The sequence below is a fragment of the Streptomyces beigongshangae genome (assembly GCF_019710745.1).
GTDB lineage: Bacteria > Actinomycetota > Actinomycetes > Streptomycetales > Streptomycetaceae > Streptomyces > Streptomyces beigongshangae.
Genome location: NZ_JAHKJW010000019.1, coordinates 1 through 57671, shown reverse-complemented (window position 1 = coordinate 57671; position 57671 = coordinate 1). Strand labels below are relative to the sequence as shown.

Below are 57671 nucleotides of genomic sequence, written 5' to 3'. Positions count from 1 at the left end.
AAGCGGTACTCGTTCGCGTCCCGGGACATCGACCCCGCGGTCGCGCGGTTCGCGGAGCGGCTGATCGAGTCCACGCCGATCGACGTGGTCGCGGAGTTCTACCCGGCCTTCACCGACCACGACAAGACGGAGGCGCTCGCCCGCTTCGCCGATCTGCCCGTGCTCGTACTGGCCGGGGTCAAGGACCTGGTGACGCCGAGCGAGCACAGCGAGTTCATCGCGAGCCTGCTGCCGGACGCCGAGCTGGTGCTCGTGCCGGACGCGGGGCACCTCGTGGTCCTGGAGCATCCCGAGGCCGTCACGGACCGGCTCGCGGACCTGCTCACCCGCGTAGGTGCCGTCCCGGCAGGGGCTACCGTGGGTGGTTATGGAAGCACCAGCAGCACCGCACGACGCGGTTGACCCTTCGGGACCCTCGACGACTTCGGAGACCTCGGCGTCCGTTCCGGACGGTGTCGCGGCCGAGTTGACCGTCGACTCGCCCGAGCGGATGAAAGAGCTCGGGCGCCGGCTCGCCGGACTGCTGCGTGCCGGCGACCTCGTGATGCTCACCGGTGAGCTGGGCGCGGGCAAGACCACGCTCACGCGCGGGCTCGGTGAGGGGCTCGGGGTCCGCGGCGCGGTCACCTCCCCGACCTTCGTGATCGCCCGGGTGCACCCGTCCCTCGGGGAAGGGCCGCCGCTGGTCCACGTGGACGCGTACCGGCTGGGCGGCGGGCTCGACGAGATGGAGGACCTCGACCTCGACGTGTCGCTGTCCGACTCGGTGGTCGTCGTGGAGTGGGGCGAGGGGAAGGTCGAGGAGCTGACCGACGACCGGCTGCACGTGCTCATCCACCGGGCCGTCGGGGACACGACGGACGAGCTGCGGCGGGTGGAGCTCCACGGGGTGGGGGAGCGGTGGGAGGCGGCCGAGCTGGGCCGGCTCGCCGACTGAGCGCCGCCGGGAGGAGGGCGGTTTCGTACGTTCGTCCCAACGTTCCGACATGGCGTCGGGAAGATGTTGCGCTGGGTGGCTTTGGCGTGGTCACATGGGCGTAGGGATTGGTTAGGTCTACCTAACCACGTGTGTCCCGGAGCCCACAGGAGGCCGCCGCCATGTCTACGTCGGAGCGTGTTCCCTCGCGGTCGCAGCCGTCGTCGCGGCCGCAGCCGCGTGGGGTGTCCATGGCCCAGTTGCTCGCGGCCGGGGTGTTGGCGCGGGCCGTGTCGGAGCCGCCCGCGGCTCCGCCGGTGGTTGCGGAGTCCTCGGTGACCGGGCGCGTGGAGGGGCGGAAGCGGGCGGCTTAGCGGGGCGCTCCGCGAAGCGCTCCGCGGGGCCGGTCGGGATCCGCGGGTGCGCTGTGGTCCCCCGGCCTCCGGCCGGGAGGTGCCCCAGGTCGCGCGGTTCCCCGCGCCCCTTTGGGGCGGGGTCAGGTCGTGACCTGGATCGTCGTGCCGATCGTGGCGAAGTGCCACATCGCTGTGGCGTCCTCTCTCGATGTTCTGATGCCGCCGAGTTTCTTCGTGGGGTCGGGGAGGGTGACCCGGCCGTCCGCCGGGGCGCTGAAGCCGATCGAGATGCCCTCCACGTTCGCGAAGCGGACCACGTGCTCGACGGCCACGCCGTCCGAGCCGACGATCGCGTTGGAGCGGGAGGTGACGGTGTACCGGGCGAGCGGCGGGTCCACCGTGCCCGGGCTGACCAGGAACGTCCGCAGGGCCCGGCCCTCCGGGTCGACCAGCCACACCCGGTTGTCGCCCAGCGAGTAGACGACCCGCCGGCCCGTGCCCGACCCGGCGGGCAGTGCCGTCGAGTACTGCCCGGCCGGCGCGGCCTCCGGCACGGCGGCCGACGACGCCCCCACGGCCCGCGGTTCGCCCAGGTCGACCGGCGCGCGCACCGACGCCTGGTACGCGAGGAAACCGATCGTCGCGAGCGCCGCCGCGGTGAGCGCGGCCACGATCCCCGAGCCGCCCCGGCCGCGCCGGCTGCTCCGAACCATCCTGACCGACCACCTCTCGTACGGCATTTGTCCGTGCTGTGACGGTATGACGTTAGCAGGAGGTCTCCACCGGATTGAGGCGGCCGTGCGCCGGGCCCGGGCGCCGTAGGCTGTTCGCGTGCTCTTGCTCGCTCTGGATACCGCCACCCCCGCCGTCACCGTCGCGCTGCACGACGGCACGTCCGTCGTCGCCGCCTCCAGCCAGGTGGACGCGCGCCGGCACGGGGAACTGCTCCTGCCGGCCGTCGACCGGGTGCTCGCCGAGGCCGGGCTGCGGCTCGACGCCGTCACCGGCATCGTCGTCGGCGTGGGCCCCGGCCCGTACACCGGGCTCAGAGTCGGCCTGATGACCGCCGACACGTTCGGGCTCGCGCTCGGCGTCCCCGTGCACGGGCTGTGCACGCTGGACGGCCTCGCGTACGCGGCCGACGTCGAGGGCCCCTTCGTGGTGGCGACCGACGCCCGCCGCAAGGAGGTCTACTGGGCCCGGTACGCCGACTCCCGTACGCGTGTCACCGACCCCGCCGTGGACCGGCCCGGCGACCTGGACCCCGGTGGGCTGCCCGCCGTGGGCGCGGGCGCGCTGCTCTACCCCGGCACCTTCCCGGACGCCCGCGCTCCCGAGCACGTCTCGGCGGCCTCGCTCGCGTCCCTGGCCGCGGAGCGCCTTGCGGCGGGCGAGGAACTGGAGGCGCCCCGGCCCCTCTACCTGCGCAGGCCCGACGCGCAGGTGCCGAAGAACTACAAGGTGGTCACCCCCAAGTGACGACCGCGGTGCTGCGCGAGATGCGCTGGTGGGACATCGAGCCCGTGCTGGAACTGGAGAGGGACCTCTTCCCCGAGGACGCCTGGTCGCGGGGCATGTTCTGGTCCGACCTGGCCCACGCGCGGGGGCCCGCGGCGACCCGGCGGTACGTCGTGGCCGAGACCGGTGCCGAGGGCGCGGACGGCGGCGACGGAGCCGGGAGCGGTGGGCGGATCGTCGGGTACGGGGGACTCGCCGCCGCCGGGGACTCCGGTGACGTGCAGACCATCGCCGTCGCCCGGGAGCACTGGGGCACCGGCCTCGGCGCGCTGATCCTGACCGAACTGCTGCGGGCCGCGACCGCCTTCGAGTGCACCGAGGTGCTGCTCGAATGCCGGGTCGACAACATCCGCGCCCAGAAGCTGTACGAGCGCTTCGGCTTCGAGCCGATCGGCTTCCGGCGCGGCTACTACCAGCCGGGGAACGTGGACGCCCTCGTGATGCGCCTCAACGACCCGTCAACCTCCCTGCAAGGAACCGAGACCCATGGCTGACGAACCCCTCGTCCTCGGCATCGAGACCTCCTGCGACGAGACCGGCGTCGGTGTCGTCCGCGGCACCACCCTGCTAGCGGACGCGATCGCGTCCAGCGTCGACGAGCACGCCCGCTTCGGCGGGGTCGTCCCCGAGGTCGCGTCCCGCGCGCACCTGGAGGCGATGGTGCCGACCGTCGAGCGGGCGCTGAAGGAGGCGGGGGTCAGCGCGAAGGACCTCGACGGGATCGCCGTCACGGCGGGCCCGGGGCTCGCGGGCGCGCTGCTCGTCGGGGTCTCGGCGGCGAAGGCGTACGCGTACGCGCTGGGGAAGCCGCTGTACGGCGTCAACCACCTGGCCTCCCACATCTGCGTGGACCAGCTGGAGCACGGCCCGCTGCCCGAGCCGACCATGGCCCTGCTCGTCTCCGGCGGCCACTCCTCGCTGCTGCTGTCCTCGGACATCACCTCCGACGTGAAGCCGATGGGCGCGACCATCGACGACGCAGCCGGCGAGGCGTTCGACAAGGTCGCGCGGGTGCTGAACCTCGGCTTCCCGGGCGGGCCGGTCATCGACCGGTACGCCAGGGAGGGCGACCCGGCCGCCATCGCCTTCCCGCGCGGGCTCACCGGGCCGCGCGACGCGGCGTACGACTTCTCCTTCTCCGGGCTGAAGACCGCCGTGGCGCGGTGGATCGAGGCCAGGCGGGCGGCGGGGGAGGACGTGCCGGTGCGGGACGTGGCCGCGTCCTTCCAGGAGGCGGTGGTGGACGTGCTGACGCGCAAGGCCGTACGGGCCTGCCGTGACGAGGGCGTCGACCACCTGATGATCGGTGGCGGCGTGGCGGCGAACTCGCGGCTGCGGGCGCTGGCGCAGGAGCGGTGCGAGGCCGCGGGGATCACGCTGCGGGTGCCGCGGCCCAAGCTGTGCACGGACAACGGTGCGATGGTCGCCGCGCTCGGCGCGGAGATGGTGGCCCGGGGGCGGGCCGCCTCCGACTGGGACCTGTCGGCGGACTCGTCGCTGCCGGTCACCGACCCGCATGTGCCGGGGCGCTCTCCCTCGCATTCCCCCTCGCACGATCATGTGCACGAGGTCGCCAAGGGCAATCTGTACTCATGAGCGTCGCGTTGATGTGGGAGGCGCGGGCCGCCGGGGGGCGGGGGGAGGAACTGCTCGCCTGGGTGCGGGAGCAGGACCTCCCGGCGCGGCCCCTGCGACGGGAGGTCCTGCGGGCTCCGGGCGACCGGGTGCTCGTCATCACGTGGTGGGATGCCGCGTACGACGCCGAGCTGCCCGAGTTGCCGGAGCCGGATGCGGGGTTGGTGGCCCGGGCGGTTCATCGGTGGCGGTTCGAGGTGGTCGAGTAGTTTTCGGGGTTGTTCGCCGGGTGCGGGTGCGGGTGCGTCGTGGTCCTCCAGCCTCCGGCCGGGAGGTGCCCCCAGGTCGCGCCGTTCCCCGCACCCCTGAAAGCAGAAAGACCGCACCGTTCCCCGCGCCCCTTGCTCCCCCCGCCCTAAGAAATCGTTGTCGGGCAAGTCAGGCGGCGGGTTGTCGGGGTCAGGCGGCGTTCCGGGCCCGTCAGGGTCAGGTGGGTCGTGTGGTGGGGGGTGGTGCTGGAGCTGGACAGGCGCAGTTCCAGGGCGCCCGGTTCCACGACGCGGCGGCCCCCGCGGTCGGTGAACGACGACAGGTCCGGGTGGAAGTGGAAGGTGACCCGGCGGGCCTCTCCGGGGGACAGGGTCAGCCGCTGGTAGCCGATCAGGCGCACGTCCGGGCGGGTCACCGAGGCGACCGGGTCGTGGAGGTAGAGCTGGACGGTCTCCGTGCCCTCGCGGGAGCCCGTGTTGCGGACCGTGACCGAGACGTCGTACGGCTCGTCCGTGCCGGTCTGCGCGTGGCGGTCGGCCGTGTCCTTCCAGGTGAAGTCGGTGTACGTGAGGCCGTGGCCGAAGGGGTGGAGCGGGGTCGGGTCCAGGTTGCTGACCTCGCCGGCCAGGCCCAGCGGCGGCTGGAGGTAGGTCCAGGGCTGGCCGCCCGGGGCCCGCGGGACGCTCACGGGGAGCCGGCCCGAGGGGTTCACCCGGCCGGACAGGACGCCCGCCACCGCGGGGCCGCCCTCCTCGCCGGGGAAGAACGCCTGCACCGTGGCGGCCAGCCGGTCGTGCCAGCGGCCCAGCGCGTACGGGCGGCCGGTCAGCAGGACCAGGACAACCGGGGTGTCCGTCGCCGTCAGGGCGTCCAGCAACTGGGCCTGGACCCCGGGCAGGTCGAGGTCCGACACGTCGCAGCCCTCGCCGGAGGTGCCGTTGCCGAAGAGGCCCGCCCGGTCGCCGAGCACGGCCACGCAGACGTCCGCCTCGGTGGAGCGCGCGACGGCCTCCGCGAAGCCGGAGGTGTCCGGGTCGGTGGTGTCGCAGCCCTCGGTGAACGTGATCTTGGCGTCGGGGAGCTCCGTGCGCAGGGAGTCCAGGAGCGTGGGGATCCCGATGCCCACCGGCAGGTCGGGGTGGTGGACGCCCACGTGCGAGGGGAACGAGTAGCAGCCCAGCATGGCCAGGGCGTCCGCGGCCCGCGGGCCGACCACGGCGATCCGGGTGTCGGGGGCCAGGGGGAGCCGGCCCTCAGGGTTGGCGAGCAGGACCACGGACTCCTCGGCGAGGCGGCGGGCCAGGGCGCGGTTCGCGGCCGAGTCCAGGTCGATCGGGCCGGTGGGCTCCGGGCTCCAGTCCTCGTCCAGCAGGCCCAGCTCGCACTTCTGGCGCAGTACCCGGGCCGCCGCCCCGTCCACCACGGACTCCGGGATCTCGCCGGCCCGTACCGCCTCGACCAGCGGGTCCCCGTAGCAGCGGACCGTCGGCAGCTCGACGTCCACGCCCGCGGCCAGCGCCGCACCGGCGGCCTGCGCCTCGGTGCCCGCGACCCGGTGCAGGGTCTGCAGGAAGCCGACGCCGAAGTAGTCGCTGACGACCGTACCGGTGAACCCCCACTGTTCCCGCAGGAGTTCGGTCAGCAGGTACGGGTCCGCGGAGGCCGGCACGCCGTCCGTCTCCGTGTAGGCCGCCATGACCGAGCGGGCCCCGCCCTCGCGCAGCGCGAACTCGAACGGGGGCAGGGTGACGTCGGCGAACTCGCGCACCCCGGCCCGTACGGGCGCGAGGTTGCGGGCGCCCGCCGAGGACGCGTACCCCGCGAAGTGCTTGAGCGTGGCGACGATCCCGGCGGACTCCAGGCCGCGGACGTAGGCCGCGCCGATCGTGCCGACGAGGTAGGGGTCCTCGCCGATGGTCTCCTCCACCCTGCCCCACCGCAGGTCCCGTACGACGTCCAGGACGGGGGCGAGGCCCTGGTGGACGCCGACGGAGGCGAGGTCGCGGCCGATCCGGCGGGCCATCTCCTCGACCAGGTCCGGGTCGAAGGAGGCCCCCCAGGACAGCGGGACGGGGTACGCGGTGGCGCCCCACGCGGTGAAACCGGCGAGGCACTCCTCGTGGGCGACGGCCGGGATGCCGAAACGGCCCGCCCCGACGAGCCGGCGCTGGGCGCGGGCGAGGGCCCGCGCCCCCAGCGCGGGGTCCACCGGGGCCGTGCCGAAGGAGCGGGTGAGCTGGCCCAGCCCGCGGGTGATCACCTCGTCCCAGTCGAAGTCCGAGGCCATCTCGTCCTGGTGCGGGGCGACCCCGCCGCCGTCCGTGGCGGCGCCCACCCACACGCCGTACAGCTGGGCGGTCTTCTCCTCCAGGGTCATCCGGGCGAGCAGGTCGTCGACCCGGGCGTCGGCGGGCAGGGCGGGATCGCGCCAGGGGGCGGTGGTCATGGAACTCCAGTCAGAGTGGCAGCCGGAAGCAGAAGCGGAGGCGGGGGCGGCGGGGGCCGTGGCGGGGCCGGGGTCGAGTGGGTTCACTTTCCGCCCACGCCCATCAGGCCGCCGACCAGCGCGCGGCGGGCCACCAGGTAGACGGCGAAGATCGGGACGCCGGAGAGGACGACCGAGGCCAGCAGCGCGGGGATGTTGACGCCGAACTGGCTGACGTAGTTGAAGAGCCCGAGGGTCAGGACGCGCGGGCCGTCGGACTGAGTGAAGATCAGCGGGAAGAGGAAGCCGTTCCACGCCTGGAGCGCCGCGTAGATGACGACCGTGCTGATGCCGCCCTTGGCCATCGGGACGGCGAGCTGGAACAGCATCCGCTGCGGCGAGGCGCCGTCCAGGGCCATCGCCTCGTACAACTCCTCCGACACGTCCCGCAGCGTACCCACCAGGACGAGCACCGAGACCGGCATCGCGAAGGCCGCCGTCGGCAGGATGACCGCCAGCAGGCTGTCGTACAGGTCGAGCTTGGCGATCAGCAGGTACAGGGGCACGACGACCGCCTGGGCCGGGATCGCGACGCCGAGGAGGAAGAGCCGGAAGGCCAGGCCCGACCAGCGGTTGCGGGTGCGGACGGCGACGTACGCGAGCGGGACCGAGAGGACGAGGACGATGCCCACGACCGCGAGGGCCACGATCGCCGTGTTGCCGAGCAGGTGGCCGAAGCCGCTGTTCAGCACGGTGTTGTAGTTGTCGAGCGTCGGGCTCGTCGGCGGGGACAGCGGGTTGCCGGTGAGCGCCTTGTCCTGGCTGGTGAGCGAGGCCGACAGCATCGCGTAGATCGGGACGAGCACGACCACGAGCCAGAGGATCGAGCCCAGTCCCGCGAGCGGGTTGGCGCGCTTGGTCCAGTGGCGGCGGTGGCCGGCCGGGGGCGGACCGGTGGGGCGCTCCCCGGTCGTCCCGGGACGCGGGCGCGGGCGCGGCAACGTATCGTGTGACACTGCGTCACATCCCTTCGCGGGTACTGCGCATGCCGCCGAAGCCGGTCAGCCGCACGAGGATCAGGGACAGGCCCGTGGCGGCCAGCACCAGGAAGGACGCGATGGCGCTCGCGTAGCCGAAGTCGTAGCTCTTGAAGCCCGCCTCGTACATCAGGTACGGCAGGATCGCGGTGTCGGTGCCCGGACCGCCCTTGGTGAGGATCAGCACGGTCTCGAAGTACGTGAGCGAGCCGACGACCATCAGGACCGTGGACGTCGTGATGGTGTGGCGCAGCTGCGGGAGCGTGATCGAGAAGAACTGGCGGTAGCGGCCCGCTCCGTCGATCGCGGCCGCCTGGTAGAGGACCTCGGGTATCTGACGGGCCCCGCCCTGGTAGAGCAGGGTGTGGAAGGGGATGAACTGCCAGCCGCCGACGAACACGATCGCCAGGAACGCGCCGCCGGAGGAGCCGAGGGTGTTCTCCTGGATGATGCCGAAGTTCGGGTCGAGCAGGGCGTAGAAGAGCAGCGCGATGGCCGTCGAGGACAGCAGGAACGGGACGAAGAAGATCGCGGAGAGCACCGCCCGGTTGCGCTGGCGGCCCGCCGCCCAGACGCCGAGCAGCAGGGCGATCACCGTCTGGAAGACCCAGCTCGCCGCCGTCAGCAGGACCGTCAGCCACAGGGACTGGACCAGCCGGTCGTCGTCGAGCAGCTTCCGCCAGTTGTCGAGGCCGACGGGCTCCGGGTCGCCCAGACCGTCCCAGCTGGTGAAGGAGAGGTAGAAGGCCAGGCCCATCGGGACCACGGCGAAGAACGTGAAGAAGAGGACGCCGGGCAGCGCCCAGGCGGCGTGCGGCCGGCCGGCCGCGGCCCGGGGACGGGGCCGGGAGCGGGGCCGGTGCGGGCCCCCGCTCCCGGCCGGCTCCGCGTGCTCCCCGGCCCGGTCTCCCGGCGGGGTCCTCGTGGGGCTCGGTGCGCTCACTTCAGCTCCTTGAGCGCCGACACGAACTCGCTCGGCGAGGACTTCCCGACGAACAGCTTGTTGATCTCGGTGAGCATCGGGGTGGCGACGTCCGAGCCCACCGCCTGGTCCCAGGAGAGCGTGAAGGCGGGCGCCTTCTCGACCATCCCGTACTGGAACTTCGCGAACTCCGGGTTGGGTGAGGAGTCGAGCAGCTCGGCCGCGTTCGAGGTCGCCGGGATGTCGCCGTTGGCGACCAGGGCCCGGGCGTACGTCCGGGACGCGCAGTCCTTCAGGAAGGCGATCGCGGCGTCCTTGTTGCCCGCCCGGGTGTTGACCGACCAGTAGTTGGTGGGGTTGCCGACGACGTTGCGGATGTCGCCGGCGCCGCCCTCGACCGTGGGGAAGGCGCACCAGCCCAGGTTGTTCTTCGCGAAGGACGGGAACTTGCCGAGCTGCGTCGAGTACTCCCACGACCCCATCAGGTGCATGGCCGCCTTGCCCTTGGCGAAGACCGCGGGGGCGCCGCCGTTGGTGTACGCGACCGAACTGAACTTCGAGCCGAAGGCGCCGTCGTCGATGAGCTCCTTGACCGTCTCGGCGGCCTTGAGGACGGCCGGGTCGCCCCAGCCGGACGCGTCGCCCTCCTGGATCTTCGCGAAGACCTCCGGGCCGCCGATGCGGTCGACGAGGTACTCCAGCCACATCAGCTCGGTCCAGGTGTCCGCGCCGCCGAGCGCGAACGGGGTGATCCCCGCCTTCTTCAGCTTGGCGTTGACGTCCTGCAGCTGGTCCCAGGTGGTGGGCGGCCGGAGCTTGTGCTCGGCGAAGACGGACTTGTTGTAGAAGAGGATGACCGGCTGCATGCCGCGCATCGGTATCCCGTAGTTGCGGCCGCCCAGCCCGCCCGCCGCCAGCACCGCGGGCAGGAAGGCCGACTTGAGGGCCGGGTCGTTCCCGATGGTGTCGGTCAGGTCGACGACCTGCTTCGCCTCCTGGTAGTCCCTGATGGACCCGCCGCCCCAGTTGAAGAAGATGTCGGGGGCGCTCGGGGAGCCCATCGCCGTGCGGAGCTTGGCCGGGTACTCCGCGCCCGGGATCCTCTCCAGCTTCACCCTGCCCTTGGCCGACTTGGCGGCGCCGGACCTGTTGAAGCGGTCCACGGCCGTCTGCTGGATCTTCGCCGCGTCGTCCCCGTACACGAAGGCGGTGAGGGTGTCGCCGCCGCCGCCGGAGTCGCCGTCGGAGCCGCAGGCGGTGAGGCCGGTGGTGAGCAGGGTGGTGGCACCGGCGCCCAGGACCCAGCGCCTGCTGAAGGCGCGACGGCCACCCGGGCTCCCGCTCGGACCTTCGCTCGGGCCCTCGCCGGGGCCTCCGCCCGTGGGCCGCCCGCCGTTGGACCGCCCGTTGATCGACTCCATGACAGCACCTCTTCTTCTGCGACACGTTCTGTGGCACGTTCTGCGGCACGCTCGTCCGCGCGGCGCACTCGCGTCACGAATGTTTCGGCTGGTGTTTCGAATGTTCCGGGAACGTATGGCGGGCGAGGGGGTTCGTCAAGAGGTTGCGCAGGGATACGATCCGGTTCATGACTCGCCCGAATCCCGCCGTAGCCCAGTCAGCGACCCTCGCCGAGATCGCCCGCGAGGCGGGAGTCTCGGCCCCGACTGTTTCGAAGGTGCTCAACGGCCGCGCCGACGTGGCCCCCTCGACCCGCACCCGGGTCGAGGAACTGCTGCGCCACCACGGCTACCGGCGCCGCCGGGCCGAGGCGTCCCGGTCGCCGCTCATCGACCTCGTCTTCCACGAGCTGGAGAGCGCGTGGGCGATGGAGGTCATCCGGGGCGTGGAGAACGTGGCGCGGGACGAGGGGCTGAGCGTCGTCCTCTCCGAGAGCGCCGGCCGGCTCACCCCCGGCCGCACCTGGGCCGACCAGGTCGCCGCGCGCCGCCCGCACGGGGTCGTGCTCGTCCTCAGCGGACTCGACGAGTCCCAGCGGGCGCTGCTGACCAGCCGTTCCATCCCGTTCGTGGTGGTGGACCCGGCGGGCGACCCCGGCGACGACGCGCCGTCCGTCGGCGCCACCAACTGGCAGGGCGGGCTGGCGGCGACCCGCCATCTGGCGGACCTCGGCCACCGGCGCATCGGGGTGATCAGCGGGCCCTCGCGGATGATGTGCAGCCGGGCCCGGCTCGACGGCTACCGGGCGGCGCTGGACACGGCCGGGCTGCCGGTCGACCCGGCGCTCGTGCGCACCGGCGACTTCCACCACGAGAGCGGCCACCGGTGCGGACTCGAACTGCTGCGGCTGCCGGACCGCCCGACGGCCGTGTTCGCGGGCAACGACCTCCAGGCGCTCGGCCTGTACGAGGCCGCCCGCGAGCTGGGCCTGCGCGTGCCGGAGGACCTGAGCATCGTCGGCTTCGACGACCTGCCGGTGGCCCGCTGGGTCGGCCCGCCGCTCACCACCGTGCGCCAGCCGCTCACGGAGATGGCCGAGGCGGCGGCCCGGCTGGTCCTGGACCTCGGCCGCTCGGAACGGCCCTCGACGGCCACCCGCGTCGAGCTGGCCACGAGCCTGGTGGTCCGGAGCAGCACGGCTCCGCCGCCGGCGGTGGTGTGAGGGCCCCGGAAGTATCGAAAGTTTCGAAGACGGCTCCGAGGAATCTCGACGAAATCTGAGAGTTTCCGAAGTAAAGCCGCGAAGTTGTTGTTCCTTGTAATAATTCGGACTTACGTTCTCCCTGTGAGCGTTGGCGTGAGCGGGGAAGACGGGCTCGGGGGCGAGGACGCCGCGATACCCGGCGAAGAGCGGCGGCGGCCGTGGTGGGCGGGCCGGTCGCGGCTGCTCAAGGCGGCGGGCATCGCCTTCGGCTGCGTACTGGCGGTCTCGGCGATCGGGGCGGCCTGGACGTACTGGCACCTGAACCACAACATCAGAAGCGTCGACATCGACAGCGCCCTCGGCGACGACCGCCCGGCCCGGGGCATGACCACCCCGACGGACTCGGCGGACCCGCTGCCCGGCGGCGCGCTCAACATCCTGGTCCTCGGTTCGGACTCGCGCGGCGGCGAGCGCAACAAGGAACTCGGCGGCGGCAGCAGCGAGGGCGCCCGCTCCGACACGGCGATGATCTTCCATGTCGACGAGGGCCGCTCCGAGGCGACCGTGGTGAGCATCCCGCGCGACACCCTCGTCACCCGGCCCTCCTGCCCGCGCTCCCCGGAAGGTCCGGACGGCCCGGAGGACTCGGACGACCCCGGTGAGCCGGGCGGGTCTGGTGACTCGGGTGACTCGGGCGCCGGTGACGGTGACGGGTCGACGTCGGAGGCGTACAACGCGATGTTCAACACCGCCTACTCCGTCGGCGGGCCCATCTGCGCGGTCAAGACGGTGGAGTCCCTGACGAACGTCCGCATGGACCACTACATCGAGATCGACTTCGCCGGGTTCGCCGACCTGGTGGACGCGCTGGGCGGGGTCACGGTGACCACGGAGGAGGACATCTCCGACGAGGACAGCCACCTCGAACTGGAGGCGGGCACCCACCACCTCGACGGTACGAAGGCCCTGGCGCTCGCCCGCACCCGGCACGGCATAGGCGACGGCAGCGACCTCGGCCGCATAGGTCTCCAGCAGAAACTCGTGAAGGCGCTCCTCGACCAGGTCTCCGCCACGGACCTCCTCGGCAGCCCCACCCGCCTCTACAAGGTCGCCGACGCGCTCACCAGCAGCCTCACCACGGACACGGGGCTCGACTCCCTGACCGAACTGATGGACCTGGGCCGGAGCCTGCGGTCCCTGTCCTCCACGACGACCGGGACCGTGACGATGCCGGTGGTCCCGGCCCCGTTCGACGCCAACCGGGTGGTGGCGCGGGAGCCGGAGGCGGGGGAGCTGTGGGAGTCGCTGCGCTGAGGGCGCTCCGGCCGGAGGGGAGGGCCGGAGGGGGAGGGCCGGCGGGGGACTCGAAAAAAGATCCGGTGAGCGTGTCGATTCCGGGGAGCACGGTTCGACGCCCGGGTGAGAGGCGGGGACCGGCCCCGGCTCCGCAGCGAGAACCCAGGGAGTCGTCATGCCCCGCTACCTGTCGATGATCCGTGTCGACGAGCAGAACGCGCCCGCCGAAGGGCCCAGCGACGAGCTGATGCGGCGGATGGGAGAGCTGATCGAGGAGATGACCAAGGCCGGGGTGCTGCTGGACACCTCCGGGCTGAAGCCGACGTCCGAGGGGGCGCGGGTGCGGTGGGAGGGCGGCGAACTGTCCGTCACCGACGGACCGTTCACCGAGGCCAAGGAGATCGTCGGCGGATACGCGATGCTCCAGGCCAAGGACCGGGCCGAGGCGATCGAGTGGACCAAGCGGTTCCTCCAGGTCCACGAGGCCCACTGGACGGTGACCTGCGAGGTCCGGGAGATCGTCGAAGGCTGAGCCTTGGCCGTACGGGGCCGGGGGTGTCTGATGGTGGAGCGTGACGACCGACATCCCCGGCCCGGCGGGCCGCCCCGCCATCGACGGAGCCTCCGGCAGGACCTCCGCCCACGCCGTCGACGGAGCCTCCGGCAGGGCCCCCGACCACGCCATCGAGACCGTCTTCCGCATCGAGTCGCCCCGCATCATCGCCGGGGTCGCGCGCATCGTGCGGGACGTCGGGATCGCGGAGGAACTGGCCCAGGACGCGCTGGTCGCGGCCCTGGAGCAGTGGCCCCGGGACGGCGTGCCGCGCAACCCCGGTGCGTGGCTGACGGCCACCGCCAAGCACCGCGCGATCGACCTCGTACGGCGGCGGGAGCGGTACGCGCGCAAGCTCGCGGAGATGGGACGCGACCTGGAGACCTCCGCGCCGTACGGGCACGGGCACGTCGACGAGCCGGCCGACCCGGACGGCATCGACGACGACCTGCTGCGGCTCGTCTTCACCGCCTGCCACCCCGTGCTGTCCGCCGAGGCCCGTGTCGCCCTCACCCTGCGGCTGCTCGGCGGACTGACCACCGCCGAGATCGCCCGCGCCTTCCTCACCCCGGAGAAGACCGTCGCCCAGCGCATCGTGCGCGCCAAGCGGACCCTCGCCGCCAAGGGGGTCCCCTTCGAGGTGCCGTACGGGCCCGACCGCGAGGCCCGGCTCGGTTCCGTGCTGGAGGTCATCTACCTCGTCTTCAACGAGGGGTACGCGGCCACGGCCGGGGACGACTGGCTGCGGCCCGCACTGTGCGAGGACGCGCTCCGGCTCGCCCGCGTGCTGGCCGAGCTGATGCCCGGGGAGCCCGAGGCGCACGGGCTCGCCGCGCTGCTGGAGCTGCAGGCGTCGCGGTCGGCCGCACGGGTGGGGCCGGCGGGGGAGCCCGTGCTGCTCGCGGACCAGAACCGGGCCCGCTGGAACCGGCTCCTCGTCCGGCGCGGGTTCGCCGCGCTGGCCCGGGCGGAGTCCGTGGCCGCGGGCGGAACGGGCGGAACGGGCGGAACGGGCGAAGGGGGCGGTGGAACGGGGCGCGGGCCCGGACCGTACGTCCTGCAGGCCGCCATCGCCGCGTGCCATGCCCACGCCTGCACGTACGAGGAGACCGACTGGGGGCGGATCGCCACGCTGTACGGGCTGCTCGCCGTCCGGGCCCCCTCCCCGGTGGTCGAGCTCAACCGGGCCGTCGCCGTCTCGATGGCCGAGGGGCCGCGGGCCGGTCTGGCCGTCGTGGACGCGCTGGCCGGGGAGCCCGCGCTACGGGACTACCACTTGCTGCCCAGTGTGCGGGGGGACCTGCTCGCCCGGCTCGGACGCAGGGGGGAGGCCGCGGCCGAGTTCGCGCGGGCGGCCTCGCTGACACGGAACGCGCGTGAGCGGGAGCTGCTGCTGGGACGGGCGCAGGAGTGCGGGTGACTCTGCCGGAGGCTGGGCGTGCGCCCCGTCAGGGGCGCGGGGAACCGCGCGCGCGGCCACAGCGCACCCGCGCCCTTCGGGGATCCTTTCGGGAATTCCTTCGGGAGGACACCCGCGCGCCCCGCCGGGGGCGGTCGCTCGAACGGTCTGCTCGCCGCGACCTGGGTCCGCTCCCGTGCCACCGTGGGGCTAGCCGTCGCCACCATCGGACCCCGGAGCGCCGCCATGGCTGATCTGCAGGACGAGCTGCACACCACCGCCGAAGCCGGCGAGCTGGACGGTGCCGGGGCCGGTGCCGAGGTCGGTGCGGGCGCCGACGACGGCGGTCGTGGTGGTGCCGACGGCGAAGCCGTGGCCGATCCGCTCGTCCGGGCCCGCGCCCTCCTGGCCGGCCATCCCGTCGCGGACGGCTGCAGCGGGCTGGCCCGGGCCCTGCGGCACCTGCCCTGGTACGACCTCGAAAGCGGTGAGAGCGCGGTCGACACGGATCTGCCGCGGCTGCGCGAGGGGCACGTGGGAGCGCTGTTCTGCTCGCTGCACCTGCCCGGAGGGCCCGTCGGCGAACGGGCCGTCGGGGCCACGCTGGAGCAGCTCGACCTCGTGAAGACCGTGGTGGAGGCGCATCCGGAAGGTCTGCGCATGGCGTACACCGCGGCCGAGGCCACCGATGCCCGGCACTGCGGCCGGGTCGCCGTGCTGCTCGGCCCGGCGGACGCGGCCGCGCTGGACGACTCGCTGGGCATCCTGCGCGCGCTGCACACCCTCGGCCTGCGCGCCCTCACCCTGTCCGGCACGTCCTGGGCCGGCGAGGACGGGCTGACCCGGTTCGGCGAGGAGGTCGTGCGCGAGATGAACCGCGTCGGCGTCGTCGCCGACCTCTCCGGCGCCTCCGACGCGACCTTCCGGCAGGTCCTCACCCTCTCCAGGGCCCCGGTCCTGTGCACCCGCTCCGCCGCCCGCGCCCTGCGCCCGCATCCGGCGAACCTCCCGGACGACGGACTCGTCGGGCTGGGCGCCGCCAAGGGGCTGTGCCTGGTGCCGCTGGCCGCCGGGCAGACGGGCCCTTCGGTGCGGGACGTGGCGGACCACCTCGACCACGTACGGGCGCTCGCGGGGCCCGAGTGCGTCGGCCTCTCGGGGACGTACGACTCCGGGGCCGCCCACCCGCGGGACCTGCCCGACGTCTCGGGCTATCCGCGTCTCGTCGCCGAGCTCCTGGACCGGGGCTGGCCCGAGACCGATCTGGCCCTGCTCACCTGGGGCAACGTCCAGCGCGTCCTGCGTACCGCGGACTTCACGGCCCGCGCCGCCCGGCAGCGCCGCGAGCCGTCCACGGCGAGGATCGCCGAACTCGACGGCCAGGGACCGGAGGCCCCCGTTCAGCAGGCGCAGAGGCAGAACGGCCGGCCGGCCGGGTCGGCGTAGCCCCGGAAGGTGCGCGTACGGTCCTCCGCGTTGAGCACTGCGGCGCCCGCGCCCGCGCCAAGGCGCGCCGCCACCGCGCCGAACAGGCCCGTGGGGGGAGAGGAGTACCGCTCAGGCCGTCGGGCGGCCCATCGCCCGGTACGTCCAGCCGGCCGCCCGCCACACGGCCGGGTCGAGCGCGTTGCGGCCGTCCAGCAGCACGCGGTCCGTGACGGCCCCGCCCAGCACGGCCGGGTCCAGCTCGCGGAACTCGCGCCACTCGGTGAGGTGCAGGACGGCGTGCGCCCCGCGTACGGCGTCCACCGCGGTCTCCGCGTAGCCCAGCGTCGGGAAGAGCCGGCGCGCGTTGTCCATGCCCTTGGGGTCGTAGACGGTGACCTGGCCGCCCTGCAGATGGATCTGTCCCGCGACGTTCAGCGCGGGCGAGTCCCGGACGTCGTCCGAGTCCGGCTTGAACGTCGCGCCGAGCACGGCGATCCGCTTCCCGAGGAAGGAGCCGCCGCCCAGCGCCTCGCGCGCCATCTCCACCATCTGGCCGCGCCGCCGCATGTTGATGGAGTCGATCTCGCGCAGGAAGGTGAGCGCCTGGTCGGCCCCCAGCTCACCCGCGCGGGCCATGAACGCGCGGATGTCCTTGGGCAGGCAGCCGCCGCCGAAGCCGATGCCCGCGCGCAGGAACTTCTTCCCGATGCGGTCGTCGTGCCCGATCGCCTCGGCGAGCTTCACGACGTCGCCGCCGCCCGCCTCGCAGACCTCGGCCATCGCGTTGATGAACGAGATCTTGGTGGCGAGGAAGGAGTTCGCGGAGGTCTTCACCAGCTCGGCGGTCGGGAAGTCGGTCACCACGAAGGGCGTGCCCTCGGCCAGCGGCGTCGCGTACACCTCGCGCAGCAGCTTCTCGGCGCGCTCGCTGCGCACCCCGGCGACGATGCGGTCGGGGTGCAGGGTGTCCTGGACGGCGAAGCCCTCGCGCAGGAACTCCGGGTTCCAGGCCAGCTCCACCTCCTCGCCCGCGGGGGCCAGCTCCACGAGCGTACGGGCCAGCCGGTCGGCCGACCCGACGGGCACGGTGGACTTGCCGACGACCAGGGCGGGCCCGGTGAGGTGCGGCGCGAGCGAGGCGAAGGCGGCGTCGACGTACGACATGTCGCACGCGTACTCACCGTGCTTCTGCGGGGTGTTCACACAGATGAAGTGGACGTCGCCGAACGCCGCGGCCTCGGCCCAGTCCATGGTGAACCGCAGCCGCCCGCTGGCCCCCTCGATCCCGGCGACGTGCCGGCGCAGCAGTTCCTCCAGACCGGGCTCGTACATCGGGGCCCCGCCCCGCCGGAGCGTCTCGATCTTCTCGGGCACCACGTCCAGGCCCAGCACCTCGAAACCGAGCTCGGCCATGGCGGCGGCGTGCGTGGCGCCGAGGTAGCCGGTGCCGATCACAGTGATCTTGAGGGCCATGGGTGCTCCAGGAGGTAGCCGTCAGGGGTGCGCCGCCGGTGCGTCCGGGCGGTGCGTCCCGGGGCGCGGACAGAGCATAGTCGGGGCGTGTCCGGCCCTCTCACCGGGCAGATCCCCCCTGTTCTCCTCCTGCCCTCCCCCGATCGCCCCCTGTCGGCAAGCTCACGTACCGCTCGCGGGGGCGCGACCCCTAAAATTCGGGTTGTTCAACAGGTTACTTAACGGTAGTTAGCGTCAGTGCCAGCATCACCACTGCGTCTTTGGAGCGTGAGAGACCTTGGCCGGATCGGCTGATTTCGACCTGTACCGTCCGTCCGAGGAGCACGACATGCTCCGGGACGCGATCCGCGCACTGGCCGAGGCGAAGATCGCGCCGCACGCCGCGGCGGTGGACGAGGAGGCGCGCTTCCCCCGGGAGGCCCTGGACGCCCTGGTCGCGGGCGACCTGCACGCCGTGCACGTACCGGAGTCGTACGGCGGCGCGGGCGCGGACGCGCTGGCCACGGTCATCGTGATCGAGGAGGTGGCGCGGGTCTGCGCGTCCTCGTCCCTGATCCCCGCGGTCAACAAGCTCGGCTCGCTGCCCGTCGTCCTCTCGGGTTCCGAGGAGCTGAAGAAGAAGTACCTGGCGCCGCTGGCCAAGGGCGACGCGATGTTCTCGTACGCCCTCTCCGAGCCGGACGCGGGCTCGGACGCGGCCGGGATGAAGACGAAGGCCGTGCGGGACGGCGACTTCTACGTCCTGAACGGCGTGAAGCGCTGGATCACCAACGCGGGCGAGTCGGAGTACTACACGGTGATGGCCGTGACCGACCCCGCCAAGCGCTCGAAGGGCATCTCGGCCTTCGTCGTGGAGAAGTCGGACGAGGGCGTCTCCTTCGGTGCCCCCGAACGCAAGCTCGGCATCAAGGGCAGCCCGACCCGCGAGGTGTACCTCGACGACGTCCGCATCCCGGCCGACCGCATGATCGGCGAGGAGGGCACGGGCTTCGCCACCGCGATGAAGACCCTGGACCACACCCGCATCACGATCGCCGCGCAGGCGCTCGGCATCGCACAGGGCGCCCTCGACTACGCCAAGGGGTACGTCCGGGAGCGCAAGCAGTTCGGCAAGCCGATCGCCGACTTCCAGGGCATCCAGTTCATGCTCGCCGACATGGCCATGAAGATCGAGGCGGCCCGGCAGCTGACGTACGCGGCCGCCGCGAAGTCCGAGCGCGTTGCCGCCGGAGGTGCAGAAAGAGGCCTGACCTTCCAGGGGGCGGCGGCCAAGTGCTTCGCCTCCGACGTCGCCATGGAGGTCACCACGGACGCCGTCCAGCTCCTCGGCGGCTACGGCTACACCCGTGACTACCCGGTCGAGCGCATGATGCGCGACGCCAAGATCACGCAGATCTACGAGGGCACGAACCAGGTCCAGCGGATCGTGATGGCCCGCAACCTGCCGTAGCGGGCCCGGACACCCCACGGGACACGACCAGACCCCCCACGGGATACGAGAGGCCCCCGGAACCGATCGGTTCCGGGGGCCTCTCGCACACCTGCCTACCCGCGTGTCCGCCCATCCGCACACCCGCGCGTTCGCAGGGGGTGCCTAGCGGTCGCTCGTCACCGTCACCTTCTCGTCGTTCTTCAGCTGCTCCACCAGCGTCTTGACCTTGGCGGTGTCCCACTGGAGGTTGCCGTTGGGTGCATTGCCCGAGATCGGCATGTTCATGGACTTGCCGTCGCCGCCGGTGACGCCCTTCATGGCCCAGAACATGGAGCCGAGGTCCCACAGGGACATGTCCTTGTCCACGGTGAGGGTGTCGAGGCCGGAGCTCAGGGTCGGGTAGAGCTTGAAGGGGTTGAGGACCGTCGACGGGGTCGCCGTCTGGTTGGCGAGCGCCGAGAGGAACTTCTGCTGGTTCTTCGTACGGTCCAGGTCGCTGCCCCTGAGCGCGTACCGGGTGCGGACGAAGGCGAGGGACTGCTCGCCGTTGAGGGTCTGCTTGCCCGCCTCGAAGTCGGCCCCGGACTTGGTGTCCTTCATGCCGCCCTCGGGGATCTCGATCTCCACACCGCCGACGGAGTCGACGATGTTCGCGAAGCCGGCGAAGCCGATCTCCGCGTAGTGGTCGATCCGCAGTCCGGTGTTGGCCTCGACGGTCCGTACGAGCAGCTCGGGCCCGTCCTCCGCGTACGCCGCGTTCAGCTTCACCTGGCGGCCGGTGGCCGGGAAGTTCTTGCCGGACTCCGAGCCCACGAACGAGGGGATCGTCACGTTCGAGTCGCGGGGCAGCGAGATCATGGTGTTCCCGTTGCCGCCGACGTGCAGGATCATCATCGAGTCCGTGCGCTTGCCGTCGGCGGAGCCGGTGTGGAGCTTCTTCTTCTCCTCGTCGGACATGCCCTCACGGCTGTCGGAGCCGACGATCAGGTAGTTCGTGCCCTCGCCCGCGTCGGGCCGGTCGATGACCTTCGACAGGTCGACGTCCCGGTTGAGCTTGGAGTCGGCCCAGAAGTACGTGCCGATCGACACCACGACCAGGACCGTGACCACGGTGATCGAGATCCACTTGATCCGCCGCCGCCAGTCCGGCGCGGGCCGGTCAGCGCGGCCGCCGGGGCCGGGCCCCTGCGGGCCGCCACCGCCGTAGACCTGCCCGGTGTTGTAACCGTCGTAGCCGTCGTCACCGTGGCCGTCGGTGTACGTCGGCTGCGGCGGGACCCCGTGGGGAGGCGCCGAGGGGCGCGAGCCGGTGCCCGGACCGCGCCGCACCTGCCGCATCACACGGGCGCCCTCCGGCTGGGTGCTCGCGCTGCCGCGGCCGTGGCGCTCGCCGCCGTTGTCTCCGGACCGCCCCTGGGGCCAATCGTTCATGCCACCCAGTGTGCAGTGCCCGACGGTGTGTCATACAAGGGCCTTCGGAAAATCGGATCACGGCTGTTGCCAAGCTGATGCAAAGCGCCCCTTGCGCGCCCCGGCATAGGGTGGGCGTCATGACAGACCAGGATCCAGCGCCGGAATCCGATATTCCAGGCAAGCCGACTGCGGCGTCCAGGACCACCCTCAGCCACATCATGACGCACGGCGACACCAACCTCCTGGGAACGGTGCACGGCGGAGTGATCATGAAGCTGGTCGACGACGCGGCGGGGGCGGTGGCCGGGCGGCACTCCGGCGGGCCCGCCGTCACGGCCTCCATGGACGAGATGGCGTTCCTGGAACCGGTGCGCGTAGGTGACCTCGTTCATGTGAAGGCCCAGGTCAACTGGACCGGGCGTACGTCCATGGAGGTCGGCGTCCGGGTGCTCGCCGAGCGTTGGAACGAGTCGACGCCACCCCAGCAGGTGGGGTCGGCGTACCTCGTCTTCGCCGCCGTCGACGCCGACGGGAAGCCGCGGCGGGTGCCGCCGGTGTGCCCGGAGACCGAGCGGGACGAGCGGCGGTACCAGGAGGCGCAGATCCGGCGTACGCACCGGTTGGCCCGTCGGCGGGCGATCCTGGACCTGCGCGAACGCCGCACGGCGGAGGGGCTGGACTGATCGCCCCGCTCCCTGGGGGACGTAGCCGCGGGTCCGTCGTGGCTGGTCGCGCAGTTCCCCGCGCCCCTGAGGGGCGAGGCCGGCGAGGGCGCAGCCCCGCAGGGGCGCGGGGAACTGCGCGAACGGCCCCCACCGCCCCGCGGGCTACGGGCAGACCACCTGGTCCCCCGTCACCACCCCGAACTCCCCCTCCGCGGGGTCCTTCGCCCGCACCTTCCGGACCTTCGTGAAGTCCGCCCCGGCCACCACCCGCAGCACGGGCCCCTGCCCCGCGACGGCCTCCAGCCCGCTCCCCGGCAGCGCGGCCGCCAGCGACTGCGCCGACCGGTCCCACCGCGGGTCGTAGCGCACGACGGTCCGCCGCAGCGAGCGGTCCCGGCCGTTCACCGGCGTCCCCGTGGTCCGGAACCCGGTCGCGGCCAGCGCCCGGTCCACGAGGGGCCCCAGTCCCGCCGTCATCGTCCCGTTCTCCACCTGCACCCGGATCTGCTGGGGCGCCACCTCCACGCGCGCGACCCCGGACCGCACCCGGTGCGGAGCGAGCGGCCTGTCGTCGCGCAGGGTCCTGAAGAGCCGCCCGGCCTTCCGCTCGTCCCACTTCAGCGTCGAGCCGACGCCCTTCACCTCGTAGTCCATCGTCCCGATCGGCACCGTCGTGAACTCCGAGGAGGACGGCGAGAAGGACCGCATCGCCCGTCCCAGGGCGACCAGCTGGTCCGTCCCGAACCCCTTGTCCGCCCGTACGGAGCCCAGCGCGGCCTGGGTGACGTCCCGGAACCTGACGGGGTTGAGCAGCACCCCGGACGACGTGGCCCGGGCGATCAGCGCCGCCAGGAACCGCTGCTGACGCTGTATCCGGCCGAAGTCCGCCGCCCCGTCGATGTGCCGCGACCGCACGTACTGCAGTGCCTGCCCGCCGTTCAGCTCGTGCGTCCCGGCCGCCAGGTCGAGCCCGGTGACCGGGTCCGCCAGCGGCAGGGCCGTGCAGATCCGCACCCCGCCGAGCACGTCCACCGTCTTCATGAAGCTGGTGAAGTCGACCTCCAGATAGTGGTCGATCTTCACCTGGGTCATGTGCTCGACGGTGCGCACGGTCAGCTGCGGCCCGCCCTCCGCGTACGCGGCGTTCAGCTTGACCGGGTGCGCCTCGTGCCGTTCCCCGGTGTTCCGGTCGGTGTGCGGCGGCGTCTCGGCGTACGAGTCGCGCGGCAGGCTCACCACACTGGCCCGCCGCCGGTCCTCGGAGAGGTGCACGATCATGACCGTGTCCGTGCAGTGGCAGGGCTCGCCGCCGAGCCGGTACTCCTCCTTCTCCTCCGAGGAGAGCCGGTCCCGCCCGTCGGTGCCGACCAGCAGCACGTTCGTGCCGTCGCCCCGCGCGGGCCGGTTCTTCATGTCCTTGAAGGGGTCGATCCGGTCGATGTCGGAGTCGAGCCCGGTGAACACCGCGTGCCCGGCACCGCCCGCCGCGAGCACCACCACGGACAGCGAGGTCGCCATCCGCGTGCTCCAGCGCGGCCGGCCGCGCCGTACGGGGGGCTGCGCCGGGGACTGCTCCCCGGCGGTCGGGGACTGCCCCTCGGAGGCCGGGGACTGCCCCTCGTGGTCCGGGAGCGGGGCCTCCGGGACCGGGAGCGGGCCCTCCGAGGCCGAGGGCCGGTCCTCGGGAGCCGGGTCCTGGTCCGGGTCCCGGTCCTCGGGGGGGACGGGGGAGCGGGGCGGGGTGGACAAGGCGGACACCTCCGCGTAGGCCGGGTGTGGGGATCCGCGAGCACCGTAGGCCCATACGATCTGCGGCCCGGCGCAGGGACCGGGCGGCGCGCCTCCGTGTCCCCCGTTCGCGGTAACGTGATCCGTGATGAACGCCAAGGCCGCCGTGCAACTCCCCGCCGTGTCCGTGATCATGCCCGTCCTCAACGAGGAGCGGCATCTGCGCGGAGCCGTCCAAGCGATCCTCGCCCAGGAGTACGCGGGCGAGATGGAGGTCGTGATCGCCATCGGTCCCTCCACGGACCGTACGGACGAGATCGCGGCCGAACTCGTCCGCGAGGACGCCCGCGTGCACACGGTCCCGAACCCGACCGGCCGCACCCCCGCCGCGCTGAACGCCGCGATCGAGGCGTCCCGCCACCCCGTCGTCGTACGCGTCGACGGGCACGGCATGCTCTCGCCGAACTACATCGCGACCGCCGTGCGCCTCCTGGAGGAGACCGGCGCGCAGAACGTCGGCGGCATCATGCACGCCGAGGGCGAGAACGACTGGGAGCACGCGGTCGCCGCCGCCATGACCTCGAAGATCGGCGTGGGCAACGCGGCCTTCCACACGGGCGGGCAGGCGGGCCCGGCGGACACGGTCTACCTCGGTGTCTTCCGCCGCGAGGCGCTGGAGCGGCAGGGCGGCTACAACGAGGAGTTCATCCGCGCCCAGGACTGGGAGCTGAACTTCCGGATCAGGGAGGCGGGGGGCCTCATCTGGTTCTCGCCCGAGCTGCGGGTCTCGTACCGGCCGCGTCCCTCGATACGGGCCCTGGCCAAGCAGTACAAGGACTACGGGCGGTGGCGCCATGTCGTCGCGCGCTACCACGAGGGCTCCATCAACCTGCGCTACCTGGCCCCGCCGACCGCGGTCTGCGCCATCGCCGCGGGCCTCGTGGTGGGGGCGGCGGTGACCCCCTGGGGCTTCCTGGTCCCCGCCGGCTACCTCGCCGCGATCACGGCCGGCTCGCTGCCCGCGGGCAGGGGCCTGCCCCTCAGGGCGCGGCTGCGGATCCCGGTGGCCCTGGCGACCATGCACATGTCGTGGGGCTGGGGCTTCCTGACCAGTCCGAAGGCGCTGGCCAGGAAGGTCATCGCGTCCCGCCGGCCGGCGGTCCTGACCGAGACCTGAGCACCGCCGCCGGGCCCGGTTCCGGCCCGGTCCCGGCCGGGTTCCGTCCGGGACCCGGTCTCAGTACCGGTACGGCTCGTACACGGGCATGCAGCCCTTCTCCGCACCGTTGCTGGCGTCCGCGCTCCCGGGCAGGTCACCGGCCTCCGGAGCGGACTGCTTCGGGTAGGAGGTGCCCTCCCGCCAGTCGCTGCCGATGGTCAGCGTGGTGGTGACGACGTCGGCCGCGGCGCGCACCTGTCCGCCCGGCACACCGAGGGCCTCCGCCACGGAGAGGGCGTTCGCCCGGCCCTGCGCGCCCGAACCCTTCGGGTACGTCACCTGCGTGGGCGTACGGGGAGCGGGCTGCGCGCTCGCGACGGCCCTGGTGAACCCCTTGGCCCGGAGGGCGCCCACGATCGCCGAGGCGCGGTTGCTCACCGGCGCCTGCGTACTGTCCTCGCCCGCCGTGCCGTTGACGACGGTGACCGCCAGCCCCGCCGCGGGCGCGGCGGCGGGCCCGGTACCGGTCGCCTCCGGACTCGCCGACGCGGAACCGTCCTTGCCGTCCTTGCCGCCTTTGCCGTCCTTGCCGTTTTCGTCGTTCTTGTCGAAGGGGACGTCGCCGCGGACCATCGACCAGACCTTGTCCGCGTCCCGGGGCTTGGGGATCAGGTGGTTGATGTTGCTCGGGTCCGTCACCGTGGGCATGGTCGTCATCGTGAAGCGGTCCGTGGGCACGGACTTGAGCTTCATGCCCAGGTCGTACAGCTTCTTGACCGTACCGATCTCCTCGGACACCTCAAGGGACTCGGTGGCCGCCTCGGCCAGGTTCGTCAGCCGTGTGCTGTCCGTGAAGGCGTTCTGGCTCTTCAGCGTGCGGATCATCGACGTCATGTACATGTGCTGGGCCTTGGCCCGGCCCAGGTCGCTGCGGAAGGCGTGCCGGGTGCGCAGCCACTGCAGGGCCTGCTTCCCCTTGATCTTCTTGGCGCCCGCCTTCATCTTCAGGCCGGAGCCGCCGGGGACACCCGGCAGCGGGCGGTCCCACACGTTCTGCCGCACGCAGACCTCGACGCCGCCGACGGCGTCCGCCATCTTCACCACGCCGCCGAAGTCGACCATCATCCAGTGGTCGATGTAGACACCGGTGAGGTTCTGCCAGGTGGCCAGCGTGCAGCCGGCGCCGCCGCGCTGCAGCGACACGTTGATGATGTCGTTCCTCGCCGGGTACGTCTCGCCGGTCTCGGGGTCCTTGCACGTGGGGATGTCCACCCGGGTGTCCCGGGGGATGCTCACGACCGACGCGTTCCTGCGGTCCGCGGAGACGTGCAGCAGCATCTGCACGTCGGCCAGGGGCTTGGTGCCCCGCTGGTCCTTGCTGCCGCCGAGCCGCACGTTCTCGTCCGAGTTGCGGCTGTCGGACCCGATCATCAGGATGTTCAGGGGCGTCTGGCCGTCGGCGTTGGGGTCGGCCTTCTCGACGCCGGACTCACCGCTGTTGCGCTTGCCCTTGGCTATGTTGTCGTTGAGGTGGCGGTAGTAGAGGTAACCGGCGCCGGCCGTCCCGAGTATCAGGACCGCCAGCACCATCGCGGACCAGCGGAGTACCCGGCGGGGCCGGCCGCCCCGCCGTCCGTTCCGTCTGCCGCTCTCCCCGTCGTCACCACCGCTGCCGCTGCCGCCGTTGCCGCCCGACGTCGTCCGCGCCTGTGGACCGCCGCCGCCACGGCGTGCCCCCGCCTGCGCACCGTCGCTCCCGCGGCGTGCTCCCGCCCGCGGGGTGCCGTCGCCGCGGCCGCGTTCCCCCGTCCGCGGGGCGCGCGGGCGAGCCCCCTCCCCGCGCACACTGCTCTGCGCCATGTGTTCCCTGCCTCCCCACCCTGCGCCTGACACGGGTCCGTCTCACGCCCTGTAGGACGTGGGACGGACCCGTTAGGTCACTTGGCGCACTCGACCTTGTCCGCCGTGGACTTCTCGACGTCCCCCGGCGCCGTCGACGGAGTGGTCAGAGAGACCCCGGCCCCCTTGAAGTCCTCACCCAGGGTCAGCGTGATCGCAGGGAGACCCTGGGAGTTGGTCACGCTCTCACCCGGTTTCATGGCCGACCCGGACAGGCCCATGAGGTCGGCGAGCCTGCGTGCCTGATCGGCCTGGTCGGGAGCGTACTCGACAGTCGTCTTCTCCAGCGTCGCCCCGGAGTTGCCCGCGTTCTCGGACTTGGTCACGCCCTCCTCGACCTGGAGCCAGTTGAGGACCTCCTGCGCGGAACCGCTCTGCGCGCCGCCGTTGAGGACCCGTACGCGCACCTCGGAGGGATCGGCCTTGGTGCCCTTGAGCCGGGCGGCCACTTCGGCCTTCTCCTTCTTCTCCTTCTGCTTGACCGCGGTGAGCGAGACGTCGTCCTTGATCAGGGCGAACATCGCCTTGGCCTTGGCCTCCTGGAGGACCACCGTGGACTTGACCTGCTCGTTGGGGTTGTCGACCACGGGCACGGTGGTGAAGGCCAGGTTCTTCGTGTCGAACTTGCCCAGCTCCATACCGAGGTCGCGCAGCTTGTTGATGCCGTTGATCTTCGAGTCGACGGTCAGCGCCTCGGTGCCCGCCTCCGCCAGCTTCAGCAGCTTGGTCGGGCTGGTGAGCGTGTCGTTGGACTTCAGCTTGCGCATCAGGGAGCTGAGGAACTGCTGCTGGATCTGGATCCGGCTGAGGTCGCCGCCGAACCCCACGGAGTGGCGGGTGCGGACGAAGGCGAGCGCGTCCTCGCCCTGGATGGTGTGCTCGCCCTTGGACAGCTTGAGCTTGGAGTCCTTGTCGTCGATGTCCTTGGCCAGGCAGATGTCGACGCCGTCGACCGCCGTGGTCAGCGTCTTGACCGCGTTGAAGTCGGCGATCATGAAGTGGTCCATCTTGATGCCGGTCAGCGCGGTGACGGTCCGCATCGTGCAGCTCGGCGTGCGGCCCTCCTGGCCCAGGCTCTCGTTGAAGCGCGTGTTCAGCGTGCCCGGGATGACCTTGGTGGAGCCGTCCTCCTGCTCCGTCGGGCAGTCCGGGATGTCGGTGATCAGGTCACGCGGGATGCTCATCGCGGTGGCGTTCGTACGGTCCTTGGAGACGTGCAGCAGCACCGTGGTGTCGGCGTGCCCGGGACTGTCCGAGTCGCCGTAGCTCTCGTTCCCCTCGCCGGTGCGCTTGTCCGTGCCCACCAGCAGGACGTTGATCGCCCGGTCCTTGCTGAAGCCACCGGTGCCCGCGCCGTCGTCGGAGACGGACGTGATGTTGCCGTTTAGATGCTTCCAGTAGAGGTACCCGGCCGAACTGGTACCGACCAGAAGGAAGGCCACCGTGCCGCCCGTCCAGACCAGGACCTTCTTGCCCCGCGACTTCTTGGGCCGGCCCTTGCGGCGGCCCGGCGGCGGTTCCTGCGGCGTGCGCCGTCTGCGCGGTCCGGGCACGCCGGGGTCCGGCGCCTCCTCGGGCGCGCCCTTGCGCTCCCGCGCCGGAGCGGTACGCCCGCGCGGTGGCGCGGCGGCACCCGTCTTCCTGCGGGAGCGGGGCCCGGGGACCGCCGACTGCGGTCCGGAAGCCTGCAGTCGCAGTTCGTAGTCGCCGGTGTCCGGGTTGAGTACCCACTGGTCTGCGGGGTCGATGTCGTCCGCCCGCCCACGGCCTTGCGCGTCCACGGTTGCTCGAGTCCTCCGTCGGGGCCACGCGGCGTCTTTCCCCCTCAGAAGACGCTCGTCAGTCGGTCCAACCGGCGCGCGACCCACGAGCGCAACTCGTGGCGCAGGCGCACCGGATCGCTCACACTATCCGCCCAGTTCGGCGTCAAGCGACGACGGTGACAAATTCCACGTCCCTACAAGCGGGCAATCCACCCAATTCTTTGGACGTGTGTTCCCTCTCTTGGTGTTCCCTTTACCCGTCAACCGGTTTCGGCGCTAGCCGCACACGTCCTCGGCGGCCGTGTTGCCCCGGAAGGTCGGCGCGGGAGTCGGCGCGGGGCCCGGCGCGGGCGCGGGATCGGCGGGCCGCTTCCGGCCCGGTCTGCCGTCCTCGGCGTACGAGCCGTCCACGGGGCGGCCCTCCCGCTCCCCCTGCCCCGCGGGTCCCGGCCGGTCCCGCTCGAACTCGTATGAATAGCCGTGCCCGTCTGAACGGCCGGGCTCGTCTGAACGGCCGTGCCCGTCAGGGGCGTCGGCCGGATCCGCGCCACGCCGCTGCGCGCCGGAGTCCCGCGGAACCTCCCCGGCGACCTCCAGCGGAGCGTCCTGGCGCAGCCGTTCGAAGAGTTTCCCCGCCTCGGGTTCCACGAGCTGGTCGCGGTCGCTGTCCCGGGCGTACGCCTCCCTCGGCACGGTGAGGAACTGCACCCGTTCGGTGGGGACCGTGCGCATGCCGCGGACCAGGTCGTACAGACCCCGCAGGTTCGCCAGCCCGGGATCGGTGGTCAGCGCGGACGTCGCCGCGTCCAGCACGGGGTAGAGCCTCGACGGGTTCAGCAGTACGTCGTTGCTGCGCACCTTGTTGACGAGGGCGCCCAGGAAGCGCTGCTGGCGCTCCATCCGGCCGGTGTCGCTGCCGTCGCCGACGGTCTTGCGGACGCGCACGTAGCCGAGGGCCTGCTCACCGTCGAGCCGCACCTTGCCGGCGGGCAGCCGCAGCCTGGCGGCCGGGTCGTCGATCGGCTCCTTCAGGCACACCTCGACGCCGTCGACGGCGTCGACCATGTCCTTGAACCCGTGGAAGTCCACCACCATGTGATGGTCGACGCGCACGCCGGTCAGCTTCTCGACCGTACGGATCGTGCAGGCCGGACCGCCGCGCTGGAAGGCGTGGTTGAACATCGAGAACACGGGTCCGGCGCGGTCGCCGTCCGGCCCCCGGCAGCTCGGTATGTCCACCATCAGGTCGCGGGGGAGCGAGACCGCGGTCGCGCTGCGCCGGTTCGCCGCGAGGTGCAGCAGGATCGTGGTGTCGGAGCGTTCGGTGCCGGAGTCCCTCCCGTACTTGCGGTTGCCGTACCCGGACCGCGAGTCCGACCCGATCAGCAGGATGTTCTGCGCGTCGCGCACCAGCGCGGTGGGCCGCTCCCTCTCGTACCGGGCGAGCTCGGCGGCCGTGCCGTCGTCGGAGGTGATGTTGGCGTCCAGCTTCTCGTAGACCGCCCACCCGGCTCCCGCGGCACCCACGAGGACCACGGCGACCCCGAGCCCCGTGCGGCGCAGCCATCGCCGCCGGCGGCGCCGCGCACCACCCGCTCCGGCTCCGGATCCGGCTCCGGGTGTTCTTCCGGTCCCGCCAGCCACGCTCCACCCCTCCCGCCGCCACCGTCCGAACCTGCTCGGACCTGCCCCTACGACCATGACGCGGCCGGGGGCGGAGGGCTTCAGGGGCTGGACCGAACGGGGGAGGCGGGCGCCGGGCGGGTGAACGCCTCAGCGGGCCGTCGAGGTGACCCGTTCGCTCTCGATGCGCTTGGCCAGCGCGTCCTCCCCGAGCTGGTCGGTATTGCGGCACAGGACCACGGACCCGCCGGCGGCCAGCGGGGCGTAGAGCCCGGCGCTCAGCCCGTCCCACGTGTCGTAGGGGAGCTCCGACAGCAGCCGCGCCGTCGGTCCCACCAGGCCGAACCGCCCCGCGTCCCCCCGGGCCCGCTCGACCACCTCCGCCCCGCTCAGCTGCGCCCCCGCCACGACCAGGGCCGCACCTTCCGGGTCCACCACCCCGTACGGCCGGAAGACGTCCCCCTGCCCCGGTACCTCGACGGCGTAGTCGACGTACCCGGACGGCACCTGGGCGAAGCGCCGCCCCAGAGGCGCGAGCGACAGGGCCACCCGCTCCCCGCCGCACGCGAGGCCCGCCTCGAACCGTCCCGGTCCGGCGACCACGTGATCGGCGGAGCCGGCGTCACCCCCGACGTCGGCCACCACGCCCACGGAGGAGCACGCGAGCAGCCACACGGCCGTCTGCCAGTGCGCGGGCAGCAGCAGCGCCACCCGCTCACCGGGCTCGGCGCCCAGTTCGCCCTGGAGCAGATTCGCGGTCTTGGCCACCCAATTGGCGAAGGTGGCCACGGACAGTTCGACACGTTCGCCCGTGGCGTCGTCGTAGAAGGTCACGAGGGGGCGCGCCGGATCCGTGGCGAGCGCGGATCGCAGCAGGTCGGCAGGGGTGCGGTCGGTGGCGTTCACGGGACGCAAGCGTACGCGGGCAACCGCCCGCACGGGGCGTCGCGGGGCACCGGTTCGGCCGAAAAGACCGACGGGTCGTCACATCCTGGATGGACAGGTAAGTACCGCTATGTCCAGGATCAGGGGCATGCGTGGACACCTTGCTTCCTCGATCGCCGTCACCTGTGCGGCCGCCCTGGCCCTTCCGCTGGCGCTGTCCTCGGAGGCCACGGCCACACCCCCGGCGGCCGAGCGGCCGACCGCCGGCAGTCCGGCCCCCGAACGAACCGCTCCGGACGACCGGACACCCGACACCCCGGCCTCCGGCGTCCCGGTGCCGGGGAGGCGGGCGTCCGGCCCCCCGGCGTCCGGCCCCTCGGCGTCCGGCGAACCGGTATCCGGCGAATCCGCGTACGGCAGACCGGCGGCGTACGGCAGGCCGGTGCACGACAGGCCGGCGTACGGCCGGGCGGTGCGTGTCCGGCCCGCGTCCCCGGGGGCGTCGACGGTCCTCCCCGAGGCCGCACCGGCGGCTCCCACCGCGGCGCGTACCACCCGGGCCGCCGCCGTCCCCGGCAGCACCCAGTCCTTCCCGCTCACCCCCCTCCCGCCCGGCAGCGCCCTCCGGACCCCGTCCTCCGCCCCCTCCGGCGACCGCGCCCTGCCCCCCTCGCCCTCGCAGCCCCACGGCCTCGCCCGGCGGGACGTACGGCACTTCTCGCTCGTCGGCGTCGTCTGGGACGACCCCGACAGCGAACTCCACGGCCGGGTCCAGGTCCGTACCCGCGCCGGCGGCACCACGGACTGGTCCGCCTGGCAGGACCTGGAGGCCCACAACCACGAGCACGCGGCCGACCCCGACACCGCGGAGCGCGCCTCCGGCCGGGTGCGCGGCTCCACGGCCCCTCTGTGGGTGGGCGACTCGGACGGCGTGGAGGTCAGGGTCCGGCCGACGGCGACGGCGACGACGGCGGACGGCCGGACCGGTGGTGCCCACGCCGCGGAGCCCCTCCCCGGCGGCCTGCGCGTCGAACTGGTCGACCCCGGTGCCGGACCCGCGTCCCAGGACCCCGGACCGGAGACCGGGCACGCCGGCTTCCCGGCCGCCGAGTCCGCGGCCTCCGCCGCCAACGCGGCACTCGCCCCCGCCGGTGCCACCGAGATCCCGGCCCTGAGCCGCAAGGAGACACGGGCCGCCCTGTCGGCGGCCCGCGGCGTGTGGAAGGACGCGGCCGGCGTGGTCGCGGGGCAGCGCGCGAGGCCCTACATCGGCGCACGCCCACGCATCGTCACCCGCCGGGGCTGGGGCGCCGACGAGGGTCTGCGGGAGCGGAAGTTCAGCTACACGAAGACGGTTCGGGCGGCCTTCGTCCACCACAGCGCCACGGGCAACAACTACCGCTGCGCGCAGGCCCCTTCAGTCATCCGCAGTATCTACCGCTACCACGTGAGGAGCAGCGGATGGCGTGACATCGGCTACAACTTCCTCGTCGACAAGTGCGGAAACATCTACGAGGGCCGGGCCGGTGGTGTGGCCAGACCGGTGATGGGCGCCCACACTCTCGGTTTCAACAGCAGGAGCACGGGGATCGCCGTCCTCGGGAGTTTCGGCGCCACGAACCCGCCCGCCGCCGTGGTGAAGGCCGTCGCCCGGCTCACGGCGTGGAAGCTCGGACTGCACGGGGCGAACCCGCGCGGCAAGACCTACCTCACATCGGGAGGTGGAAATCTGTACCGAAAGGGCAAGAACGTACGACTCAATGTAATCTCCGGTCACCGGGACGGGTTCGCCACCGAATGCCCGGGCCGTCGGCTGTACGCGAAACTCGGCAAGACCCGCGCCGCTTCGGCCCGCTACCAGGGGCGATGAGGCCCGGCCGACGGGAGCGGTGAGGTCCGGCGCGCGGGACCGGCCGGGCCCGGCGGCTCCCACGGCCGTCCTCCCCGGGCGCCGCACGGTCATCGGAACGGTCCGCACACACCGGCCGGTCGGATCCGTCCGACCGGCCCCGTCAGGAAACGGGGACGACAGGTGACGGAAGCGATCCTCCTGGTCGGCGGCAAGGGCACCCGGCTGCGCCCCCTCACGGTGCGCACGCCGAAACCGATGGTCCCGGCGGCCGGGGTGCCGTTCCTCACGCACCAGCTGGCGCGGGCGCGGGCGGCGGGGGTCGAGCACATCGTGCTCGCCACGTCCTACCTGGCCGAGGTCTTCGAGCCCCACTTCGGCGACGGCTCGTCGCTGGGGCTCCACCTGGAGTACGTCACCGAGGACGAGCCCCTCGGCACCGGCGGCGCCATCCGGAACGTGGCCTCCCGTCTGCGCTCCGCCCCCGACGACCCCGTACTGGTCTTCAACGGGGACATCCTGACGGGCCTGGACATCCGCGCCCTGGTCGCCACCCACCGGTCCTCCGGAGCGGACGTCTCACTGCACCTGACCCGGGTGACGGACCCGCGGGCCTACGGCCTGGTCCCGACGGACGCCTCGGGCCGCGTCCGGGCGTTCCTGGAGAAACCCCAGACGCCGGAGGAGATCGTCACCGACCAGATCAACGCGGGCGCGTACGTCTTCCGCCGGTCGGTCGTCGACTCGATCCCCGTGGGCCGCCCCGTCTCGGTCGAACGGGAGACGTTCCCGGACCTGCTGGCCGCCGGCGCCCACCTCCAGGGCATGGTCGACTCCACGTACTGGCTTGACCTGGGCACCCCCCAGGCATTCGTACGCGGCTCCGCCGACCTGGTCCTCGGCAGGGTGCCGTCCCCGGCCGTGCCGGGCCGCCGCGGCGACAGCCTGGTCCTCCCGACGGCCTCGGTCGCCCCCGGCGCCAAACTGACGGCCGGCACGGTCGTCGGCAGGGGCGCGACGGTGGGGGAGGGCGCCCGCGTCCTCGGCTCCACGATCCTGGCGGACGCCGTCGTGGAGCCGAACGCGGTCATCACGGACTCCCTGGTGGGCGCCGGCGCCCGGGTGGGTGCCCGCTCGGTCCTGACGGGCGCGGTGATAGGCGACGGAGCGACGGTGGGCCCGGACAACGAACTCAGGGACGGCGTACGCGTCTGGTGCGACGCCCGCATCCCCGGCGCCTCACTGCGCTTCTCGTCGGACCGGTGACGGGGCTCCCGGCTCCTCGGAGCCGGGGCTCACAGCCGCCCGATGTCCCCGCGGGACCGCTTCGGATGCCGCCGGGGCGGCGTGCGCCCGCTCAGCAGGATCAGCCGGGCGGCCCGGTGCCGCTGTCCCGCGTACGGCTCCAGCAGCTCCAGCATCACCGTGTCGTCCGCGTCCCGGTTCCCGGCGAGCGCGTACCCGATGATCCCCGGCAGGTTCAGGTCGCCGACGGTGACCGCGTCCGCCGCCCCGTGACTGCGCTGCACGGTCTCCGCGGAGGTCCACGGCCCGATCCCCGGCACCTTTTCGAGCCGCTCCCGCGCGGCCGGCACATCGAGCGCGACGGCCTCCTCCATCCGCCGGGCCACCCGCACGGCCCGCAGGATCGTCGACGCCCGCTTGTTGTCGACCCCGGCCCGGTGCCACTCCCACGAGGGGATCAGCGACCACACCCGGGGCTCGGGCATGACGAACATGCCCCCGCCCCCGGCCGGCGGCCCCGGCGCGGGCATGCCGTACCTCCGCACCAGCGCCCGCCAGGCCCGGTACGCCTCGTCGACCGTGACCTTCTGCTCCAGGATCGACGGGATCAACGACTCCAGCACCAGCCCGGTGCACGTCAGCCGCAGTCCGGGCCGCCGGTGCCGGGACATCGCGACCAGCCGGTGCCGGGGCTCGAAGGCCCCGGGGTCGTCCGCCTCGCCGAGCATCCGGGGAAGCCGGTCCAGCAGCCACTCCGCCCCGGGCCCCCACGCCTCGCCGTGCACGACGCCCGCGCACGCGGACACCCGCAGGGTGCCGGGTCCGACAGGAGTGAGGCTGGCCCGCCACACGGACCCGTCGGGAGTCGCGCGGAAGGTGGGGTCGGCGGGCCCCCGCCGCAACGGCCCGAGCACGAGCCGCAGATCGAGCGGCCACGGCGGCACCCAGCTCCGCGTCCGACCGCCGAGGCCCGCGCCGGTCCCGGTCCCGGTCCCGGTCCCGGTCCCGATGAGGGTGTCCGGCGCCGGCCGGGGTGAGGGCACACCGGCCCGCCCGCCGCGCATGGTCGTACGCGTGGGCCGCTGTTCGAAGCGTCCGGCCACGGATGGGGTCCTTCGGGTGAAGCCGCTCGGGAGACATGCGGGAGACATGCGAGAACAGGAAACAGGGGAGCGGGAGAGCGGGAAACGGGGGGCGGGAGAACAGGGGGCGGTGGAAAGGCGGCGGACCGCGGGTCATCGCACCTCGATGAACGCCCCCGCGTCCCGCTCGGGCCTGGCCCGCGGCTCCCCGGCCGCGTGCCCGACGGCGACGGCCCCCATCGGATCCCAGTCCGCGGGCAGCGCGAGCACGTCCCGGACCACGTCCCGGCAGAACATCGTCGACGACACCCACGCGGACCCGAGCCGCTCCCCGGCGAGCGCCACCAGGAAGTTCTGCACACCGGCGCCCGCGGCGACCACGAACATCTCCCGTTCGGCCCCGTCGCGCCGGGCGTCGCCGTAGGTGTGGGACCCGGTCATGACGAGGCACGGCACGACGAGGTACGGGGCGTTGCGCAGCACGTCCCCGCGGCGCACCCGCCGGGCGACGGACTCCGCGCTCTTCCCGTCCCGCTCCAGATCGGCGATCCAGGCGTCCCGCATGGCGTCGAGGAGCCGCGTGCGCGACCCGGCCGTCTCCAGGAGGACGAACCGCCACGGCGTCGTGTGGTGCGGGGCCGGCGCGGTCACCGCCGCGGCCACCGCACGCCGTACGGCGCCGGGGTCGACGGGCTCGTCGGTGAAGGCCCGTACGGTACGGCGCCGGGTGACCGCCTCCCGTACGGCCTCGGAGGTGCCGAGCCGGAACATGTCGTCGCGGGCGCCCCGGACCATGCCGCGGGCCCCTTCGTCCGGACCGTCCGCGCCGTCCGCGCCGGCCGTGCGCACCACGTGGGACAGTCCGCGCACGACGGCGACCGGCAGCCCCTCGGCCTTGCCCTTGACCAGGTCCCCGGCCGCGGCGAGTTCGTCGGCGGTGGCGACGACGGTGGCGGTGAGCGGGTTCCCGTGCGCGTCGGTGCCGCCCCGCAGGTCGTCGAGCACCCGCACGCCGGCGGCGCCGATGGCGACGTCGGTGAGCCCGGTCCGCCAGGGCCGCCCGAACGTGTCCGTGACGAGGACCCCGACCTCGACACCGAGGACGTCCCGCAGGCCGTCCCGGATCGCGCGCGCCGAGGCGTCGGGGTCCTCGGGCAGCAGCAGCACGGTCCCGGCGGGCGTGTTCGACGCGTCCACCCCGGCGGCGGCCATCACGAGGCCCTGCCGGTTCTCCACGATGCGCAACGCGCCCCGCCGGGCCACGACCCGCACGGTCTCGGCGTCGATGGCCGCCTCCCGGTCCGCCGCCTCGACGACGCGCCCCTCCGCCTTGGACACGATCTTCGACGTGACCAGCAGCACGTCCCCGTCCACGAGTCCGGGACCGGTGGCGGCGATCAGCTTGGCGAGGTCGTCGCCCGGCCGTACCTCGGGCAGCCCGGGCAGTGCCCAGACCCGGTAGCCGGGGGCGCCGGACGGCGGTCCGCCGTCCGGCGTGCCCCGGAACGTCCCGTCGCTCAAGCGCCCCGCACCTCCTCCGCCAGCGTCAGCGCCTCGCGGGCCATCGCGGCCGTCGCGTCGAGGTCGGTCATCATCAGCGGGACGGCACGGCACCGGATGCCCGCCGCGTCGACCCGCTCCACCAGCGCGGAGTCCACCGTGTCGACCAGCCAGCCGTCCAGGAGCCCCGAGCCGTAGTGCTCGGCGACCGCCGCCGCGCTGGACTCGACACCGACGGCCGCGAGGACCTTGTCGGCCATGCCGCGCACGGGCGCGTCCCCGACGATGGGGGAGAGCCCCACCACCGGCACCCCGGCCTCGGCGATCGCCTCCCGTATGCCGGGCACGGCGAGGATCGTGCCGACGGACACCACGGGGTTGGACGGCGGGAAGAGGATGACGTCCGCCCCGGCGACGGCCTCCAGCACCCCGGGCGCCGGCTTGGCCTGCTCGGCGCCCACCGGGACCACGGCCTGCGCGTCCACGGAGGCCCGCAGCCGCACCCAGTACTCCTGGAAGTGGACGGCCCTGCGCTCGCCGTCCACCTCGACGGCCACATGGGTCTCGACGCGGTCGTCGGTCATGGGGATCAGCCGGACGCCCGGCTTCCAGCGGTCGCACAGCGCCTCCGTGACGGCGCTGAGCGGATATCCGGCGTTCAGCATCTGCGTGCGCACGATGTGCGTCGCGAAGTCCCGGTCGCCCAGACCGAACCAGGAGGGCCCGGCGCCGTACGCCGTCAGCTCCTCCTTGAGGTGGAACGTCTCGTCGGCCCGCCCCCAGCCCTGTTCCTCGTTGATGCCGCCGCCGAGGGTGTACATCACCGTGTCGAGGTCCGGGCAGACCTTCAGCCCGAAGAGGTGGATGTCGTCCCCGGTGTTGCCGATGACGGTGATCTCCGCGTCCGGCGCGGCCTGCTGGAGACCACGCAGGAACCGGGCACCGCCGATGCCGCCTGCCAGAACCACAATGCGCATGGCATGCAGTCTCGCAGGCGGCCGCGGCATCGTGTCAGCCGGTTACGGGACCTCGGCCGGCGCGCACCGGGCGTTGGGGGTCTCCTGGGCCGAACGCGGCCCGGCCGGGGCGAGCATCGGCATCTCGGTCAGTCCGGGGAAGTACACGTGCAGGCTGACGGCGGGTTCGAGCGAGTCGTTGACGACCTCGTGCGCGTAACCCGGCGCGAACACCCGCTGGGCGCCCGCGCCCAGGGCGCGCGTGCCCCGCTCGGTGCGCTCGGTCAGCGCCCCCTCCAGGACGGTGAGCACGCCGGAGGACGGGCCGTGGCCGTGCGGTCCGCTGCCCTGTCCGGGGACCCAGGACAGCAGCCACACCTCGTAGCCGGGACCGGTGCGCAGCCGGTGGTACCAGCGGGAGGCCGCGTCGTACCGGACGAGGTGGCGCCACTGGGAGGGGTCGGCGGCGAGGGAGCGGGCGAGGCCGGCGAACTCGGCCACGGTGGCCGGATGTTCGCGCGGCGGCTGGAGCAGGTGCGGTACTTCGAGGATGTCGCCGGCGATCTGGAGGTCGCTGTCGCTGTTCATGGGGTGCGGTGGATTCCTCGGCGGATGGGAGTGCTGGAGGTCTGGGGTGTCGCGTACCGGCCGCCCGGATCGCGGGCGTGGGGTGTTGCCCTGGTACGGGCGTGGGACGTGCCCCGGTACGGGCGGGGGGACCGGTGGCCGGTCCGGGCGGCCGGTCCCGGTGGATCCGGCGGCAGCGGGAGCGAGGTGGGCTCAACAGCTGCGACAGCAACAGCAACAGCTACAGCGAACGTGGACGGCAGCACCGAGGGACCCGGCGGTGCGGGTCGTGGTGGGTACCGAGTTCGCGAGCATGCCCACCAGCACACCGGTTCACACCCGTACTGTCAACTTGACGTCCGGGATGCGGTGCCGTTTCACCCCATCCGGTCCGTCTGAAAGGTGAAAGGTTTGTGCACGGGGTTGCCGGGACACATGGCGCACAACCGGGCGCACGAGCCTCGGCGCGACCCCGTGGTCCCTGTGATCCCTGTGATCTCCGTGATCCCCGTGATCCCCGTGATCGACAGGTGACCGGGTTCGCTTCGTCGACCGTGTCGGAACGAGATCGAACTCCTGGGCGTCTTTCCCTGTGCACATCCTGTGCGGGACCGGGGCGCTCACCGGGTCCTTTTCGGCTGTCGGGGTTTATGCCGATTTGAACACTTTCCGCATAGCCTTGGTTCCGCAGAGTGAATAAGAGGCCCAATAGCAGATCTCGGCTTGACTGCCCCGGAGCGGCGCACTTGTAATTTCACTCGTGTCGTTCAGCCGAAATCGGTGGCGGCAGCATCACGGGGACGCGAGACGGACAGGGGCACACATGACCGAGCTGTTTCAGGAACTGCTGGTCGACGAGGCCGAAGAGGAGCTCGGCTGGCAGGAGCGGGCGCTCTGCGCGCAGACCGACCCCGAGTCCTTTTTCCCCGAGAAGGGCGGCTCCACCCGCGAGGCGAAGAAAGTATGCCTCGCCTGCGAGGTGCGCTCGGAATGCCTTGAATACGCCCTCGCGAACGACGAGCGTTTCGGAATCTGGGGCGGGCTGTCCGAGCGTGAGCGGCGCCGGCTGAAGAAGGCCGCCGTCTGAACCATGGCTCGATCGCGACCCGCTCCCCCTCCGGTCGCGCTCCGGCCGGACGGCGCACAACCCCGTATACGGATACGTACTGATCCGTAAGGAACGGCCTGTCGCAGGTGGGTTGTCCACAGGCGGCGGGCCGCCCTGTCGTGCAGCCGTTAGTGTGGGCCTCCGTCCGGGACGCCCCGTGGTCCTCCCAGGGCACAGGCGTCCACCGCAGTCCAGCGAACCGGGGCCCGTACCTCGATGTCCGTGCACAGCCATTCGGCAGGTCAGTACGACACTGCCGCTGCAGCGTTCGACCCGGCCGGTCCGGCGGCGGCCGACCCCGCCCGCCCGCCCGAGTTCCCGAGGCACGTGGTCACCGCCGTGCTCGTCACCCACGACGGTGCCCGCTGGCTGCCCGACGCCCTCGCCGGGCTGCTCGGCCAGGAGCGTCCCGTGCAGAACGCCGTGGCGGCCGACACCGGCAGCGCGGACGACTCCGCCCGGCTGGTCACCGACGCCCTCGGCGCCGACCGGGTGCTGCACCTCGCCCGGCGCACCGGCTTCGGCCAGGCCGTCGAGGAGGCCGTCCGCGCCGCGGGCGTGCTGACCCCGGACGACCTGCCGTACCTCAAGCGCCCCAGCGGCTGGGACCCGGTCACCCGCACCTGGCGCGACGACGCGTACGACCTGCCGGAGCTGCCGCACGGCGAGCCCGAGCAGTGGCTGTGGCTCCTGCACGACGACTGCGCCCCGGAGCCGGACGCCCTGGCCCAGCTGCTGCGCGTCGTGGAGAACGAGCGGGAGCTCGGCAAGGACGTCGCCGTCGTCGGCCCCAAGCTCCGCGGCTGGTACGACCGCCGGCAGCTCCTGGAGGTCGGCGTCACCATCGCCCACAGCGGCCGCCGCTGGACCGGCCTCGACCGGCGCGAGCAGGACCAGGGCCAGCACGACCACGTACAGCCCGTACTGGCCGTCTCCACCGCCGGCATGCTGATCCGCCGCGACGTCTACGAGGAGCTCGGCGGCTTCGACCGGCGGCTGCCCCTGATGCGCGACGACATCGACCTGTGCTGGCGCGCCCAGTCCGCGGGCCACCGCGTCCTGGTCGCCCCCGAGGCGGTCGTACGGCACGCCGAGGCGTCCTCCCGCGAGCGCCGCACCGTCGACTGCGTGGGCCGCACCGCCGCCTCCCCGCACAAGGTCGACAAGGCCGGCGCCGTCTACACCCTCCTCGTCAACACCCGCGGCGCGCTGCTCCCCTGGGTCCTCGTCCGGCTCGTCCTGGGCACCCTGGTGCGCACGGTCGCGTACGTCGTCGGCAAGGTCCCCGGACAGGCGGTCGACGAGATCCGCGGCCTCCTCGGGACGCTGCTGCGCCCCGAGCGCATCGTCGCGGGCCGGCGCAGGCGCGGCACCCCCCAGGCCGACAAGGGCGAACTGCGCGCGCTGTTCCCGCCCCCCGGCGCCACGGTCCGGGCCACCGTCGAACAGGCCGCGGGCAGCCTCATGGGCCGCTCCGACCCCGAGCTGACCGCGGCGGGACGCCACGGCGGCGCGATCGAGTCGGGTCCGGGCGGCGACGACGCCGACTTCCTCCAGGTCGAGCAGTTCGCCCGCCTCAAGCGCGTCGCCCGCAGACCGGGACCGATGGTCTTCGCGCTGCTCCTCCTCGTCTCCCTGGTCGCCTGCCGCGCCCTCCTCGGCGGCGGCGCGCTCGCGGGCGGCGCGCTGCTGCCCGCCCCCGCGGACTCCTCCGACCTGTGGGCGCGCCACCTGGACGGCTGGCACCCGGTCGGCGCCGGCGGCACCCAGACCGCGCCCCCCTACCTGGCGCTCGTCGCCATGCTCGCGAGCGTGCTCCTCGGCTCCGCGGGGCTCGCCGTCACCGTCCTCCTGATCGGCTCGGTGCCGCTGGCCGGCTTCGCCGCCTACTTCGCCTCCCGGCCGCTCGTCGAGTCGCGCCTGCTGCGCGCCTGGGGGGCCGTCGCGTACGCCTTCCTGCCCGCCGCCACCGGCGCGCTCGCGGGCGGCCGCATCGGCACCGCCGTCCTGGCCGTCCTGCTGCCCCTCATGGCGCGCGCGGGCATCGCGGCGAGCGGCCTCGCCTCGGCGACGGGCCGCGGCAGCTGGCGCGCCACCTGGGCGTACGCGCTCCTGCTGACCCTCACCACCGCGTTCACGCCGATCGTGTGGCCCATCGCGCTGGTCCTCGGCCTCGCCCTGCCGATCGCGCGCCGCAGGGACCTCGCCGCCCACGGGCTGCGTCTGCTGGCCCAGCTCGGCACCCCGCTGCTGATCCTCGCCCCCTGGTCGTTCTCCCTGCTCCCGTTCGGCTTCTTCCAGGAGGCCGGCATGGAGTACGAGTCGGGGGCGGCCTCCGCGCTCGACCTGCTGGGCGCCAGCCCGGGCGGACCCGGCACGGTCAGCGGCCTCATGCTCATCGGCATCGTCTGCGCCGCGGTGGCCGCGCTGCTGCGCACCGAGCGCCGCCTCGGCATCTGGACCGCCTGGACGGCCGCGCTGGTCGCGCTGGTCTTCGCCGTCCTGTCCAACGGCTCCACCTGGGCCGGCCCCGCCACCCTCGTCTACGGCCTCGCCTTCCTCGCCGCCGCCGCGCTCGGCGCCGACGGGGCCCGTTCGCGCGTGGCCGAGCAGAGCTTCGGCTGGCGCCAGCCCGTCGCCGTGCTGATCGCCTTCGCCTCGGCCGCCGGACCCCTGCTCGTCGCCGCCGGCTGGATGATCCGCGGCGCGGACGGCCCCCTGGAGCGGCGCGACCCCGTCCAGGTGCCCGCGTTCGTCGCGGAGGAGAGCGGCACCCGCGACCAGGCCCGCACCCTCGTCCTCGACAGCGACTCGGCGGCACGGGTGGAGTACACCCTGGTCCGCGGCTCCGGCGCCCGTCTCGGCGACGCCGAACTGGCCGCGGCGGACGGCGGGAACAAGAAGCTCGACAAGGTCGTCGCCAACCTCGTGGCGGGCTCCGGCGCCGACCAGGCCGACCAGCTCGGCGGCTTCGCCGTGCGGTACGTCCTGGTGCGCGACGGCGCGCCCCGCCAGGTCGGCCGGGTCCTGGACGCCACACCGGGCCTGAGCCGGCTGAGCCAGCAGGACGGCAGCGCCCTGTGGCGCGTCGACCGGCAGGTCGCGCGCGCGACCGTCGTCCCCCGGTCCGGCGACCCGCAGCCGATCGCCGCCGGCCCGGTCGAACTGCACACCAGGATCCCCGCCGGTGCGGAGGGCCGCGTCCTGCGCCTCGCGGACACCGCCGACGAGGGCTGGACGGCCACCCTCGACGGCAAGCCGCTCACCGGGACCACCGTCGACGGCTGGGCCCAGGGCTTCGAACTGCCCGCCGGGGCGGGACGCCTCGACGTCACCTTCGAAGCGCCGCTGAGCCATACCGGCCGGCTGTGGGCCCAGGGCGCGCTCGCGCTCGTCCTCGTGGTGCTCGCGCTGCCGGGCCGGCGCCGCGACGTCGACGACGACCTTCCCGAGGAGCCGGTCGTCCCCGTCCCGTCCGCGGCCGCCGCGGCCGCTGGGACTTCCGCCGCGGTCCCCGCTTCGGGAGAGGGCCGCAGGGCCCGCCGGCTGCGCGCCCAGGCCGAGCAGGCCGGACAGGCCGCGCAGGGGGCCGCACCGGCGGAGCGGCCCGACACGTTCCCGCCCGACTCACCGGACCCCGCCGGAGAGGCTCCCACGGCCGCCCCGGTCCCGCAGCAGCAGGCGTACGGGGAGTGGGACACGACGGCGTACGCGGCCGAGGCCGAGTACGGCACCTACGGCGGCGACCGGTACCAGGACGCCCCGCAGTACCCGGCCGGTACCTACGACCAGCAGCAGTACGGGACGGACGCGTACCAGGCGGGCCACTACGACCCGTACGCGGCGTACGACCCTGCGCAGCCGTACGACCCTGCGCAGCCGTACGGCCAGGGCGGTCAGGGCTACGAACCGCAGTACGACCAGCAACAGCAACAGCAGCAACAACAGCAACAGCCGCCGCACGGCACCGGCAGTGAGCGCCCCGACGGGAGCCAGCAGTGAACCGCACCACCGTGTCCCTGATCGCCGGCGTGACCGCGCTCGCCGCCGTCACCGGCTTCGCGTCGATGTCCGAGCCCCAGGTCTCCGGGGAGGAGACGGCGAAGGCGGCGGCCGAGCTGCCCGTGGAGCGCACCAGCCTGCTCTGCCCGGCCCCGAGCAGCTCGGACCTGGCGGAGACCGCGTACACCTCCTTCACCCCCGTCACCGGGGGCGTCGGTGCGGACGGCAGGGCCGCGCTGACGGCCGCGGGCGAGCAGGACGAGCAGGACGAGAAGGACGAGAAGGAGAAGAAGAAGGAGAAGCCCTTCCCGGCGCCGAAGGAGCCCGGGAAGCCGGTGACGAGCGAGACCTCGGGCGCCGAGTCCCCCGCCCTCGTCGGCACGGCCGAGGGCAGGCTCGCGCCCGGCTGGACCGTCCAGCAGACCACGGAGGTCGAGGCGGGCAGCGGCCGCGGTCTGTTCGGCACCGCCTGTTCGGCACCGGACACGGACTTCTGGTTCCCGGGCGCCAGCACCGCCAAGGAGCGTACGGACTACGCGCACCTGACCAACCCCGACGACTCCGCCGCCGTCGCCGACATCGAGCTGTACGGCGAGGACGGGGCCCTCAAGTCCACGGTCGGGGAGGGCATCAAGATCCCGCCGCACTCCAGCGAGGCGGTCCTCCTGTCCACGCTCATGGACGAGCCGCAGGCCGACCTCACCGTGCACGTCACGGTCCGCAGCGGCCGGGTGGCCGCCGCCGTCGAGGCCGTGGACGACACGCTCGGCGGGGACTGGCTCGCCCCCTCCGCCGCCCCGGCGGGCAGCCTCGTCCTGCCGGGCGTCCCGGAGGACGCCACCTCCGTACGGCTGGTCGCCTTCGCCCCCGGCGACACCGACGCCGACCTGAAGGTGCGGCTCGCCTCGCCGACCGGAACGATCACTCCGGCCGGGCACGAGACGCTGCACGTGAAGGCCGGCATGACGGCCGCCGTCGACCTCGGCGACCTCACGCGCGGCGAGGCCGGCTCCCTGGTGCTGGCCCCGACCGGCAGGAGCACCCCCGTCGTCGCGGCCCTGCGGGTGGTGCGGGGCAAGGGCGACAGCCAGGAGACGGCGTTCATCCCGGCCACGGCCGCGGTGGACGCGCGTGCGACGGCCGCCGACAACCGCTCCGAGGGCTCCACGCTCTCCCTGGTCGCGCCGGGCCGTGCCGCGAAGGTGAAGGTCACGGCGTCCGCGGGCAGTGACGGCGGTACCGCCGCCACGAAGTCCTACACGATCGGGCGCGGCACCACGCAGAACGTCCGGCTGCCCGTGCCCGGCGGTCTCAAGGGCACGTACGCGCTCACGGTCGAGGTGCTGTCAGGCGGCCCCGTCCACGCGGCGCGCATGCTCGAAGCGGCGCGGGACGGCGTCCCGATGTTCACCGTGCAGACCCTCCCGGACGACCGGGGGACGGTGAAGGTGCCGGAGGCGGAGCAGGACCTCTCGGTACTGATGAAGTAACCGCCGCCGACCGGGGCGAGGGCCGGTCCTCCCGGTACCGGGTCAGTTCCCCCGGTACCGGGGCCGGTCCGTCCCGTACCGGGTCAGTCCTCCCCGTACCGGGGGTCGACGGTCTCCGGGGTCAGCCCGAGCAGCTCGGCGACCTGCTCCACCACGACCTCGTGCACCAGCGCGGCCCGCTCGTCGCGGCCCTTGGTACGGATCTCGACGGGACGCCGGTAGACGACGACGCGGGCGGGGCGGTCCCCGTGGGCAGGTGTCGTGCCGCCCAGCGGCACCGCCTCGTCGCCCAAGCCGTCGTCACCGGCCGGGTCGAACCGGGGCACCTCCAGCACCATGAACTCGATGTCGGAGAGCTGCGGCCACCGCCGCTCCAGCCGCTCCACGGAGTCCTGCACCAGATCCGCGAACACCTCGCCGCGGCTGGCCGAGAGGGGCACCTGAGGTGGCGCCACCGGTCCGCGCATCCCCCGCCCGTGTCGATCACGACGACGGGGCCTGGGTTCGGCGGGCCGGGGCGGTACGGGGTTGTCCATCACTGACGAAGCGTAGACCCCGCGCGCCCACCGGGAGGCCCCGTCACGGCCCCGGCCATGACATGTCGCAGGGTGTCCGTTCCAGCCAAGCTCTGGCTTGTTTCCGTATCCTCCAGGACCACAGAGAACACGGAAAATGACAGGTTTTGCACCGACTCGCGATCATCCCCCGCCTTGTCCGACGTCCTGTCAACAGCCTTACGCGCAGGTCAAACCGGCCCACCGGAGACCCCCTGTGTCGGGCATCACAGCACGACACGGCAGGGTGGCCAGGGGGTGCCTCGTCGCGGCCCGTTCAAGAGTGCGGTACCGTCCAACCTCGTGAGCCCTGTACGTCGCTGTTCGCGCACCGCTTGCGGCCGTCCCGCCGTAGCGACGCTGACGTACGTCTACGCCGACTCGACCGCGGTCCTCGGCCCGCTCGCCACCTACGCCGAACCCCACTGCTACGACCTGTGCGCCGAGCACTCCGAGCGCCTCACCGCACCGCGCGGCTGGGAGGTCGTCAGGCTCGCCGACGGCTCCGCCCCCTCCCGCCCCAGCGGTGACGACCTGGAGGCGCTGGCCAACGCGGTCCGCGAGGCGGCCCGTCCCCAGGAGCGCGCCGCGCAGGCGGGCGGCGGCAACGCCCGCGGGGCGGACCCGATGGAGGTCGCCCGCCGCGGCCATCTGCGGGTCCTGCGCTCACCGGACTCCTGACCCGACCGCAGCCTCCTCCCCTCCCTCCCCCGGGAGGGGACTTCGTCGTGTGCGTGCCGTGCACGTCCCACTCGGTGGCGCACGGTCATTGACGCGCGCTTGTCGCGGACACGACCATTTTCCCCGGCCCGTGAGAAATCGATTTCCGCACAGCGGAATCGGGGGAGGCTCCGTGTACGTCCAGGAACTCGAGCCCGTGGCCGATTCGCTCGGCCTGTCCGCGCTCGTCGCGACCCTGCCCCTCGTCCTCGTCCTCGTCCTGCTCGGCGGGGTCCGCATGAAGGCGCACCTGGCCGGTCTCCTCGGTCTCGCCGCCGCGGCCCTGGTGGCCCGGCTCGTGTACGGCATGCCGACCGGCCAGACCCTCTCCGGCGCCGCCCAGGGAGCGGTGTTCGGGCTCTTCCCCATCCTGTGGATCGTCGTCAACGCCCTCTGGGTCTACCGGATGACCGTCCGCACCCGGCACTTCGACATCCTGCGCCGCTCCTTCGGACGGCTCTCCGACGACCCGCGCGTCCAGGCGCTCGTCGTCGCGTTCTGCTTCGGCGCGCTCCTGGAAGCCCTCGCGGGCTTCGGCGCGCCCGTCGCGATCTGCTCGGTGATGCTCGTCGCGCTCGGCTTCGAACCCGTCCGCGCCGCGGTGGTCGCGCTCGTCGCCAACACCGCGCCGGTCGCCTTCGGGGCGATGGGCACCCCGGTCGTGACGCTGGCCCAGGTCACCGACCTGCCCCTGGACACCGTCGCCTCGGTCGTGGGCCGCCAGACCCCGCTCCTGGCCCTGGTGGTGCCCCTGGTGCTCGTCCTCCTGGTGGACGGGCGGCGCGGCCTGCGCGAGACCTGGGTGGCCGCGACGGCGTGCGGAGCCGCCTTCGCCGTCGCCCAGTTCGCCGCCTCCAACTACGTGTCCGCCCAGCTCGCCGACATCGCGGCCGCCCTGGCCGGAGCGGGCGCGCTGCTGGCGGTTCCGCAGGCGCGCAGGCCCGCCGCCGAACCCGTACGGGCCGCGGTCCTGACCGGCGTACGCAGCGAGGACCTGGACGAGGAGGACCCGCACCGCGAGGTGCTGCGCGCGTACGCCCCGTACGCGCTGATCGTCGTGATCTTCTCCATCGCCCAGATCCCGGCGGTCAAGGACTGGCTGGCGAAGGCGACCCGCACCTTCGACTGGCCCTTCCTGAACGTCGTGGACCCGGACGGCGACCCGGTCGGCGGCAACGTCTTCACCTGGCCGGTCGTCTCCACCGGAGGCACGCTGGTGCTGCTCGCCGGGCTGTGCACGGCGGTCGTCCTCGGGGTGCACGCGCGCGTGGCGCTCAGGGAATGGGTGGCGACCGTCCACGAGCTGCGGTACGCGATCCTCACCGTCACCTCCGTCCTGGCACTCGCCTACGTCATGAACCTCTCCGGACAGGCGGCCACGATCGGCCACTTCGTGGCGGCGGCCGGCGCGGGACTCGCCTTCCTGTCACCCGTCCTCGGCTGGTTCGGCGTGGCCGTCTCCGGGTCCGACACCTCGGCCAACGCGCTCTTCGGCGCCCTCCAGGTGACCGCGGCGCGCGAGTCGGGCCTCTCGCCGGAGCTCCTCGCGGCCGCCAACAGCTCGGGCGGCGTCCTCGGCAAGATGATCTCCCCGCAGAACCTCACCATCGCCTGCGCGGCGGTCGGGCTCGCGGGCCGTGAGGGCGACCTGCTGCGGAAGGTGCTCCCCTGGAGCCTCGGACTTCTGCTGGTCATGTGCCTGATCGTCGTCGGGCAGAGCTCGCCCGTCCTGGAGTGGATGCTTCCGTAGACCCCGGGACCCGGCGGCGGTCGCTGCGGGTACTTTGGGGTCACCGTCGAGGACTCTAGGAAGGCTGGCCGTGACCGCTGATCTGTCGCAGCTCGTTAAGGCGTACGACGTACGCGGTGTGGTCCCGGACCAGTGGGACGAGCCGCTGGCCGAGCTGTTCGGTGCGGCCTTCGCCCAGGTGACGGGGGCGACCGCGATCGTGACCGGACACGACATGCGCCCCTCGTCACCGGGTCTGTCACGGGCCTTCGCGCGCGGGGCCGCGGCGCGCGGCGTCGACGTGACCGAGATAGGGCTGTGCTCGACCGACCAGCTCTACTACGCGTCGGGCGCGTTCGGCCTGCCGGGCGCCATGTTCACGGCCTCGCACAACCCGGCCCGGTACAACGGCATCAAGATGTGCCGGGCGGGTGCGGCCCCCGTGGGCCAGGACACCGGCCTCACCGAGATCCGCGGGCTCGTCGAGTCCTGGCTCGACTCGGGCACCCCGTCCCCGTCCCCGTCCCCGGACGCGGCGCCGGGCACGACGACCCGGCGCGACACGCTGGAGGACTACGCTGCGCACCTGCGCGGCCTCGTCGACCTCGCCTCGATCCGCCCCCTGAAGGTCGTGGTGGACGCGGGCAACGGCATGGGCGGCCACACCGTCCCGACCGTCTTCGCGGGCCTGCCCCTCGAACTCGTCCCGATGTACTTCGAGCTGGACGGCACGTTCCCGAACCACGAGGCCAACCCGCTCGACCCGGCGAACATCGTCGACCTCCAGAAGCGCGTCCGCGAGGAGGACGCCGACCTCGGCCTCGCCTTCGACGGCGACGCCGACCGCTGCTTCGTCGTCGACGAGCGCGGCGAGCCGGTCTCCCCGTCCGCGATCACGGCCCTGGTGGCCGCCCGCGAACTGGCCAGGCACGGCGGCAGGGGCACGGTCATCCACAACCTGATCACGTCCTGGTCGGTCCCGGAGGTCGTCCGGGAGCACGGCGGCACACCGGTCCGCACCCGCGTCGGCCACTCCTTCATCAAGGCCGAGATGGCCGCCTCCGGCGCGATCTTCGGCGGCGAGCACTCGGCGCACTACTACTTCAAGGACTTCTGGAACGCCGACACGGGCATGCTCGCGGCGCTCCACGTCCTCGCCGCGCTCGGCGGCCAGGAGGGCACGCTCTCCGCCCTCGTCGACCGGTACGACCGCTATGCCGGCTCCGGCGAGATCAACTCCACGGTCGACGACCAGGCGGCCCGCCTCGCCGCGCTCAGGGCCGCGTACGAGGGCCGCGAGGACGTCGTCCTCGACGAACTCGACGGTCTGACCGTGACCGCCGCCGACTGGTGGTTCAACGTCCGCCCGTCCAACACGGAGCCGCTCCTGCGCCTGAACGCGGAGGCGCGGGACGCGGCGACGATGGCCAGGACCCGGGACGAGGCCCTGGCCATCATCAGGGGCTGAAGGCGGGCGTCCAGGGGCGCGGGGAACTGCGCAACGGGGGTCCGGGGGCGGAGCCCCCAGGGACGGGACGGGAAGGGGCGGCGGGGGCGGGAACAGGATCAGACGCCCGCCCCCACCGGCGGTACGCTGACCAGGCCACACCTCCGCCCCACCCCACTCCACCCCCGAAGGGACCCGCCATGCCGCTCGAAGCCGGCCTCCTGGAGATCCTCGCCTGCCCCGCCTGCCACGCCCCCCTGGAGGAGCGGGAGGCGGAACTGGTCTGCACGGGCCAGGACTGCGGTCTGGCCTACCCCGTCCGGGACGGCATCCCCGTCCTCCTCGTGGACGAGGCCCGCCGCCCCGCGTAACCCCGCTGCCCCGCACGACCCCGCCGCTCCCGCAGAAGCAACCCCGCCAGGTGTCCGGAGGCTGCCCACCATGTTCGACGAAACGCTCCTCGACGACCAGGAAGGGCTGGCCCGAGCGGACCGGCGGGAGCTGCTCCGCGGCGCCGCCGAGGCGGGCGCCCGCGTCCGCACGGCCGTCCGGCACGCCACCGAGGCCGGTATCGCCGAGCTCAAACCCGACGGCCGCCCGCGCGCCATCCTGACCGCGGGCCCCGGCCTCGCCGCCACCTGCGTCGCCGACCTGCTCGGCTCGCTCGCCGGCGCCGCCTGCCCCGTCACCCGCCTCACCCCCCGCGGGGTGGCCCCCGCCGCGGGCGCCCTGCTCTGGGAACTGCCGGGCTGGGCGGGCCCCGTCGACCTGCTCCTCATCGCCACCCCCGACGGCAGCGAGCCCGGCCTCTCGCTCCTCGCCGAGCAGGCGTACCGGCGCGGCCTCACGGTCGTCGCCGTCTGCCCGCCCCGCGCCCCGCTGACCGAGGCGGTCGCCGCCGCCCACGGACTCTCCGTACCGATGGCCACCGCCCCCTACGAGCCGCAGGCCCCGGCCGCCGCCTCGGCCCCCGGCTCGCTGTGGGCGCTGCTCACCCCGCTGCTCGCGCTGCTCGACCGCACCGGCCTCCTCAGTGCTCCGCCCGAGGCCCTGCAGAAGGTCGCCGACCGCCTCGACCACGTGGCCGAGCGCTGCGGCCCGGCCGTCGCGACCTACGGCAACCCCGCCAAGACGCTCGCCGCCGAACTCGCCGAGTCGCTCCCGGTGATCTGGACCGAGGGCGACTCCGCGGGCCCGGCGGGCCGCCGCTTCGTCGCCGCCCTGGCCGAACTCGCGGGACGCCCCGCACTCACCGCCGAACTGCCCGAGGCGCTGGCCTCGCACAGCGTGCTCCTCTCGGGCGCCCTGGCGGCCGGCGCGAACCCCGACGACTTCTTCCGCGACCGCGTCGAGGACGCACAGGTCCTGCACGCGCGCGTGGTGCTGCTCCGCGACCGCCCGGCCGGCGGCCGCACCGCCGCCCCCGCCGCCCGCGAAGTCGCCCTCGGCCACGACACACCGATCAGCGAACTCGAACCCGAGGAGGGCGGCGACCTGGAGACGCTCGCCGAACTGATCGCCACCACGGACTTCGCCGCCGTCTACCTGGCGCTCGCCTCGACGGCCTGATCCTGGACCACGCCTGCCGGCGGGCACCCGCAGGACCGGCGGGCTCCCGCAGAACTCGTCGATCAGCACGAGTACCGGCGCACGTACGGAGAAGAAGACAGAGCATGGACCGCCTCGCCAACACCGTCCGCCCCTACGCCTGGGGCTCCACCACGGCCATCCCGCGGCTCCTCGGGGTCGAGCCGACCGGCGAACCGCAGGCCGAGATGTGGATGGGCGCCCACCCCGGCGCCCCCTCGCGCACCCCCCGCGGCCCCCTCACCGAGGTGATCGACGCGGCACCCGAGCGGGAACTGGGCACCGGGGCGGTCGCCAGGTTCGGTCCGCGCCTGCCGTTCCTGCTGAAGCTCCTCGCCGCGGGCGCCCCCCTCTCCCTCCAGGTGCACCCCGACCTGACCCAGGCCGGGGAGGGGTACGAGGACGAGGAGCGGCGCGGCGTCCCGGCCGACGCGCCGCACCGCAACTACAAGGACGCCAACCACAAGCCCGAACTGATCTGCGCGCTCACGGAGTTCGACGGCCTGTGCGGATTCCGTGCCCCGCTGGAGGCCGCCGCGCTGCTCTCGGCCCTGGAGGTCGACTCCCTGAAGCCGTACGTCGACCTGCTGCACGCACACCCCGAGGAGGCGGCGCTGCGCGAGGTGCTGACCGCCGTGCTCACCGCGGACCCCGGCCCGATGGCGTCCACGGTGACCGAGGCCGCCGCGGCCTGCGCCCGGCTCGGCGGCGCCCACGCCCCGTACGCCGGAATCGCGCACCACTACCCCGGCGACCCGGGCGTCATCGCCGCGATGCTGCTCAACCACGTACGGCTGCAGCCCGGCGAGGCCCTGTTCCTGGGCGCCGGTGTGCCGCACGCGTACCTGAACGGCCTCGGCGTCGAGATCATGGCCAACTCCGACAACGTGCTGCGCTGCGGACTCACCCCCAAGCACGTCGACGTCCCCGAACTCCTGCGGATCGTCCGCTTCGAGGCGGGCGACCCGGGCGTACTGCGCCCTGAGGCGTCCCCGGACGGCGAGGAGGTCTACGAGACCCCCATCGACGAGTTCCGCCTCTCCCGGTACGTGCTCCCGGAGGGCGGGCCCGCCCAGGACCTCACCCGGCGCACCCCGCAGATCCTGCTGTGCACCGAGGGCTCCGTACGGACCGGCGACCACACGCTCGCCCCGGGTGACTCCGTCTTCGTACCGGCGGGCGAGGAGGCGCACGTGACCGGGAGCGGAACGCTCTTCCGGGCCACGGTCGTCGCCTGAGGGAAGCACTGCCGCGACCCGGCACCCGTGAGGGGCCCGGACTGCGACAATGACGCACCGCACAGGACGGGCGAAGCGCGGGACGGCCGCCGTCCGGGCGGCAACCGAGTGACATACGAAGGATACGAAGGGACATCGGGAAGACATGAGCGCGTCAGGCGGCACCAAGGCGATCGTGGCGGCACTCGCCGCCAACCTCGCGATCGCGGTAGCGAAATTCGTGGCGTTCCTCTTCAGCGGTTCGTCGTCGATGCTCGCCGAGTCCGTGCACTCGCTCGCCGACTCCGGCAACCAGGGCCTGCTGCTCCTCGGCGGCAAGAAGGCCAAGCGCGAGGCGACCCCCCAGCACCCCTTCGGCTACGGCCGCGAGCGGTACATCTACGCCTTCCTCGTCTCGATCGTCCTCTTCTCGGTCGGCGGCATGTTCGCGATCTACGAGGGCTACGAGAAGATCAAGCACCCGCACGAGATCGAGCACTGGTACTGGCCGGTGGGCGTCCTCGTCTTCGCGATCATCGCCGAGGCATTCTCCTTCCGGACGGCCATCAAGGAGTCCAACCTGACGCGCGGCAAGCAGTCCTGGAAGGACTTCGTACGCCACGCCAAGGCACCCGAGCTGCCGGTCGTCCTCCTGGAGGACCTGGGCGCGCTCGTCGGCCTGATCCTCGCGCTCGGCGGCGTGAGCCTCGCCCTCGCCACGGGCGACGGCGTCTGGGACGGCATCGGCACCCTGTGCATCGGCGTCCTGCTCATCGTCATCGCGATCATCCTGGCCGCCGAGACCAAGTCGCTGCTCCTGGGCGAGGCCGCCGGTCTCGAAGCGGTGCAGAAGATCGAGACCGCGATCGTCGACGGCGACACGGTCACCGGCATCATCCACATGCGCACGCTCCACCTCGGCCCCGAGGAGCTGCTGGTCGCCGCCAAGATCGCGGTCGAGCACGACGACACGGCCACCGAGATCGCCTCGGCGATCAACGCCGCCGAGGCCCGCATCCGGGCCGCCGTCCCGATCGCCCGCGTCATCTACCTCGAACCCGACATCTACAACCAGACCGAGGCGGCGAAGGGCGCGGACCCGGAGGCGTCCCCGGGCGGCCCGCTGCCGACCGCCGGACACTGAGTCCCGCACGCAGTTCCGCACGCAGTCCCCGTACGTGACCCGGGGCCCGCCGAGATCCTCGGCGGGCCCCGGACCGTTTCCGGCCCCGCCGGAGCCACGGGACCCACCCGGCACCCACCGGCACCCACCGGCATCCATCCGGCCTCCGCCCGCTGCCCGCCCGATATCGGCTCGATCCGCTCGCGGGCGGACCGGGGGACTGGGGTCCGCTGCGCCATCGGTGTAGATTCGTAACCGAGCCAGACGTCGCTGCTGATGGCGGTCGGGCGGCCCCCACGGGCCGACCGAGGGAGAGAGGGCCTCCGACGGACTGCGCTGCGCAAGGCACCGGGCATTCGTGTGCCCCGTGGGCGCTCGCCGTGCCCGCCGCCGCGCAGACCAGACCGGACCCGACCTCGCCCCAACCCGAGGAGCAGCTCGCATGACCACTGTCGACAACCGACAGGACTTCAAGGTCGCCGACCTTTCCCTTGCCGCCTTCGGCCGCAAGGAGATCACCCTCGCCGAGCACGAGATGCCCGGCCTGATGTCGATCCGCAAGGAGTACGCCGAGGCGCAGCCCCTCGCCGGCGCCCGCGTCACCGGCTCCCTGCACATGACCGTGCAGACCGCCGTGCTCATCGAGACCCTGACCGCCCTGGGCGCCGAGGTCCGCTGGGCCTCCTGCAACATCTTCTCCACCCAGGACCACGCCGCCGCCGCCATCGCGGTCGGCCCGAACGGCACGCCCGAGGACCCCCGGGGCGTCCCGGTCTTCGCCTGGAAGGGCGAGACCCTGGAGGAGTACTGGTGGTGCACGGAGCAGGCGCTGACCTGGCCGGACAGCCCCACCGGCGGCCCGAACATGATCCTGGACGACGGCGGTGACGCCACGCTCCTCGTCCACAAGGGCGTCGAGTACGAGAAGGACGGCAAGGTCCCGTCCGTCGACACCGCCGAGAACGACGAGCACCGCGTCATCCTGGAGCTCCTCAACCGGACGATCTCGAACGGCTCGCAGAAGTGGACCCGGCTCGCCTCGGAGATCCGCGGCGTGACCGAGGAGACCACGACCGGCGTCCACCGTCTCTACGAGATGCACCGCGACGGCACCCTCCTGTTCCCGGCGATCAACGTGAACGACGCCGTCACCAAGTCGAAGTTCGACAACAAGTACGGCTGCCGCCACTCCCTGATCGACGGCATCAACCGCGCCACCGACGTCCTCATCGGCGGCAAGACCGCCGTCGTCTGCGGCTACGGCGACGTGGGCAAGGGCTGCGCGGAGTCCCTGCGCGGCCAGGGCGCCCGCGTGATCATCACCGAGATCGACCCGATCTGCGCACTGCAGGCGGCGATGGACGGCTACCAGGTCACGACCCTCGACGAGGTCGTGGACAAGGCAGACATCTTCGTCACCACGACCGGCAACAAGGACATCATCATGGCCTCGGACATGGCCAAGATGAAGCACCAGGCGATCGTGGGCAACATCGGCCACTTCGACAACGAGATCGACATGGCCGGCCTCGCGCAGATCCCGGGCATCGTCAAGGACGAGGTCAAGCCGCAGGTCCACACCTGGACCTTCCCCGACGGCAAGGTGCTCATCGTCCTCTCCGAGGGACGCCTGCTGAACCTGGGCAACGCGACCGGCCACCCGTCGTTCGTGATGTCCAACTCGTTCGCGGACCAGACGCTGGCCCAGATCGAGCTGTTCACCAAGCCCGAGGAGTACCCGACCGACGTCTACGTGCTGCCCAAGCACCTCGACGAGAAGGTCGCCCGCCTCCACCTCGACGCGCTCGGCGTGAAGCTCACGACGCTCCGCCCCGAGCAGGCCGCGTACATCGGTGTCGAGGTCGAGGGCCCGTACAAGTCGGACCACTACCGCTACTGAGCCCAGCGCTCACCGGACGGCCGTCAGCAGGCCCTCGCCCTCACCGGCGGGGGCCTGCCCCCTATCGAGGACCCCGAGCCACCATGCCCCGCGGCCGCTATTCGCTCCATGACCCGCACGACCACACCCCCCTCGCCGAGGAACGGTTCCACTGCGCGCCCGGCCCCTCCGGCTGGCGCTACGTGTCCCACCTGACCACCCCCTCCGGCACCGCCGCCGGTTCCGTCGACCTCGCCCTCGACGACCGCGGCCGCCCCATCCGCCTCGAACTCCACGCCTCGGGCTGGCAGGTCCGCGGCGCCGCCCTCGACGGCGTCACCTGGGTCCGTACCGACCCCACGGGAGAACACGCCACCGAGGGCAATGTCCGCGCCCACGCCTTCACCGGTCCGTCCCCCGCCTTCCTCGTCGCCACCGCACGTCTGCTGCGCCTCACCCCCGATGCCTCCGCCACGCGTGTACGCCTCGTCGCCTTCACGGACCCGGTCCTCGCCCCGCGCACCCTCGACCAGTCCTGGGCCCTGCTCACGAGAGAAACACACCCCACTGACAACGGCCCCCTGACGGTGGACGAGTACCGGGTCACGGCCCTGGACACCGGCGAGCAGCACACCGTGCACCTCTCCGGCGACGTGGTGCTCTCGGCGCCCGGCATCGAACTCGAAGACCTCGAGACACCGCCGTCGGTCCTCACCTGACGACGCCGCCGGCCGGGGCCGCGGACGGATCAGGCGGGCGGAGCGAACCCGGTGGAGGGACGCTCCGCGCCGGCGTCCCGCACGGCGGGCGGGGGCGGGGCGGGCGCGACAGGTGCGTACGCCGGGGGCACGGCCGGTGCCGCGGGCGGAGGAACCGCGCCGTACGGGACCCCCGGTACGGCGCCGCCCGGATGCACACCCGGATGAGCACCCGCACCCGGATGAGCACCCGGCGGATACGCACCTGGATACGTACCCGGATATGTGCCCGGGGCGCCGAAGGGGACCTCCCCACCGAACGCCCGCCGTGCCTCCCGCGCCTGCCGCTCCTGCACCACGGCCGCCAGGAACGCCGCCGGCGGGACCCCGTGCGGTGCCGGAGTCCCCGTACGCTCGGCGACATCGGCCGCGAGCCGCTCCGCCATCGCCCGGCCGACCTGCGGATCCAGCTGCCGCATCCGCGTCAGGTACTGCCGGACGGCCAGCCACAGCCCGTCCGGCACCCCGGAGAGGTCGAGCTCGGTGAACCGCCCCGCCAGCCACGGCGGCGGCGGAGGGACGAAGGACGTGTGCCCGGCGGGAACGCGTTCCCGAACGACCAGGGTTCCCGCGAACACGTCGCCCAGCCGTCGTCCCCGCGCCGACACCAGCGACGCGACGCACGCCACGACCCCGAACGTCATCAGGATCTCGACCACACCGACCGCCCCGCGCACCAGCGCGTGCCGGAACCGGATGGGCCCGCCGTCGTCCCGGACCACCCGCAGCCCGCACGCCGCCTTCCCCAGCGAGCGCCCGTGGCTGAGGGTCTCCACCGCGATCGGCCCGCCGACCAGCAGCAGGAGGAACGCGGCGATCGACACGGCGGCCTGCGCCGCCGCGTCGAGAGCGGCCGTCGACAGCACCAGCGCGATCAGCACGGCGACATAGGCGGCCACCGCCACCGCCAGGTCGAGCACCACGGCCAGTACCCGGCTCGGCAGTTTCGCGGGCCGCAGCTCCAGTGCCACCGCCTCGCCCGTCACAAGCTCGCTCACGCCTGCCGCCCTTCCCCGAACTGCCCTGAGACCAGCCAGTCTGCCAAGCTGAGGCACATCACGCCGCAGTGCGACAAGCTGACCACACGACGAACAGCCGAGGAGCAGCCGACCCGATGGACCTCGACGTCTTCGTGTCCGCCCACCGTGCCGAATGGGACCGGCTCGACGCGCTCCTGCGCCGCCGGCGCCGCCTCACCGGCGCGGAGGCCGACGAACTGGTCACCCTCTACCAACGCACGGCGACCCATCTGTCCCTGATCCAGTCCAGTGCCCCGGACCCCCAGCTCACCGGCCGCCTCAGCCAGCTGGTGGCCCGCGCGCGCAGCGCCGTCACCGGCACCCGCCGTGCTTCCTGGCGCGACGTGACCCGCTTCCTCACGCACGGCTTTCCCGCCGCGGTCTACCGGGCACGTCACTGGTGGGTACCGACGGCGCTGCTGTCCACGGCGCTCGCCGTCCTGCTGGGGTGGTGGATAGGCACCCATCCCGAGGTCCAGTCCTCGATAGCGGCCCCCGGCGAGCTGCGCGAACTCACGCGCCCCGGCGGCCAGTACGAGACGTACTACTCCAGCCATCCCGCGGCGTCCTTCGCGGCCCAGGTATGGACGAACAACGCCCAGGCGGCCGCGATGTGCCTGGTGCTCGGCGGGTTCCTGTGCCTGCCGGTCGTCTGGATCCTTTTCCAGAACATGCTCAACGTGGGTGTGGGCATCGGCCTGATGTCCTCGGCCGGCCGCCTGGACACCTTCCTCGGCCTGATCCTCCCGCACGGTCTCCTGGAGCTGACGGCCGTCTTCGTGGCGGCCGGCACCGGACTGCGCCTCGGCTGGACGGTCATCGACCCGGGCCCCCGCACACGTCGTACGGCCCTCGCCGAGGAGGGACGCGCCGCCCTGGGCATGGCGATAGGCATCGCCCTGGTCCTCTTCGTCTCCGGCGCCATCGAAGGCTTCGTCACCCCGTCCGGCCTCCCGACCTGGGCCCGCATAGGCATCGGCGTAGTCGCCGAGCTCCTCTTCCTCGCGTACGTCTACGTCCTGGGAGGCCGCGCGGTACGCGCAGGTGAGACGGGTGACGTCGAGGAGGCCGAGCGCAGCGCCTCCGTACCGACCGCGGCCTGATGTGCGGGCACCCCCGTCAGACTGCTAGTCTCCTCTTCGCCCCACAAAAACCGTTGACACGGGACGTGTGGGGAGGTAGATTCGAACAGTTGCCTGGAGCTGGACAAGCTCGGCGGTGGCAGTTAGTATCTGTCAGCTCACTGGAATTCGATTTCAGTGAAGCACCTTTCGATAATTCAGAACTGATCGGCCGGTCGGACCGGCCGAAAACCTCTGATAAAGTCGGACTCGCCGAAAGAAAGCCGCAAGGCAATCAAATAGGCAAAGGCCCCCCAACCGGCCACCTGATATGAATTCCGAACCGGAAACGGAACGGAAAACGGATCTGGTAAGGTTGGAAACACGAAGGGAAGCGCCCGGAGGAAAGCCCGAGAGGGTGAGTACGAAGGAAGCGTC

The 57671-nt window shown here is 72.9% G+C and carries 48 protein-coding genes (1 of these 48 running past the window's edge); 29 read left to right on the top strand and 19 right to left on the bottom strand.

Features of this window, described 5'->3' with window-relative positions; translation table 11 throughout:
• Both KM933_RS16865 and tsaE read left to right on the top strand, forming a co-directional pair.
• Window positions 1–402 carry the final stretch of an alpha/beta fold hydrolase gene (locus KM933_RS16865; RefSeq protein ID WP_221352976.1) on the top strand. The gene continues 894 nt to the left of window position 1, outside the view, so the window shows 402 of its 1296 coding nt (coding positions 895–1296); its start codon lies beyond the left edge, outside the window; its stop codon occupies window positions 400–402.
• The gene (tsaE, locus tag KM933_RS16860) at window positions 368–937 is read left to right on the top strand and encodes a tRNA (adenosine(37)-N6)-threonylcarbamoyltransferase complex ATPase subunit type 1 TsaE (protein WP_221352974.1); all 570 of its coding nucleotides are present in this window, start codon (window positions 368–370) and stop codon (window positions 935–937) included. Before KM933_RS16865 ends, tsaE begins: the two co-directional genes overlap by 35 nt.
• 475 nt (window positions 938–1412) lie before the next feature.
• Here the strand turns inward: tsaE and KM933_RS16855 are convergent, their stop codons facing one another.
• Window positions 1413–1985: a hypothetical protein gene (locus KM933_RS16855; RefSeq protein WP_221352972.1), complete on the bottom strand. Its 573-nt coding sequence runs from the start codon at window positions 1983–1985 to the stop codon at window positions 1413–1415.
• 118 nt (window positions 1986–2103) lie between these two features.
• Here KM933_RS16855 and tsaB point away from each other — a divergent pair, with 118 nt between their 5' ends.
• Genes tsaB through KM933_RS16835 form a run of 4 tightly spaced genes read left to right on the top strand, consistent with a single transcriptional unit; the run spans window position 2104 to window position 4634 of the window.
• On the top strand, window positions 2104–2751 hold the full coding sequence (gene tsaB / locus KM933_RS16850; RefSeq protein WP_221352970.1) for a tRNA (adenosine(37)-N6)-threonylcarbamoyltransferase complex dimerization subunit type 1 TsaB: 648 nt from the start codon (window positions 2104–2106) through the stop codon (window positions 2749–2751).
• Entirely contained in the window at window positions 2748–3284 is a 537-nt protein-coding gene (locus KM933_RS16845; protein ID WP_430727328.1) for a GNAT family N-acetyltransferase, read from the top strand. The genes tsaB and KM933_RS16845 overlap by 4 nt, the downstream gene beginning before the upstream one ends.
• Entirely contained in the window at window positions 3277–4386 is a 1110-nt protein-coding gene (tsaD, locus tag KM933_RS16840; RefSeq protein ID WP_221352968.1) for a tRNA (adenosine(37)-N6)-threonylcarbamoyltransferase complex transferase subunit TsaD, read from the top strand. Before KM933_RS16845 ends, tsaD begins: the two co-directional genes overlap by 8 nt.
• Window positions 4383–4634, top strand: coding sequence for a hypothetical protein (locus KM933_RS16835; protein ID WP_221352966.1), 252 nt, complete (start codon window positions 4383–4385; stop codon window positions 4632–4634). Before tsaD ends, KM933_RS16835 begins: the two co-directional genes overlap by 4 nt.
• Window positions 4635–4780: 146 nt before the next feature.
• On the opposite strand, the gene KM933_RS16830 is transcribed toward KM933_RS16835, so the two are convergent.
• The 4 genes from KM933_RS16830 to KM933_RS16815 all read right to left on the bottom strand — a co-directional run bounded on the left by KM933_RS16830 (window position 4781) and on the right by KM933_RS16815 (window position 10440).
• Window positions 4781–7081: a beta-xylosidase/alpha-l-arabinosidase gene (locus KM933_RS16830; RefSeq protein WP_221352964.1), complete on the bottom strand. Its 2301-nt coding sequence runs from the start codon at window positions 7079–7081 to the stop codon at window positions 4781–4783.
• Window positions 7082–7164: 83 nt separating this feature from the next.
• Complete coding sequence (locus KM933_RS16825) at window positions 7165–8076, bottom strand: carbohydrate ABC transporter permease (protein WP_221352962.1); 912 nt, start codon at window positions 8074–8076, stop codon at window positions 7165–7167.
• 4 nt (window positions 8077–8080) lie between these two features.
• Window positions 8081–8896, bottom strand: a complete 816-nt coding sequence (locus tag KM933_RS16820) for a carbohydrate ABC transporter permease (protein ID WP_221353129.1) — start codon at window positions 8894–8896, stop codon at window positions 8081–8083.
• 140 nt (window positions 8897–9036) lie between these two features.
• Window positions 9037–10440, bottom strand: coding sequence for an ABC transporter substrate-binding protein (locus KM933_RS16815; RefSeq protein WP_221352960.1), 1404 nt, complete (start codon window positions 10438–10440; stop codon window positions 9037–9039).
• A 167-nt stretch (window positions 10441–10607) separates the two neighbouring features.
• Between KM933_RS16815 and KM933_RS16810 the strand changes: the two genes are divergently transcribed.
• From KM933_RS16810 to KM933_RS16790, 5 genes are all read left to right on the top strand, one after another.
• Complete coding sequence (locus tag KM933_RS16810) at window positions 10608–11642, top strand: LacI family DNA-binding transcriptional regulator (protein ID WP_221352958.1); 1035 nt, start codon at window positions 10608–10610, stop codon at window positions 11640–11642.
• 123 nt (window positions 11643–11765) lie between these two features.
• Window positions 11766–12938: an LCP family protein gene (locus KM933_RS16805; RefSeq protein ID WP_221352956.1), complete on the top strand. Its 1173-nt coding sequence runs from the start codon at window positions 11766–11768 to the stop codon at window positions 12936–12938.
• Between the two features lie 157 nt (window positions 12939–13095).
• Window positions 13096–13452 (top strand): YciI family protein, encoded by a 357-nt coding sequence (locus KM933_RS16800; protein WP_221352954.1) that lies wholly within the window; start codon window positions 13096–13098, stop codon window positions 13450–13452.
• Between the two features lie 40 nt (window positions 13453–13492).
• The gene (locus KM933_RS16795) at window positions 13493–14893 is read left to right on the top strand and encodes an RNA polymerase sigma factor (RefSeq protein WP_430727327.1); all 1401 of its coding nucleotides are present in this window, start codon (window positions 13493–13495) and stop codon (window positions 14891–14893) included.
• Between the two features lie 225 nt (window positions 14894–15118).
• A complete protein-coding gene (locus KM933_RS16790; RefSeq protein WP_221352952.1) occupies window positions 15119–16318 on the top strand; it encodes a dipeptidase in 1200 nt (399 codons plus the stop codon).
• Between the two features lie 111 nt (window positions 16319–16429).
• Here the strand turns inward: KM933_RS16790 and KM933_RS16785 are convergent, their stop codons facing one another.
• Entirely contained in the window at window positions 16430–17773 is a 1344-nt protein-coding gene (locus KM933_RS16785) for a UDP-glucose dehydrogenase family protein (RefSeq protein WP_221352950.1), read from the bottom strand.
• Window positions 17774–18050: 277 nt separating this feature from the next.
• On the opposite strand from KM933_RS16785, the gene KM933_RS16780 reads away from it, so the two are divergent.
• The gene (locus tag KM933_RS16780) at window positions 18051–19223 is read left to right on the top strand and encodes an acyl-CoA dehydrogenase family protein (protein ID WP_221352948.1); all 1173 of its coding nucleotides are present in this window, start codon (window positions 18051–18053) and stop codon (window positions 19221–19223) included.
• Between the two features lie 144 nt (window positions 19224–19367).
• Here the strand turns inward: KM933_RS16780 and KM933_RS16775 are convergent, their stop codons facing one another.
• Entirely contained in the window at window positions 19368–20636 is a 1269-nt protein-coding gene (locus tag KM933_RS16775; RefSeq protein ID WP_221352946.1) for an LCP family protein, read from the bottom strand.
• A 119-nt stretch (window positions 20637–20755) separates the two neighbouring features.
• On the opposite strand from KM933_RS16775, the gene KM933_RS16770 reads away from it, so the two are divergent.
• Window positions 20756–21301: an acyl-CoA thioesterase gene (locus tag KM933_RS16770; RefSeq protein ID WP_221352944.1), complete on the top strand. Its 546-nt coding sequence runs from the start codon at window positions 20756–20758 to the stop codon at window positions 21299–21301.
• Between the two features lie 144 nt (window positions 21302–21445).
• Here KM933_RS16770 and KM933_RS16765 read toward each other — a convergent pair whose 3' ends face one another.
• Window positions 21446–23032, bottom strand: a complete 1587-nt coding sequence (locus KM933_RS16765; RefSeq protein WP_488269383.1) for an LCP family protein — start codon at window positions 23030–23032, stop codon at window positions 21446–21448.
• Between the two features lie 127 nt (window positions 23033–23159).
• On the opposite strand from KM933_RS16765, the gene KM933_RS16760 reads away from it, so the two are divergent.
• Entirely contained in the window at window positions 23160–24188 is a 1029-nt protein-coding gene (locus tag KM933_RS16760; protein WP_221352942.1) for a glycosyltransferase family 2 protein, read from the top strand.
• Between the two features lie 60 nt (window positions 24189–24248).
• Here the strand turns inward: KM933_RS16760 and KM933_RS16755 are convergent, their stop codons facing one another.
• The 4 genes from KM933_RS16755 to KM933_RS16740 form a co-directional block, all read right to left on the bottom strand.
• Entirely contained in the window at window positions 24249–26030 is a 1782-nt protein-coding gene (locus KM933_RS16755) for an LCP family protein (protein ID WP_221352940.1), read from the bottom strand.
• A 77-nt stretch (window positions 26031–26107) separates the two neighbouring features.
• Window positions 26108–27850, bottom strand: coding sequence for an LCP family protein (locus tag KM933_RS16750; RefSeq protein WP_221352938.1), 1743 nt, complete (start codon window positions 27848–27850; stop codon window positions 26108–26110).
• A gap of 258 nt (window positions 27851–28108) precedes the next feature.
• Complete coding sequence (locus KM933_RS16745; RefSeq protein WP_308013427.1) at window positions 28109–29476, bottom strand: LCP family protein; 1368 nt, start codon at window positions 29474–29476, stop codon at window positions 28109–28111.
• Window positions 29477–29605: 129 nt separating this feature from the next.
• Window positions 29606–30361 (bottom strand): TIGR03089 family protein, encoded by a 756-nt coding sequence (locus tag KM933_RS16740; RefSeq protein ID WP_221352934.1) that lies wholly within the window; start codon window positions 30359–30361, stop codon window positions 29606–29608.
• Between the two features lie 127 nt (window positions 30362–30488).
• Here KM933_RS16740 and KM933_RS16735 point away from each other — a divergent pair, with 127 nt between their 5' ends.
• Together KM933_RS16735 and manB are read left to right on the top strand one after the other, a co-directional pair.
• Window positions 30489–32210 (top strand): peptidoglycan recognition protein family protein, encoded by a 1722-nt coding sequence (locus tag KM933_RS16735; protein ID WP_260333672.1) that lies wholly within the window; start codon window positions 30489–30491, stop codon window positions 32208–32210.
• A gap of 162 nt (window positions 32211–32372) precedes the next feature.
• Window positions 32373–33455 carry a mannose-1-phosphate guanylyltransferase gene (manB, locus tag KM933_RS16730; RefSeq protein ID WP_221352932.1) on the top strand — a complete coding sequence of 361 codons (1083 nt, stop codon included), beginning with the start codon at window positions 32373–32375 and terminating at the stop codon, window positions 33453–33455.
• A 29-nt stretch (window positions 33456–33484) separates the two neighbouring features.
• Here the strand turns inward: manB and KM933_RS16725 are convergent, their stop codons facing one another.
• The 4 genes from KM933_RS16725 to KM933_RS16710 all read right to left on the bottom strand — a co-directional run bounded on the left by KM933_RS16725 (window position 33485) and on the right by KM933_RS16710 (window position 37560).
• Window positions 33485–34537 (bottom strand): DNA-3-methyladenine glycosylase family protein, encoded by a 1053-nt coding sequence (locus KM933_RS16725; RefSeq protein ID WP_221352930.1) that lies wholly within the window; start codon window positions 34535–34537, stop codon window positions 33485–33487.
• Window positions 34538–34669: 132 nt separating this feature from the next.
• Window positions 34670–36037: a coenzyme F420-0:L-glutamate ligase gene (locus tag KM933_RS16720; RefSeq protein ID WP_221352928.1), complete on the bottom strand. Its 1368-nt coding sequence runs from the start codon at window positions 36035–36037 to the stop codon at window positions 34670–34672.
• Window positions 36034–36993 carry a 2-phospho-L-lactate transferase gene (gene cofD / locus KM933_RS16715; RefSeq protein WP_221352926.1) on the bottom strand — a complete coding sequence of 320 codons (960 nt, stop codon included), beginning with the start codon at window positions 36991–36993 and terminating at the stop codon, window positions 36034–36036. The genes KM933_RS16720 and cofD overlap by 4 nt, the downstream gene beginning before the upstream one ends.
• A gap of 42 nt (window positions 36994–37035) precedes the next feature.
• On the bottom strand, window positions 37036–37560 hold the full coding sequence (locus tag KM933_RS16710; protein WP_221352924.1) for a cysteine dioxygenase: 525 nt from the start codon (window positions 37558–37560) through the stop codon (window positions 37036–37038).
• A gap of 802 nt (window positions 37561–38362) precedes the next feature.
• Between KM933_RS16710 and KM933_RS16705 the strand changes: the two genes are divergently transcribed.
• The 3 genes from KM933_RS16705 to KM933_RS16695 all read left to right on the top strand — a co-directional run bounded on the left by KM933_RS16705 (window position 38363) and on the right by KM933_RS16695 (window position 44139).
• On the top strand, window positions 38363–38626 hold the full coding sequence (locus tag KM933_RS16705) for a WhiB family transcriptional regulator (protein ID WP_053723761.1): 264 nt from the start codon (window positions 38363–38365) through the stop codon (window positions 38624–38626).
• A gap of 237 nt (window positions 38627–38863) precedes the next feature.
• A complete protein-coding gene (locus KM933_RS16700; RefSeq protein ID WP_221352922.1) occupies window positions 38864–42649 on the top strand; it encodes a glycosyltransferase family 2 protein in 3786 nt (1261 codons plus the stop codon).
• Entirely contained in the window at window positions 42646–44139 is a 1494-nt protein-coding gene (locus KM933_RS16695; protein WP_221352920.1) for a DUF5719 family protein, read from the top strand. Before KM933_RS16700 ends, KM933_RS16695 begins: the two co-directional genes overlap by 4 nt.
• An 83-nt stretch (window positions 44140–44222) precedes the next feature.
• Here KM933_RS16695 and KM933_RS16690 read toward each other — a convergent pair whose 3' ends face one another.
• Window positions 44223–44675, bottom strand: coding sequence for a metallopeptidase family protein (locus tag KM933_RS16690; RefSeq protein WP_221353122.1), 453 nt, complete (start codon window positions 44673–44675; stop codon window positions 44223–44225).
• A gap of 321 nt (window positions 44676–44996) precedes the next feature.
• On the opposite strand from KM933_RS16690, the gene KM933_RS16685 reads away from it, so the two are divergent.
• The 9 genes from KM933_RS16685 to KM933_RS16645 all read left to right on the top strand — a co-directional run bounded on the left by KM933_RS16685 (window position 44997) and on the right by KM933_RS16645 (window position 55114).
• Window positions 44997–45374, top strand: coding sequence for a DUF3499 domain-containing protein (locus KM933_RS16685; protein WP_200397810.1), 378 nt, complete (start codon window positions 44997–44999; stop codon window positions 45372–45374).
• Between the two features lie 172 nt (window positions 45375–45546).
• Complete coding sequence (locus KM933_RS16680) at window positions 45547–47163, top strand: L-lactate permease (protein ID WP_221352919.1); 1617 nt, start codon at window positions 45547–45549, stop codon at window positions 47161–47163.
• A gap of 70 nt (window positions 47164–47233) precedes the next feature.
• Window positions 47234–48610 (top strand): phosphomannomutase/phosphoglucomutase, encoded by a 1377-nt coding sequence (locus KM933_RS16675; protein WP_221352917.1) that lies wholly within the window; start codon window positions 47234–47236, stop codon window positions 48608–48610.
• A gap of 179 nt (window positions 48611–48789) precedes the next feature.
• On the top strand, window positions 48790–48960 hold the full coding sequence (locus KM933_RS16670) for a Trm112 family protein (protein WP_221352914.1): 171 nt from the start codon (window positions 48790–48792) through the stop codon (window positions 48958–48960).
• Window positions 48961–49030: 70 nt separating this feature from the next.
• Window positions 49031–50158: an SIS domain-containing protein gene (locus KM933_RS16665; RefSeq protein ID WP_221352912.1), complete on the top strand. Its 1128-nt coding sequence runs from the start codon at window positions 49031–49033 to the stop codon at window positions 50156–50158.
• Window positions 50159–50262: 104 nt separating this feature from the next.
• The gene (manA, locus tag KM933_RS16660) at window positions 50263–51414 is read left to right on the top strand and encodes a mannose-6-phosphate isomerase, class I (protein WP_221352910.1); all 1152 of its coding nucleotides are present in this window, start codon (window positions 50263–50265) and stop codon (window positions 51412–51414) included.
• Between the two features lie 145 nt (window positions 51415–51559).
• Complete coding sequence (locus tag KM933_RS16655) at window positions 51560–52537, top strand: cation diffusion facilitator family transporter (RefSeq protein ID WP_221352908.1); 978 nt, start codon at window positions 51560–51562, stop codon at window positions 52535–52537.
• A gap of 421 nt (window positions 52538–52958) precedes the next feature.
• The gene (gene ahcY / locus KM933_RS16650) at window positions 52959–54416 is read left to right on the top strand and encodes an adenosylhomocysteinase (protein ID WP_221352906.1); all 1458 of its coding nucleotides are present in this window, start codon (window positions 52959–52961) and stop codon (window positions 54414–54416) included.
• Between the two features lie 83 nt (window positions 54417–54499).
• Complete coding sequence (locus tag KM933_RS16645) at window positions 54500–55114, top strand: hypothetical protein (RefSeq protein ID WP_221352904.1); 615 nt, start codon at window positions 54500–54502, stop codon at window positions 55112–55114.
• 29 nt (window positions 55115–55143) lie between these two features.
• Here the strand turns inward: KM933_RS16645 and KM933_RS16640 are convergent, their stop codons facing one another.
• The gene (locus KM933_RS16640) at window positions 55144–56151 is read right to left on the bottom strand and encodes an RDD family protein (protein WP_221352902.1); all 1008 of its coding nucleotides are present in this window, start codon (window positions 56149–56151) and stop codon (window positions 55144–55146) included.
• Between the two features lie 116 nt (window positions 56152–56267).
• On the opposite strand from KM933_RS16640, the gene KM933_RS16635 reads away from it, so the two are divergent.
• Window positions 56268–57275, top strand: coding sequence for a stage II sporulation protein M (locus KM933_RS16635; protein WP_221352900.1), 1008 nt, complete (start codon window positions 56268–56270; stop codon window positions 57273–57275).
• Window positions 57276–57451: 176 nt separating this feature from the next.
• Here KM933_RS16635 and KM933_RS16630 read toward each other — a convergent pair.
• Window positions 57452–57671, bottom strand: a 220-nt coding sequence (locus tag KM933_RS16630; protein WP_221352898.1) for a hypothetical protein, incomplete at its 5' end; no start/stop codon positions are given.

What these genes read in the sequence shown, in the direction of transcription:
- tsaE (WP_221352974.1), top strand. Translation starts at nt 368, where the DNA reads ATGGAAGCACCAGCAGCACCGCACGACGCGGTTGACCCTTCGGGACCC.
- KM933_RS16855 (WP_221352972.1), bottom strand. Translation starts at nt 1,985, where the DNA reads ATGGTTCGGAGCAGCCGGCGCGGCCGGGGCGGCTCGGGGATCGTGGCC.
- tsaD (WP_221352968.1), top strand. Translation starts at nt 3,277, where the DNA reads ATGGCTGACGAACCCCTCGTCCTCGGCATCGAGACCTCCTGCGACGAG.
- KM933_RS16835 (WP_221352966.1), top strand. Translation starts at nt 4,383, where the DNA reads ATGAGCGTCGCGTTGATGTGGGAGGCGCGGGCCGCCGGGGGGCGGGGG.
- KM933_RS16830 (WP_221352964.1), bottom strand. Translation starts at nt 7,081, where the DNA reads ATGACCACCGCCCCCTGGCGCGATCCCGCCCTGCCCGCCGACGCCCGG.
- KM933_RS16815 (WP_221352960.1), bottom strand. Translation starts at nt 10,440, where the DNA reads ATGGAGTCGATCAACGGGCGGTCCAACGGCGGGCGGCCCACGGGCGGA.
- KM933_RS16810 (WP_221352958.1), top strand. Translation starts at nt 10,608, where the DNA reads ATGACTCGCCCGAATCCCGCCGTAGCCCAGTCAGCGACCCTCGCCGAG.
- KM933_RS16800 (WP_221352954.1), top strand. Translation starts at nt 13,096, where the DNA reads ATGCCCCGCTACCTGTCGATGATCCGTGTCGACGAGCAGAACGCGCCC.
- KM933_RS16790 (WP_221352952.1), top strand. Translation starts at nt 15,119, where the DNA reads ATGGCTGATCTGCAGGACGAGCTGCACACCACCGCCGAAGCCGGCGAG.
- KM933_RS16785 (WP_221352950.1), bottom strand. Translation starts at nt 17,773, where the DNA reads ATGGCCCTCAAGATCACTGTGATCGGCACCGGCTACCTCGGCGCCACG.
- KM933_RS16775 (WP_221352946.1), bottom strand. Translation starts at nt 20,636, where the DNA reads ATGAACGATTGGCCCCAGGGGCGGTCCGGAGACAACGGCGGCGAGCGC.
- KM933_RS16770 (WP_221352944.1), top strand. Translation starts at nt 20,756, where the DNA reads ATGACAGACCAGGATCCAGCGCCGGAATCCGATATTCCAGGCAAGCCG.
- KM933_RS16760 (WP_221352942.1), top strand. Translation starts at nt 23,160, where the DNA reads ATGAACGCCAAGGCCGCCGTGCAACTCCCCGCCGTGTCCGTGATCATG.
- KM933_RS16755 (WP_221352940.1), bottom strand. Translation starts at nt 26,030, where the DNA reads ATGGCGCAGAGCAGTGTGCGCGGGGAGGGGGCTCGCCCGCGCGCCCCG.
- KM933_RS16735 (WP_260333672.1), top strand. Translation starts at nt 30,489, where the DNA reads ATGCGTGGACACCTTGCTTCCTCGATCGCCGTCACCTGTGCGGCCGCC.
- cofD (WP_221352926.1), bottom strand. Translation starts at nt 36,993, where the DNA reads ATGCGCATTGTGGTTCTGGCAGGCGGCATCGGCGGTGCCCGGTTCCTG.
- KM933_RS16710 (WP_221352924.1), bottom strand. Translation starts at nt 37,560, where the DNA reads ATGAACAGCGACAGCGACCTCCAGATCGCCGGCGACATCCTCGAAGTA.
- KM933_RS16705 (WP_053723761.1), top strand. Translation starts at nt 38,363, where the DNA reads ATGACCGAGCTGTTTCAGGAACTGCTGGTCGACGAGGCCGAAGAGGAG.
- KM933_RS16700 (WP_221352922.1), top strand. Translation starts at nt 38,864, where the DNA reads ATGTCCGTGCACAGCCATTCGGCAGGTCAGTACGACACTGCCGCTGCA.
- KM933_RS16690 (WP_221353122.1), bottom strand. Translation starts at nt 44,675, where the DNA reads ATGGACAACCCCGTACCGCCCCGGCCCGCCGAACCCAGGCCCCGTCGT.
- KM933_RS16670 (WP_221352914.1), top strand. Translation starts at nt 48,790, where the DNA reads ATGCCGCTCGAAGCCGGCCTCCTGGAGATCCTCGCCTGCCCCGCCTGC.
- KM933_RS16665 (WP_221352912.1), top strand. Translation starts at nt 49,031, where the DNA reads ATGTTCGACGAAACGCTCCTCGACGACCAGGAAGGGCTGGCCCGAGCG.
- manA (WP_221352910.1), top strand. Translation starts at nt 50,263, where the DNA reads ATGGACCGCCTCGCCAACACCGTCCGCCCCTACGCCTGGGGCTCCACC.
- KM933_RS16655 (WP_221352908.1), top strand. Translation starts at nt 51,560, where the DNA reads ATGAGCGCGTCAGGCGGCACCAAGGCGATCGTGGCGGCACTCGCCGCC.
- ahcY (WP_221352906.1), top strand. Translation starts at nt 52,959, where the DNA reads ATGACCACTGTCGACAACCGACAGGACTTCAAGGTCGCCGACCTTTCC.
- KM933_RS16645 (WP_221352904.1), top strand. Translation starts at nt 54,500, where the DNA reads ATGCCCCGCGGCCGCTATTCGCTCCATGACCCGCACGACCACACCCCC.
- KM933_RS16635 (WP_221352900.1), top strand. Translation starts at nt 56,268, where the DNA reads ATGGACCTCGACGTCTTCGTGTCCGCCCACCGTGCCGAATGGGACCGG.